This is a genomic window from Pseudoxanthomonas sp. UTMC 1351, assembly GCF_040948865.1.
In the GTDB taxonomy this organism is placed as follows: Bacteria; Pseudomonadota; Gammaproteobacteria; order Xanthomonadales; family Xanthomonadaceae; genus Pseudoxanthomonas_A.
Genome location: NZ_JAVGJT010000008.1, coordinates 1 through 57671 on the forward strand (window position 1 = coordinate 1; position 57671 = coordinate 57671).

Below are 57671 nucleotides of genomic sequence, written 5' to 3' on the forward strand. Positions count from 1 at the left end.
GGAAAGAGCTCGCGGCGGGACGCCGCTCCTACTGTGTCAGAGGCCCCTCTTACGTGGGAGCCCCGCGAGGGGCTGGGGCGGCGGCGAACACGCCCTCATCAGCGACAGCGATCGAACCTGCTTTATGCCGCATCGTTGGTGAACGGCTGGCCGCCTATATATCTTCGCTTCAAGCCCGATCCGTAGAATATCGCCATGAGCACCCCCTTCGAGTCTTCCCTGGGCCGGGAAGTCGCCTACCCCGCGCACTACGATCCCAGCCTGCTGTTCGCCATTCCCCGCCACGCCGCGCGCGCCGAAATCGGCATCGCCGACGACGCCCTGCCGTTTATCGGCCATGACCGTTGGCATGCCTACGAACTGAGCTGGCTGGACGCGCGCGGCAAACCGCGCGTTGCCACCGCTACCCTCACCGTGCCGTTCGATTCGCCCAACCTGATCGAATCCAAGTCGCTCAAGCTCTACTTGAACTCGCTCAACGCGACGCGTTTCAACAGTGATGCCGCGGTACTGGAATGCTTGCGCACCGATCTTTCGGTGCGCGCCGGTGCGGATGTCGGGGTGGTCTTCGGCTTGCCACCGATGGTCGATGCGGAAGATGGCGAGTCGCTGGATGGGCTGGATATCGAAATCAATCACTACGGCCCGCCGCGCGCGGATTTTCTGACCGCCGAGCCCGGCAATCTGGTGGAAGAAACGCTGTACTCGCAGCTATTGAAATCCAATTGCCCGGTCACCGGACAACCGGACTGGGCGAGCGTGGTGATTCGTTACTCAGGACCACGCATTGATCGGCCGGCGCTGCTGCGCTATCTGGTCAGCTTTCGCGATCATGCCGAATTCCATGAGCAATGTGTCGAACGCATCTTTCATGACCTGTCGACGCACTGCCACCCGCAGTGGCTGTCGGTGGAAGCGCGCTATACACGCCGGGGCGGCTTGGACATCAATCCATTGCGGGCGACGCAGGGGACCGCATTGCCAGAAGCGAAACGCGAAGTACGCCAGTAATCCATACGTTAAGTCGCCGTTTCTGAACTGTCTTCGTTTCTTCACGCGCGCGCCATGCTTTTTTAACAGCGTGCGTGCAAGGCTATGCCTCGTTTCCAACATCCATCAGGAAGGTTGTTGACTATGAGCACCGAAAAGAAGGCAGATTTTTCCGGCGTCAGCGCAAAAGTCGACACGACTGAGCAGAAAGTCGAAAAGGCAGACTTCTCCGGCGTCACCGCTCGGGTGGACAGCACGGAAGAAATCGTAGGCGAGCAGACTTATACCGTCGACAAGGGCGACACGCTTTCGAAGATTGCCAAGGAACATTACGGCAGCGCGAACGCCTGGAAGCAGATCTTCGAAGCCAACCGCGACACCATTGAAGATCCCGACCGCATTTTCCCGGGGCAGGTGATCAAGCTGCCCCCGAAGTCCACCGGCGCTTGAAGCTCTCTTTTCCATTCACGACAAGGACCGACACCATGAAGCTCAACCGTATCTCCTATGCCCTGATCATCGGCCTGGCCGGCAGCATCGCGCTGGCCGGCTGCAAGAAGAAGGAAGAAGCCACCCCCACTCCGCCGGCTGCCACAGAGCCCGCGCCTGCTCCGACAACACCCGCTGCACCTGCTCCGGCAACCGTCAGCGTCACCGGCGTCACCGTGGGCAATACCGCCGCCGCCGACAAGTCAGTGGCTGCCATGACCACGCTGGGCACCAAGGACAAGATCATCGTCTCGGTGCAAACGCAGGGCGATGCGGCCAACGCCACGCTCGACGCCAAGCTGACCTACCAGGATGGCCAGGTTGCGGGGCAGAAGTCGGAAACGCTCAACACCACCGGCAGCGGCACGACCAATTTCGAGTTCACCAACGCCAACCCGTGGCCCGCCGGCAAGTACAAGGTGGACGTCACCTTGAATGGCCAGCCCGCCGGCGTGATGCAGGAAATCGAAATCAAGTAATTCCACCTCTCTCCCACCCTCAGTGGGCAAGCTTGGGCGCGGAGCGATCCGCGCCTTTTTTTTGGCAAGGGTGCGCCCGCTTCTCGTAGAGCGGAGCTGCGCCCCGCGATAGCACCGAGCCAGTGGCAATGAGGCCGTCGCAACGGCAGGCGATAGGGAATAGTCGCTTACAGGCCTTTATGTAGAGCGGAGCTTGCTCCGCTGCTCTTCGGAGTTTCCTAGATTCCGAACGAAGGCAGCCGAGCAAGCTCGGCTCTACGAGAACATGTCCTGGGGACTGCTTGAACACAGGTTTTGCTCGAACGGGCATAAACCGCGACAATGGGGGTCCACGTCCAAACCACTCGCGTCAGCCCTCACGTTGCGCGTCTTACCGGGAGCAGTTCCATGGCAGAACCTGTCCTCACACCGCCGGCCGGCGGTGAGAAGATCACGATTTCGGGCGGCAAGCTCAATGTGCCGAACCACCCGATCATTCCCTTCATCGAAGGCGACGGCACCGGCCCGGATATCTGGCGCGCTTCGGTGCGCGTGCTGGATGCCGCGGTCGAGAAGGCCTACGGCGGCAGCAAGAAGATCCACTGGCTGGAAGTCTTTGCCGGCGAGAAATCGAACAACCAGTTCGGCACCTGGCTGCCGGACTCCACCGTGCAGGCCTGCCGCGATTATCTGGTCAGCATCAAGGGCCCGCTGACCACGCCGGTCGGTGGCGGCATCCGGTCGCTCAACGTCGCGCTGCGGCAGATGCTGGACCTGTACGTCTGCCTGCGCCCGGTGCGCTGGTTCGAAGGCGTGCCCTCGCCGGTGAAGAAGCCGGGCGATGTGGACATGGTGATCTTCCGCGAGAACACCGAGGACATCTACGCCGGTATCGAATGGGCCGGCGGCAGCGCCGAATCGCAGAAGGTGTTGGATTTCCTGGCCAAGGAATTCCCACAGCCCTTCAGCAAGATCCGCTTCGGCACGCAGGAAAAGGTCAACGAGTGGCAGCAGGCGCTGGAAGGCATCGGCGCGCCGCATCGCGACATGACCGTGGAAGTCGGCCTGGGCATCAAGCCGGTCAGCCGCCTGGGCACCGAGCGCCTGGTGCATAGCGCCATCAGCTACGCCATCGAGAACAAGCGCAAGTCGGTGACCCTGGTGCACAAGGGCAACATCATGAAGTTCACCGAAGGTGGCTTCCGTGATTGGGGCTACCAGGTAGCACGCGATTACTTCGGCGCGGTCGAGCTGGACGGCGGTCCCTGGCACGTCATTCCGGAAGGCAAGCCGGGCGCGGGCATCATCATCAAGGACGCCATCGCCGATGCCTTCCTGCAGCAGATCCTGCTGCGTCCGAAGGAATACGACGTGTCGGCCACGCTGAACCTCAACGGCGACTATCTGTCCGACGCGCTGGCCGCGCAGGTCGGCGGCATCGGCATTGCGCCGGGCGCCAACATCAACTACGTCACCGGCCACGCCGTGTTCGAAGCGACCCACGGCACCGCGCCCAAGTACGCCGACCAGGACAAGGTCAATCCGGGTTCGGTGATCCTGTCGGGCGAAATGATGCTGCGCTACATGGGCTGGACCGAAGCTGCCGATGCGATTATTGACGGCGTCAACAAGGCCATCGCCAGCAAGCGCGTCACCTACGACTTCGCCCGCCTGATGGAAGGCGCCACCGAAGTGAAGTGCAGCGAATTCGCTGACGAGATCATCAAGCACCTTTGATGTCCGTGCAGTCCTGCTAAAACATCGTCCTGTTGAAGCACGAACGCCCGGCCGCAAGCTGGGCGTTCTTTTTTAAGGTCCCCTACGTGAGCGAACCTTTCGATATCCATCTCTTTTCCTACGGCACGCTGCAGCTGGAAAGCGTGCAGTTGTCTTCCTTCGGCCGTCGACTGCAAGGCACGCCCGATGCGTTGCCGGGCTACGCGCGGACGATGGTGGAAATCACCGACCCGCAGGTAGTGGCGGCCAGCGGAGAACGCTTCCACCCTATCGTCGCGCCCAGCGACGATCCCGCCGATGAAGTGCAGGGCACGGTTTTCCGCATCAGCGCCAGCGAATTGGCCGCAGCCGACCGATATGAAGTTTCCGATTACCAGCGCATGCGGGTACGCCTGAAATCCGGCGTGGGAGCTTGGGTGTATGTGAAGGCGACGCAGGTACCAGGCTGAGAGTATCCCTTGTAGGAGCGGCGTCCCGCCGCGAGCTCTTTTGCTGTTATCGCAATCTCATGGGAAGAGCTCGCGGCGGGACGCCGTTTCTACATCACCGCACCTTGCAACCGAACAACGAAAGATCGATCGAGGCTGCCATGCGGCGATAGCCTTCGTCATTGGGGTGCAGAAAATCGCGGGTAATCTCGGCGGGCATGGCTTCGAAGTTGCCGGGAGCGCGGAGCGCGGCGTCGAAGTCGATCACTGCGGAAAGCTCTCGGCCATCGCGAATGAATCGGTTGATCTGCCGCCGCGTTTCGGCCGACACGGGTTCATACCGCTCCGAACCGCCGAAGGGTGTCAGTGTTGCGCCCATCACAGCGATCCCATGCTGCTGCAGCCGCGTGAGAATCTGCCGATAGCCGGCGATCATCTCTCCCGCATTGCGTCCTGGGAGGAAATTCGGCGCGCCGCTGTGGCGAATATCGTTGATGCCTTCGAACACGATCACTTGGTCGACGCCAGGCAGCGCCAGCACGTCGCGGTCGAGGCGGGCGAGAGCGCTATGGCTGCGGCCGTTGTCCAGCACCTTGTTACCGCTGATGCCGGCATTCAGTACGACGACACGGTCGGGGCAGGTGCGATGCAGGCGTTCGGCCAGCAGCGCGGGCCAATCCCCATGAGTGCCGCGCGTGGCGGTAGCGCCTTCAGTAATGGAATCGCCCAATGCCACAACAACGCGTGGCTTATGCGCGCGCTGCGCCAGCACTGCGGATACCACGTTCTGTCGATATGAGAGTGGCGTGTTGTCGGGCACATCGGAACGTCCCTGCACAACGCGTAGAGTGGTGCGCCGCACGGCGGGCCGTGTCGGCTCAGGGAACCAGATACTCAATGCGATCTCTGAGAAAGCGGGTGCGGCGATCGAAACAGGATCGCTGACCAGTACGCCGCCCGTCGGGATCACCACCTCGCTGCGTCCATCGAACCGCACCGGCAATGCCGGGGCAGGCGCGCCTATCAATCGTGCCGACGCCGCACCGATCTTCAGCGGCTGCGCGCCCAGTTCATTGCTGATGCGAAAGCGGAGTGCGGTGGCGGAGGTGCCCAGCCGCATGTGCTGGCGAACGGTTTCATCGTTGAACTGCAACGGTGCTTCCGGCGTGCCGTCAAGACGGTCCGGCGCCGGGGAAGCGATCCACGCCGGCACCCAGATCGGTGCGGGTGTGGCATGCGCCGCAACGCTGAGTGCCAGCGCTATCGCGCAGACCGCGATACGGCGTAACCGCGTAACGATCATCGACCGGGCTCTCAGGAGAAGAACACGCCGCCGTTGACGTCGACGTTGGCGCCATTGATGAAGCTGGCAGCGTCCGACGCCAGGAACACCGCCGCGGCCGCGGCTTCTTCGGCACGTCCTTCGCGTCGCAAGGGCGTCGCGTTGGCCACCGCCTGGCGCACTTCCGGCTTGGTGAAGTCGTCGTGGAAACGCGTCGCGATCATGCCGCAGCACAACGCATTGACGCGGATTCCGCGTGGGCCCAGTTCCTTGGCCATGGCGCGGGTGAACGTCATCACCGCGGCTTTGGACGTCGCGTAGATCGAAGCGCCCGGCCCGCCGCCATCGCGCCCGGCCAGCGAAGCGAAGTTCACGATGGCCGCGCCTTCGCCCATATGCGGCACTACCGCCTGCGTGGTCAGGAACACCGATTTCAAGTTCAAGTCCATGACATGGTGGAAGAACGTCTCGTCGATCTCGGCCAACGGTTTCCTGGCCACCATGCCGCCTGCCAGGTTGACCAGGATGTCGATGCGCGAACCGAATGCCGCCTGCGTCGCTGCCACCAGTTCCGCCACCGCTGCAGCGTCAGCCGCGTTGCCGCGGTGAACGATCGCCTGGCCACCGGCGGCTTCCACGCGCTTGAGCGTTTCCAGCGCGCTGGCTTCGTCGTTGGCGTAGTTGATGCAGACCTTGGCACCTTCGGCTGCCAGCTTCAACGAAACCGCGCGCCCGATGTCGCGCCCACCGCCGGTGACGATCGCCACTTTGTCTTTGAATAGCATGATCTGAAGTCCTTTTGTTTTGGGGAGGGGGATTCTGGGTAAGGGCGGTGTCAGCGGCGCTGCTATCAGCGGTGCTGCTGTAAGCGATGCTCCGGCGCACCACCGAGTTTCTCGATGCGGCCGGTGATCAGCCAGATCGCCGCCAGCGATAGCGGCACCAAGGCCGCCACCAGGATGAAAATGGGCGCGTAGGAAATCTTGGTCATGGCCGGTACCAGCCACGTGGTGATCAGCGTGCCCACCACCGCGGCCATGCCGCCGATGCCGGCCAGCGAACCTACCGATTTGCCATGGAAAATATCGCCCGGCAGCGTCTGGATGTTGCCGATGGCGACTTGGAAGCCAAACAGCACCGCGGCGATGGTCAGCACGGCGGCGACGGGTTCGGCCGCAAACACCGCGCCCAGTAGCGCGGGCATCATGATGATCCCGCCCAGGGTGATGGTCCATTTGCGAGCGCGGTGGATACTCCAGCCACCGGCGATCAACCGCCCCGACAGCCAACCACCAAACAGGCTGCCCAGCATGGCGCCGACAAACGGCACCCACGCGAAGATGCCGATCTGCTTGATGTCGAAACCGAAAGTCTCGGCCAGGTAGATCGGCAGCCACGATACGAACAACCACCAGATCGGATCGATGAAGAAGCGCGCCAGCACAATGCCCCAACTCTGCCGGTGCGACATCAGCTGCTTCAGCGTTGGCGCATAGGCCGGCAACATCGGTCCATCGCCGACCGGTGCGTCCAGGATCAACGCGCGCTCGGCCGCATCGACCCACGGATGACGATCAGGGCCGGCGCGGTAGACGATCAGCCATGGCAGCAGCCAGATGAAACCCAGCGCGCCGATCAGCAGGAACGTGCCCTTCCATCCCAGCCACAGGAACAGCAACGCGATCAGTGGTGCCGAGACGATGGCGCCGATGGAAGCGCCGGCGTTGAAGATGCCTTGTGCCAGCGCGCGCTCCTTGGCGGGAAACCATTCGGCATTGGCCTTGACCGCGCCCGGCCAAGCGCCAGCTTCGCTGATGCCCAGCATCGCGCGGAAAACGCTGAACGACAGCACCGAATGGCTGACGGCATGCAGGGCGATGGAGATCGACCAGCCCATGATCGACAACGCAAAACCGAGGCGAACACCGATGATGTCGAACAACCGGCCGAAGGCGAACTGGCCCGCCGCATAGAACAGCATGAAAACGGTGACCAGCAACGCGTAATCTTCCTTGGTCGCACCGATCTCGCTGGAGATCTCCGGCCACATCACCGCCAGCGCATTGCGGTCGATGTAGTTGATGACGGTGGCGAGCGCGATCAGCGCGATGATGATCCAGCGCACTGCGGATCTTCTTTTGGTGGACGTGCCGGTCATGGGCGCTGCGACTCCTGCTGCTTGCGGGCCGATGGCTTGGCGTCTACGGGCTGAGCGATGCGAGCGTAGCGGCCCTTCCACTGATAGGTCCGCCCGTTGGCTACGACACGATGATCGCGCGCGGATGTCGGGTCGTCGGCGATTCCCAATGCCAGTGTTCCGCCGGATATCAGCGTCAGCAGAACGACATCCGCGTCTTCGCCACGCAGGCGCTGGATGCTGCGGATACGGCTGTTCGCGCCATGCACGTACTCGGCGGTGCCGTTGTATTCGCCATGCGGTTCCAACACACCGAAGAAGCTCGCTTGCGTTTGGCCATCCATGCGCTGGATCAGCACCGGTTCGCGACGCAGGTTGAAATCCGGATCGTTGGCGCCGCTCTCCGCCAGGATGGCGCGGATTGGCGCGCTGGCACCGAAGCGATAGGTGTAGAAGCGTCCGTCCAACAACCAACTCAAGCTGCGAGTGTCTGGTGATGGCGTGGTGGACGCATCGACCCACAGATGCTGGTAGCCATTGGCCTTGCCCATCACCTGGCGTTCGGCCAGCGCGCGCTGCGCTTCGAAGCCCACATTCATGATATGGCCATTGAAATGCAGCGGCAGGTCGTAGCGCGCCGGTGCATTGCCATCCACGCGCAGCAGATCGATGACCACGGGAAGGGGCAGCTCCGGGTACTCCAGCAACGCTAGCGTGCGAGTGAACACCACCCCATCGTAGGCGCCTTCCATTCGCGCAGAAACGATCTGCATGCCATCGGCTTGCTCGAACAACAAGGGCGTCGGCGCGTGCTTTTCGCCCACGCGCCAGTCGCCGCCGAAATGGCTTTGCTCGTTCACTACCAGTGTGTTGTGAGCAACCGTCTGCTTGGCCCAGCTGGTGTTTTCCGGCAGGTAGGTGCCGCCAGACTTGGCTTCGACATTGAGGAATCGCGCCGCGCCGTAATCGGTCACCACGCGCTGGCCATTGTCATAGAACAGCCAGTGCAACTTGTCGAAATGGCCGTGGCCCATCCCTTGCGCGGTGTTCTTCATCACCAGCGTCTGGCCGTTCTCGCCACCGGTGCGCAGGATGGCCAGCGCGCCGCGTTTTCCGTCGGGGCCGTCACGTAGCAACAGCGTGCGGAAATCGAACGACTTCGCCCGGCCCGCGGCCAGCGCTTCAGCCACCTGCAGCCCTTCTGGCGTCAGCAACGTGCGCCCCTGCCGTTCGGCGATGGAGAGCAGGCGTTCGTCGCCGGTCTGTGCATAGGCGATCGCGATGCCGGCGACCAGTTCTTCGGTATCCAGGCCCTTGTCGAGCAGCGCGTCGTTGATCGGAAAGAAGTAACCGCCGTAGCTGCTCTGCACCAGCGTATCGACGGCTTTCAGCAGCACGCCGTCCTTGTGCTCGAATATCTTCCGCTGCGGCTCATTGCGCTCGATAGTCCGCGCGAACACCACAAAGGGCGCCAACGCATAACGTTGGTAGTACGGTCCTTCTTCGTAGTAACCGTCGGGCGAGAACAACTGGTCGATCTGTTTGAGAAACCCGGCTTCGCCCTGTTTCGATAAGCCGAGCAGTGCCTTTTCCACCATCTCCTGATCGCGCAGTACGTAGCCAGCCATTCCAACCGCCGCGACCGCCCAGGTGGCGTGGTTGTGGATGCGGTCGAAGTTTTCCGGCGTCTCCTCTGACAGGAAACGCGCCATCCGCCGGAACACCTGCTCGTCGATGGTGCGGCGATCCTCGGCATTCAAACTGTCGCGGATGGCGTCGTAGCCCTGGCTGGCATGGACCAGCCACACCGAGTCGTTGAGCATCTGCCAGAACAGACGTCCTGGAATCTGTCCACGCCCAGCCGGATGCTTGCCCAACGTCGGGTACAGGCGCGCGTATTCCAGCAGTATGTCGCGCGCGAAATCGGCATAGGCGCGATCGCTGGTCAGGCGATACAGCGCGCCCGCGGCCTGAATCGCCTGGTAGTTCCGCTTGTGCTGCTCATGGGTGTAACCGCCGCCAGGGTCCTTGGGCGTCGGCACGTCGATACCGGCTTTCATCGCCGCTTGGACCATCCCGATCGCACGCGTTTGCTCGCGCGCGAACAGCGGATAACGCGATCCGGTCTGCGCCATGTGCTGCCACTCGGCCGCCGTCACCAGTACGGGTTCGGTGGCGGCAGACGTCACTGTCGTCGGTGCGGCACCCGCATTTCCAACAAGAACCGTGCCTGCGCACAACAGCGCAATCAGAAGGAAGGAACGACTCATCGTGCGGTCTCGACAGGAACGTCAGATTGGACGGGCGGCGTACCGGTGAACTGGTTGCGGACCGCGATCAGCACAGGCTCTCCCACGCTGTGAGTAAAGCGCACGCCGGCACTATCGATGAAGCGATTGCCGATCAGCTCAGCGCGCTGCACGCCGCGCAAACGTACTGAAGCATGGCTGTTGCGACCGACGCGTTCGAAGCTCGATCCGGCGATGCGAAGCTTCGGCCCGAAGGTGCTTTCGTCGGTGCCGCCGCGGTAAAGATCGACCGCCGGTCCGGCAGCGCCGCGGAATATCGAATCTTCGATCTCGATGAGCTCGGCGTTGTAGGTTCCGCGGTCGTCGGTTTCGGCGGCGGCGGAAATAACCGCGCCGGAGACGTCCTCGACAGTGACTCGGTGCAAGGCGATCAGATCCGCCAGCGTGCCTTTGCCGGCCGACACGACATCGAAGCCACGGTTGATGTTCAAGTTGGTGGCGCGGATGTCTTGCAGGATCAGCAAGTAGTTGGCGGCGCCCGAACCCGGACGCGCGCGGATCACCGCGTTGCCGACTTCGTCGGGTGCCGCCTCGCCCGACAAGGTCAGTCGTGAAAGCTTCAGTGAGCCGCCGGCCGCGATATCGAACAACGTGGATCGCGAGAACATGATGACGGCGTCGCCTTTGGCCGGTCCTTCCACGGTGAGTAGACGATCGAGTAGCAGGACCTGATTGACCAAGTAGTCGCCCGCTTCCAACGTCAGCCGATCGCCCGCGTTTGCTGCGGCAAACGCGCTGGTCAAGGTGTCTTCCCCGGGCGAAACGACCTGCGATTTTCCGCTGTCGAAGGCCGGCACCGATTTGTGCTTGGGATACCAGGCAACGCCCACCTCGTCTCGCGCTATCGGGCGCAGATCGCGGCGGGCGCCGACGCCTTCGACGCCGACTGGCATCAGCAGCCCGGTGTCGCCGCGGATCATCTCGACTTTGCGTGCTTCCACACCATCCGGAAATCCGATCGATTTCTTCGGACTCTGCACATTGCCGACGGAAGCGATGCCGGTCAGATCGCCTAGCTTCCGCAGCGGGTCGTGGCCATCGTCGTTCACTATCAGGTTGCGCGACATCCTGCTGTTGATCGGAGCGGCCGAACGCTCCTGGTCCATGCCCGCGCCCAGGAAGATGCTGCGTGGGTTGACGAAGGTATTGTTTTCGATCACCGCCCGGTCAACTTGGACGTAGCGGTTGGCCGGCGAGTTCGGCACGCCGTACATGACCGTGAGAGCCGAGGCGAATCCGTTGCCCGCCAAGCCTTCCAGATAGTTGTTGCGCACGGTCTGACGACGATTGATGACCCGGATGCCACCGGTATGCGGTTCGTTGCCGCCCAGGAAGACATTGTCTTCGACCAGGTTGCCGTCGCCATGCCGCAGCACCAGCGCGCCGCGTGAACGGTAGAAGACATTGCCGCGATAGATATTGCCACCAGACTTGTTGGAGACGATCTCCACTTCGCCGTTGCAGCCTTCGAACCAATTGTTCTCGACAACGGTATGCGAGTCCGACATTGACTCGTGGCTGGTGCCAACCCGGATGGTTTCGCCGCCGTTGGAGCCCAGATTCGGCCGGGGTCCGAAATAGTTGTGGTCGATGCGGTGCCGGTTATCGAGTCCCTGTTCCGCGTCACGCACCACCACCAAGGTCGCGCCGGCGTTGGTTTTGCCGACGACGTGGTTGTGGTCGAAGCGATTGCCTTGTCCGTACATCGCAACCCAATGATCCGACTGGCTGCGGTCCGGCAGATTGAAATGGTCGATCACTACGCCGGTGACGCGGCTGTTGTTCGCACGTTCGGTGCGCGAGCGGCGGAACGAGACGACCTCGCCGGTAGGCGACCAGCCGTTGCGGAACACCAGATTCGACACGACCAAGTGTTCGCCGGCCATCCGCAGGTTGGATTGGCCGGTCAATGTCACGCCACCCGGGGTCTGAGCTGTCAGGGTGATGGGGCGGCCTGGCGCGCCTTTGCCGGTCAGGACGATCTGGAAGTCCGGCCAGGTTCCGTCGGCCAGTACCAGTGTGTCGCCCGGCCGCAGCGCGCGGACGGCGCCGGCGTATTCCTGCTGGTTCCGGACCAGATGCCTGGACCCCGCTTCGGCAGAGGCTGCGTACGCAGCCATCGGCGCTGTCCAAAACAGCCATGCGGTTAATGCGCCCAAGGCCCGCAATTGCATGTATTTCTCCCAGTCAGGCCTCGCAGCGCCTTGTGGAGCCGGATGGTAGCAGAGCAACGACGCCCGTCAACCAATTTCAAATACCAGATTCGTGATTTCTGGTATAGCGAATCTACGCAAATTGATGCTGCATTAGCACATAAATGGTATGCGAAATAGGCAAACCAATACTCTGGCAAGGTTATTCATACCAATTTCTTGACATCGGCTGGATCTGTGTGAAACCTGCGCCCCAAGCCCGCTGACTCGGGCATCCAGCCTGGCCAGCCGGGCGCAAATATGGGAGGAGAGAACTATGCGGCGCTACCCGGGACCCTTGCCGGTCAAACGTGTCCAGCCATCTATGCTTCGGAACGCGTTGCTGTATGCCATATGGGCCTCCCTTGGCGCTGCCGCGACCACGTCGGCACAAGAGACGCGGCCCGCGAATCCCGCGGCACCGGCCCCATCGGCAGCGCAGGAAACCCCGCCGTCCGGGCAAACGCCGGTGACACTCGACGAAGTCGTCGTCACCGGCATTCGCGGCTCGATCCAATCGTCGATCCAGACCAAGCGCGACGCCACCGTGATCTCGGACGCGCTGTCGGCCACCGACATCGGCGACCTACCGGCGTTGTCGATCGGCGAGGCGATCGAGACCATCACCGGTGCTTCCACCCACCGCGAGAAAGGCGGCGCGACCGAGATCTCGGTGCGCGGCCTTGGGCCGTTCCTCGGCTCAGCCACTTTCAACGGCCGCGAAGCCACCAATGGCAGCGGTGATCGCTCGGTGAACTTCAACCAGTTCCCGGCTGAGCTGATCAACACCGTGCAGATCTACAAGACCCAGCAAGCCGACTTCATCGAGGGCGGCATCGCCGGCACGATCAACATGGAAACGGTCAAGCCGCTGTCGTTCGACGAGCGCCGCATTCAGCTGGAAGGACGCGCGACCTATCCGGAATACGACGGCAAGCTCAAGGACGGCGACGGCACGGGCTGGCGCGGCACCGCAAGCTATCTCGACCAGTTCGAGTTCGCCAACGGCGGCAGGCTAGGCATCTCGCTGGGCGTGCAGAGTCTGGAAGGCAGCAACCCGGAGGAAGTCGCCGCCACCAGTTCCACCTGGACCGCCTGCGATGCGACGCTCAACCGAGCGAACGTGAATTGCGATGCGACGGGTGGCGGCATCCGCCCTGGCGACCCCAGGGCGGGCAATACGCCATTCTATCTGGTCCCCAACGGTCGCACGTATCGCCAGTTGGTCGAGCACGACAAGCGCGATGCGGCCTTCGCTGCCCTGCAATGGCAGCCGAACGACACGATGGAAGTGAACTTCGACTATCAGTGGTCCGACCGCACTTTCAGCGAGGACCGCAACGAACTGGTACTGCCGGACGGCCGCCGCAGCATCAGCAACATGGTGGCCGACGCGGACGGTGTCGTGCGCTCCTTCACCGGACAGAGCGGCATCGAGACCAACTCCAACTACAAGGTGCGCGCGGAAGAATACGAAGGCGCCGGACTCAACTTTCAATGGCGTCCGAGTGCCGCCTGGCTGTTCTCGACCGACTTCGCGTATTCGCACACGCTACGCACCGAGAACGACTGGACCACGCGGCTGCGCGCCGATAACGAAGACATCAACGGCGATGACACCATTGGCATCAACGGCGCGCGCTACGTCGACTATAGCTACGACCACCGCGGCGACGTGCCGGCGCTGGTCATCGATCCGGCCTTCGATATCACCCGCTGGGAGAATTTCGGCGACGTGCCGCGCCTGCGCCGCGACGAGCAACTGCGCGAGCATACATTGCACGCTTTCCGCTTCGACAGCAGCTATTTTCCGGAAAGCGGCTTCTTTACCGCCATCAAGGGCGGTGTTCGCTACGCGCAGTCCGATTACCGCGATTACGACGACCGGGTCGAGATCAACATCAACCGTAACCAGAACTTGGGCCTGATCCGCGATGCCAATCTTGCCTGCCGCACCGCCTTCCCGCAGGACGATTTCCTGGACGCGGCCAGCGGCAACACGATCAATAGCTGGGCCACCTTCGATTCGCGTTGCCTGTTCCGCGCGCTTTCCGGCGTGGACGACACCGGCCGCAACCCCGACCTGCGCGATCCTGCCAACAACGATATCGGCGAGAAGACGCAGGCGGTCTATCTGATGGGCGACTTCGCATCGGAGTGGTTCAGCCTGCCGGTGACTGGCAACTTTGGCGTGCGTTGGGTGAAGACGGATGTACGCTCTGTCGGCCTGCGCAGCGACCTGGACGTGGTGCGCAACGGCGACGGCACGGTCACGGTCGAGTCCACTGGCGAATTCGAAACCCAGGTGGTCAAGGCGTCCAACGACGTGCTGCTGCCCAGCTTCAATGCCGCACTCGAACTGACCGATGACAAGGTCCTGCGCGTGGGCGTGTACCGTGCGATGGCGCGGCCGGATATGAGTGCGCTGGGTGCGGGCCGCACGATCGACGTGGAGGATGGCGAGTTCACAAGCATCGCCGATGCTATCGACAGCATCGCGGCCACCGGCAATCCCAGCACCAAGCCGCTGCTGTCCTGGAACGGGGATATCTCGTTTGAGTGGTATCCGAACCGGGACTCGCTGCTTAGCGCGGCGATTTACTACAAGCAATTCACCGGCGGCGACATTCCGACCGTGATCGATGAGACCTTCGTGATCGACGGCGAAACCGTGGTGGTCCCGGTCGAGCAGTACGCCACAACGGATGAGAAGAGCGATCTCTTCGGCGTCGAGTTCACCGGGTCGCATCGTTTCTCCTATCTGCCGGCGCCATTCGACGGTCTCGGCGTCAAGGTCAGCTACAACTACGCCGATTCCAACTTCGAAAACCACGACTTGCGGCTCGGCGACCAGGTTGATCCGGAGACCGGCGAGATCACGCCGGGTCTGGTCGAACCCGCCAACATTTTTGGCTTGTCCAAGCACGTCGCCTCAGGCTCACTGTACTGGACGCTCGGGCCGGTGGACCTGCAGGCGATCTACAAGTACCGCTCGGAGTACTACCAGCGCTTCGTCGGCGCGCCCTCGCAGAACCGCTATATCCACGGCGGCTCGACGGTGGACTTCCGCACGACCTGGCGCGTGAACAAGCATCTGTCGTTCTCGCTGGAAGCGTCCAACCTGACCGACGAGCCGCGCATCTCCGACATGCCGGTCATGGGCAATTTCCACGAATACCACGCCTACGGGCGCCGTTATTATTTGGGTGTACGATATCGATTCTGAACGCGGCGGCGCGGCCTGAGGCCGCGCCGTTTTTTTCCAGGCGCCCCGGCTTTGATCCGTGTTGCCGATCCAAGCTTTCAATCCGGACTTTTCAATCCAGAATGAGGCGCCGTCACCAACAGGTTCTGATTCCACGATGTCCGAGAGCCGTCTCTATCAATCCATAGCCGCCGAGATCCTGAAGCTGATCGAGTCGGGCGAGTTCCCAGTGGGCTCACGCCTGCCCGGTGAACGGGATTTGGCCGAACGCTTCGGAGTCAGCCGGGTCACCATCCGGGAAGCAGAGATCGCACTGGAGGCGCAGGGCCGGATCAGCATCAAGACCGGCTCGGGCGTGTATGTGAAAGCTCGCGGTACGGACACACTGGGCGCATTGCCCGACGTCACCGCGTTCGACCTGACCGCCGCGCGTGCGGTGATCGAAGCCGAAGCAGCGGCGCTTGCCGCCAGCCATGTCACCGACGATGAACTGGCCGAATTGGAAGCATTGATCGCGGCGATGTCGGACCCGAACGCGACGGACCAAGCCGCCAATGAAGCCGACCAGAAATTCCATTTGGCCATCGCCCGCATCGCCGGCAATCCGGTGGTCGAGTACTGCATCCATCTGATCTGGCGCATGCGCAACGATCTTCCGCGCGTGCGCCAGGTCTATGCGCGCGTATGCCACAACGACAGCAACTCGCGGACCGAAGAACATGCCGCCATCCTGACTGCCTTGCAGCGCAGGGACCCGGCAGCGGCACGCAACGCGATGCGCAGCCACTTCCAGCGCCTGTTCGAATCCATGCTGGAAGCCACCGAAAGCGAAGCGCTGGCGGAAGTACGCCGCCGCACGCAACAGGATCGCGAGCGCTTCCTCGCTACGACACGGATTTAGGATGGGCCCCGGCCCACCGTTGCCATGCTCCAAGCTCGCGACGGCAATTAGCGAGGCCAACTCGCTCCGCGGATACGCCGTCGATAGTTATCCACACAAGCGCACCGACAATGGTGCCAAGCTCTCATAGGGTGGGCCCGGGCCCACCGTTGCCATGCCGAACCTCGCGATGGCAATTGACAACGCCGGGCTCCTATCCGCGAGCATGTCCTCGATGGTTGTCTATGCGGGCGTTGAGATGGCAATGGTGGGCCGGGGCCCACCCTACGTGTTCGCGGATTTAGCGGAACAGCGACAACGCCGTCATCTGGCGCATCTGCCCGGTGTATTCGGCCTGTCTCGCGGCGGCAGTGGAACGCGCTGAGCTTTCGGCTTCTGTCCTGCCGGTACCGGTGTCGATGCTTTTTTGCGCGGCCTTGGCCGCTTCGACCGTGGCAATGTGGCCATCCAGGAACAACATGCCCTGGCTGATCGCGCCCAGCTGGCGCCACCACGATGTATTCGTATTGGTACGCATGGGTCTTCTCCTGTCTCGCCGGCCTATCCGGCTTGAACGGTTACCAAGTTAGGCGCATGCTGCCGGCCGAAAAAGCGAAACATCCACAAGCCAGGCTTGAGGTTTGTTTAAGACTGGCCGGATTACCTCAGAGCGCACGATGAGCCGACTTCCGCTGGACCAGATCGATGCTTTTGTTACCGCCGCGCGGCTGCGCAACCTGACCCGCGCCGCCGAAGCAATGCACCTGACCGTCAGTGCACTGAGCCACCGCATGCGGCTATTGGAAGAAAGACTGGGCCAACGCGTGCTGGCGCGCGGTCCGCGCGGGGTGGAACTGACTCCCGCCGGGCAACGGCTGTTCGATGCCGTGGCCGCGCCTTTGGATGCCATCGAAAACGCGCTACAGCGGCTCAGCCTGCACACCGATCATATGGTCACGCTCAGCCTGATCCCGTCGATGGCCACGGCATGGCTGGTGCCGCGGCTGCCCAACTTTCTAGCCGCGCATCCGGAACTGGGCCTCAACCTGCAATCCAGTACGCACGTGGTCGATTTCGAACGAGAGCCCGTGGACATGGCCTTGCGGCTGGGCGGCGGACGCTGGCCCGGTGTGCACTCGGAATTTCTCTTTCACGAGTGGATCACCCCAGTCGCTAGTCCGCAGCTGTTGGAGAAGTACGGCAGACCTTCGCTGGCGACCTTGCCAAAGCTGCCGTTGCTGGGCGACCCGGCCAATCGCTGGAAAGACTGGTTCGAACACTATGGCGGTGAGCCGCCGGTGCGCTATGTGGCGCAGTTCGACGATACCGAAACACTGCACCAGGCCGCCGCGCAGGGCGTGGGCGTGGCATTGGCGCGTTGGACGCTGGCCGAACCGCTGATCAAGGCCGGTCGGCTGGTGCCGTTGACGAAGAAGCGCCTGAAGGCCAACTTCGCCCACTACCTGGTTTACCCGGAGCGCAGCGTGGCGCACCCCGGCTGCCAGAAGATGCGCCAATGGCTACTGGACCAGGCTGCCGTGCAGCCGTGATGGTCGACCGCGGCGAATGATGGCTTGGCAACATTGCGTTGCGCGCCGCTAAGATGCCGGCATGATTCGCGCCGATACCATCGCCCGACTGATACACGACGCTTTCGCGGATTATCACGCTCGCTTTGCCGACATCACCCGCCGCGCCAAGCAGCGCTTTGAAACCCGCGATTGGGCGGGCGCGCGTACCGATGCGGTGGAGCGTATCGAGCTATACGACCAGTGCATCGCCGAATGCGCGCTGCGTTTGCAATCTTCATTGCTGGGACAGGCGCACGACAGAGTGCTGTGGTCTCAAGTCCGCGATCACTACAACCGGTTGATCAGTGAACTGATCGATCGTGAGTTGTACAAGACGTTCTACAACACGCTCAGCCGGCGCTTCTTCAAGACGCGCGGCGTGGATCCGTCCATCGAGTTCATCGCGCTGGACATCGAACCCACCGATGCGATCACCCATCCGGTCGCGCGGCATAGCTATGCGATTTCCGAGCTGCGGCCCACTGAAACCTTTGCTCGCGTACTGAGCGACTACCGTTTCGATGTCCCCTACGCCCACATTACTCGCTGCGCCGCCGCCATCGCCGTGCGCCTGCAGGACGATTTGGCGCATTGGGGCGAGCACCCGGCGCGTTCCATCGAACTGCTGGACACGGTGTTCTATCGCGAACGGCGTGCCTACCTGGTTGGCCGGGTTTTTGGCGAGCATCGCTTTTCGCCGTGCGTCATTGCATTGGTCAATGACAATGGCCAGCTACGCGCCGAGGCGGTGCTGACCAGCCGCTCGGATGTAACGCAGCTTTTCAGCTACTCGCGCAGCTATTTCCACGCGGACCTGTCGACCGTCGGCGACGCGGTGGTGTTCTTGCGCACGCTGGTGCCCAACAAGCCTATCGATGAAATCTACACGGTGCTGGGCCGCGCCAAGCAGGGCAAGACGGAACGCTTCCGCACGTTCTTCCGTCATTTCGCCAGCCATCCCAACGAGCAGCTGGTGCCGGCGGAAGGCACGCGCGGCATGGTGATGGTGGTGTTCACGCTGCCCAGCTATCCGCTGGTATTCAAGGTGATCCGCGACAAGTTCGCCTACCCCAAGGAGATGAGCCGCAAGGACGTGGAGGACAAGTATTCGCTGGTGTTCCACCTCGACCGTGTGGGCCGTCTGCTGGATGCGCAGCCGTACCGCTTCCTGCGTTTTCCACGCGCGCGATTTTCGCCGGCGATACTGGAGGAACTGACGAACGGCTGCGCCAGCAGCATCACGGAGGATGGCGACGATCTCATCCTGCACCTGTGCTACGTACAACGCCGGCTGCGGCCGCTGAACCTGTACCTGCGCGAACAGAAGCCGGAAGCGGCGCGTGCGGCGGCCATCGACTACGGCCAGGCCATCAAGGACATGGCGCGCAACAACATTTTTCCCGGCGACATGCTGCTGAAGAATTTCGGCATGTCGCGCCACGGCCGCGCGGTGTTCTACGACTACGACGAGCTGTGCCTGATCACCGACTGCAACTTCCGCGACTACCCCACGCCCATGACTTACGAAGAAGAGATGGCGGACGGACCCTGGTTCTACGTGGGGCCCAAGGATGTCTTCCCGGAACGCTTCCCGCAGTTCCTCGGCTTGCCTGAGCCTTTGTCCAAGGCGTTGAAAGCCGTGCATGGCGAACTGTTCCAAGCGGAGTGGTGGCGTCAGCTGCAAGCGCGGTTGAAAGCGGGCGACTACCCAGATACGCCTCCTTACCCGGATGCTTTGAAGTTGGCGTAAGAACATCTTCCATCGAATGTTTACTTAGTCGACTCAGTACCGTCGTCATGACCATACTCCGGACTCTGGCCTCCGATCCCTGCGCTCTCGCCTCTGGTCCCCACTCCACTCACCGCTCCCAACCCACCTCTCACCGCTTCCACGCTCACCGATAACCCGGCCCATGCTAGGCTCCGCGCACCTTCACGGAGACAAGCCCATGACTCGTATTTCCTTGTGCCTGGCCGTTGTAACTGCTCTGGCCGCATCGCAACCGTTGTTGGCCGAATCACCCGCCGCCAAGACCAAAGCCGCTGCCGGCGCTGTATCGACGGTCGACGCCACAGCATTTGAAACCGTGCTGAAAGGCAGCTGGCGCACGCCGGACAACGTGGTGCGGGACAAGTACCGTCATCCAGCGGAAACGCTGTCGTTCTTCGGAGTGAAGCCAACGCACACCGTGGTTGAGATCACCCCGGGCGGTGGCTGGTATTCCGAGATCCTGGCGCCGTATCTGCGCGACCAGGGCGGTTACGTGGCCGCCGTGGTCGATCCGATGGCGGTGGCGGAAGGCCGTGGGCGCGATTATCAGCAGCGCGGCAAGACCCGCTTGGAAGAAAAGTTCGCCGCTTCTCCGGCACAGTACGGAAAGGCGGAAGTCGTGGCTTATTCGCCCGCCGCGCCGGTGTTCGGTGCGCCGGCTTCCGCGGATGTCGTGCTCACCTTCCGCAACGTGCACAACTGGCGCTCGGCCAAACAAGCCGAGGGCATGTTCAAGGGCTTCTACGCAGTACTGAAGCCGGGTGGCGTGCTGGGCGTGGTGGAACATCGCGCGGCCAAGGATGTGCCTGAGGACGACAAGTCCGGCTATGTCGGGCAAGCGCAGGTGATCGCACTGGCCGAAGCAGCAGGATTCAAGCTGGATGCCAAGAGCGAAGTCAACGCCAATCCCAGCGACACCAAGAATCACCCTAACGGTGTCTGGACGCTGCCGCCGTCGAACGATCACGAAGGCATCGATGCAGCCGGCGCCGCCAAGTACAAGGCTATCGGTGAAAGCGACCGCATGACGCTGCGGTTCGTGAAGCCGGCGTAGTACTTGGAATCAGCATGTTTCTTGCTCGTCATCCCAGCTTGCGCTGGGATGACGAACATCGTTTCTTGCGACTGATTTCCTTCCTTGCTCATCGCCTTCAACAAACCGTTCAACGTCCTGTGCCAATTCACCGACCGCAGCCAACCGCCGCGGCGGACGCTGGCGGAGTTCGGGTTGCCGCCGCAGGCGTACGCGGCAGGGCGATTGGATTACGACAGCGAAGGTTTGCTGCTGTTGACCGATGACGGTGGTTTGGCGCATCGGCTGACCGACCCCCGGCACAAGCAGCCAAAAACCTACTGGGCCCAGGTGGAAGGCGAGCCTGACGAGGCGCAGTTGTCGGCGCTGCGAACAGGCGTGGTCTTGAACGATGGTCCCACCCGCCCCGCACAGATTCGCCTGTTGGACGCTGCACCTGAATTGTGGCCGCGCGATCCACCGGTGCGTTACCGCAAGACGGTACCGGACGCTTGGCTGGAACTGGTGATCACCGAAGGCCGCAATCGGCAGGTCCGCCGCATGACGGCGGCCGTTGGCCTGCCGACCCTAAGACTTGTGCGGGTGGCGATAGGCGATATCGAATTGGAAAACCTCGCACCCGGTCAGTGGCGCGAAGTACAGGTGTAGGAGCGGCGTCCCGCCGCGAGCTCTTCCCGTCAGATCGGGAGAATCCAAGAGAAAAGCTCGCGCCGGGACGGCGCTCCTACAACACCAGCATCGGATGTGAGCCGCTACTGCTCGGTCGAAACCGAAGACGAATGCGCGCGCGACTTGCGGGCGGTGGTGCGCTTGTTGGCGGTGGCGCCGTTGACGCGACGCGCTTCAACCCGCCTGGACTTTCCTTCGATCGGTGCGTGGGCTTCGTCGTTTTTGCGCTTGCGGTACGCCGCATAGGCCAACAGCCCCACGCCAGCCGCCGCCGCAATGGCGATAACCGGATTGCGACGCACAAATCCTTGCGCCACCTTGGCACCGGTCTTCACCGCGCCCAAGGCCGCACCCGTCTGCAACAGTTTGTCGCCGCTGGGCACCATTTGTTTGAAGCTGTCGCTGGCTTGGCTGGCCAGTTCCATCGCGCGATCGGTGATGATCGTCAGTCTGCTCATGGGCATTCCCCTGTTGGGTGGGTGACGGCGCCAGTGTCCACCGAGCCATGTTTACAGCGCGTTAGCGGCACGTGCCAAGACCGACCAGGCACTGAATGGGGAATGGGGAATGGGGAATGGGGAATCGGGAATGGGGAATCGGGAATGGGGAATCGGGAATGGGGAATCGGGAATCGGGAATCGTAAGAGCTTTCGCTTTACCTCCCCCTTTTAGCTTTCAACAGCCGAATGGCTGGTCAAGGGGGATTGAGGGGGGTTTGCTTCTGCTCTTTCTAAAAGCAGAAGCAAATCCCCCGTAGCCCCCCCTTTTAATAAAGGGGCGAAAGCCAGATGCCTACATCCCGATGCTACGTACCCCGCGGCTTGGCGCGATGCGTCGCCGTGGCTGACCAGGGATCATCCGGCCACGGATGCCGCGGGTATCGCCCCTTCATTTCCTTTTTTACTTCCGGATAGGTGCGTTCCCAAAAACCACGTAGATCCTGTGTCACTTGCAGCGGCCGACCGCCGGGCGACAACAGGTGCAAGGTAAGTGGGACACGTCCGTCGGCGATCCGCGGGGTATCCGCCAGGCCGAACAACTCCTGCAGCTTCACCGCCAGCACCGGCGATTGCCCGTGCGTGTATTCGATGCGCCGCTCCATGCCGGAAGGCACGGTGATGCGGGTGGGTGCCAGTTGATCGATCCGTTGGCGCAGGGACCAATCCATTGACGACTTCAAGGCGTTGGCCAGTGCTTCTTCATCCAACGCATCCAGACGCGTCTTGCCCGAGAACGCCGGCAGCAGCCATTCGTCCAGGTTCGCCAGCAAGGCTTCGTCGGAAAGATCGGGAAGCCCCAAGTCCGGCATCCACTCACGCAGACAACGCACGCGCTCGCGCCATTGCTGCAGGGATTCGCTCCACGACAGTGCGGACAATCCAAGCTCGCGTACCGCGTCGGTCAATGCCGCCGCGGCGCGTTCCGGGTCTACCCGGCCGGCCGGTTTGGATTCCAGCACGATCTGGTCGAAGCGCGATTCGCGTTGGGCGACCAGTGCGCGGCGCGAGGCGTCCCAGCGCACGGCATCTTCGCTGATGAAACGTTCGGGAAATTCGTTGCGCAATACGTGCTCATCCAGCGGCGCGGCGCGTTGAATCAGCGCGTCCTTGGCTTCGTAACGCAGTTCGTTGGCGACCAGCCAGGGTTCGCCGAAAAGCGCGGTGTCGTCGAACAAGCGCGCCATGCGCCCGTTCGCCAATTGATAACGGCGCGGATCGCTGCTGTGTTGGCGCGCGATGCGGTCGGGAAACGCGTGCAACAACAGGTCGCCCAATCGGTGCGCCTCGATGGTGACCGGCGGCGCGGTGTCCACGCGGATGCGTCGCCGCCATTGCTTGGCGGCGCTGTCGATGACCGCCAGACCGGAACGGTTGGCCTCTGCCGGTGCGCGGCCGCTGCGGAAGGCAGCCAAGGCGCGCCAGCGCGCCGCCAGTGCATCGCCACCGCTACGCAGCGGATCACGCGCTTCGACCAATGCAGCCAGATCGCAAGCCAACGCGCGATCTTCAGCGCTTCGCGCGGACAGCAGCATCGCCGCCAGCCGCGGATGCGTGCCCAGCGCCAGCATGCGTTTGCCCGGCGGGGTGATCGCGTTGGATGCGCTCAGAGCCCCCAGTCGCCGCAGCAGATCGCGGGCGGCCGCCAATGCACCGGACGGCGGCGGGTCGACAAAGCGCAACGCGTCGGTGCCCCAGGCGGCGAGCTCCAAGGCGAGCGATGCGAGTTCTACTTGCGCGATTTCCGGCCGCCGCTGCGGCTCCAAGCGTTGCGATTGCGGCCACAGGCGGTACGTCCATCCTTCCGCCACGCGGCCGGCGCGGCCCGCGCGCTGGTCGGCGGACGCGCGCGAGATGTTGACCACCTCCAGCCGTGCGAAGCCGCTGTTGGGGTCGTAACGCGGTTCGCGCGCCAGCCCGGCGTCGATCACCACACGCACGCCTGGTAGCGTGACCGAAGACTCCGCGACATTCGTCGCCAACACCACGCGGCGGCGGCCCTGTGGGTCTGGCTGCAGAGCTTCGGATTGTTTTTCGACGGGTAGTTCGCCGTGGAGCGGGAGGATGACGATCTCATTCCCTTCCCCCTTCGGGGTGAGGGCGTGCTGCTCGCGAGCCATCGGCTCGCGCACGCCTGAACGCCCTGCGTGCTGCGCAGGGCCGGGGCGCGCCGCGAGGTGCCCCAAAAGGGCGGATGAGGGTACGGCGGAGTCTATGAAATCGGAACCACCACTACTTCGCCGCACCCTCTCCCCAACCCCTCTCCCGGCGGGAGAGGGACTCAGAATTGCCTCCACTTTCAAAATCTCCCGCTGCCCCGGCAGGAACACCAGGACGTCACCAGGATGCGTTTGCAATGCTTCCTCGATGGCACGGCGTGTCTGCAGTTCCAACGATTCATCCCGGCGCGCCGGGAAATGGGTGATCTCCACCGGATAGCTGCGGCCTTCGCTGCTGAGGCGTGGCGCCTCGAGGAAACGCGCGAGCTTTTCGCCATCCAATGTCGCGGACATCACCACGATGCGCAGGTCTTCCCGTAATTGAGCTTGCACGTCCAGCGCAAACGCCAGACCCAGATCCGCGGATAGGTGGCGCTCATGGAATTCGTCGAACAGGATCGCGCCGACGCCTTCCAGCATGGGGTCGTCCTGGATCATCCGGGTCAGGATGCCTTCGGTCACCACTTCGATGCGGGTACGCGCGGAGATCTTGTTTTCGAAGCGGATGCGGTAGCCGACCGTGTCACCAGGGGCTTCGCCCAACTGCTGGGCCATGAAACCCGCCGCCGCGCGCGCGGCCACCCGGCGCGGCTCCAGCATGATGATCTTGCGTCCTTCCAGCCAATCCTCGTCCAGCAACGCCAGCGGTACCTGCGTGGTCTTGCCGGCGCCCGGTGGTGCTTCCAGGACCAGGCGCGGGTGCGCTGCGAGCGAGGAGCGGATCTGCGGCAACAGGGATTGGATGGGAAAAGATGGTGCAATCATCCGCAAAGGCTAACGGTAACGCGCCCGCATTGCAGGCTCGAAGTGCGACGGCCTGCGATGCGGCTGTCATCTGCATGGGCTAGATTCGGCCGGACCCTTCCGGAAAGGATTCGCCGATGTCGCCAGCACATGCGTTTTTCCGCCTGCTTGGCTTGGCCCTGTTGCCGCTGTGCAGCTATGCCCAGGCCGAAGTCTTCATCAACGAATTGCACTACGACGACGCCACCTCCAGCGGCGACGTGGGTGAACGCATCGAGGTGGTCGCCACCGCCGGCGAAAGCCTCGGCAGCTACCGCATCTATCTGTACAACGGTTCCACACCGAGCGCGGCCACCACCTACGACAACGACCTGGTGCCCGCCGGCAGCCTGGTGAGTTGTGGCGGCAGCGTGCGCATCGCCACGCTCAGCTATCCCACCAACGGCATCCAGAACGGCGCTAACGACGGCATGGCCCTGGTCGATGGCAGCGGCAACGTGGTTCAGTTCCTGAGCTACGAAGGCGCCATCACCGCCAGCAACGGCCCCGCCGCGGGCCGCACCAGCAGCAATCTGCCAGTGTCGGAAACCGGCAGCACCACCGCCGGCACGTCGCTGCAACTAGGCGGCAGCGGCAGCCTGGCCAACTTCACCTGGCGCAGCTCCGCCACCCAGACCTTCGGCGGCTGCAACAACAGCCAGAGCTTCTCCACTCCCAATGTGCCGCCTACCGTGACGGCCACGACGCCAATCCAGGGCGCTGGCGATTTTCCCGCCGCTGGCGATCTTTCGGCGAGCTTCAGCGAATCGGTGAGCCTCGCCAGTGGCGCGCTCACCCTGGTGTGCGCCACGTCAGCCAATGTGCCGCTGACGCACGCCAGCTCCGGCAGCGGCTTCCTGGTTTCCACCAACACCGCGTTGCACGCCGGCGAAAGCTGCACGTTCCGCGTGGTGGCCAGCAAGGTCTCCGACACCGGCGGCGCGCATCCGGTACAGGACACGGCGATCGATTTCAGCGTCGCCGATGGCGGCGGCCGCGGTGATTACTACTCGCGCGTCAACACCAGCAGTGCGTCGCAGCTGCGTTGCTCGCTGCACGCCACCATCAAGGGCCACACCGCGTATCCGTATAGCGGCGGCACCACCAACACCTGGACCATTCTGGAAATCGCCGACGAGGATCCCAACAACGCCGGCCGCATTCTCGATGTCTACCGCAACCGCAGCTACGCCAAAGGCAGCCAACGCGCGGGCACCGGCACCGGCATCACCTACAACCGTGAGCACACCTGGCCCAAATCGCTCGGATTCGGCAGCGCCACCGGCGACCTGGGCCTGCCGTACGCGCCGCACACCGACACCCACATGCTGTACCTGAGCGACACCGGCTACAACGCCGACCGCGGCAACAAGCCATACGCGGCCTGCACGCAGTCCTCCGGTTGTAGCGAACGCGCCACCGAAGCGAACAACGGCTTTGGCGGCGGCAGCGGAACCTATCCCGGCAACGGCAACTGGTTCAAGGGCCCGGACGGCAACAGCGGTTCGTTCGAAGTCTGGGGCCATCGTCGCGGCGATATCGCCCGCGCGGTGATGTACATGGCGATCCGCTACGAAGGCGGCGCCCATCCTGGCAACGGCCAGTCCGAACCGGACCTCGAGCTCACCGACAACCGCAGCCAGATCGTCATCACCTCCGCCTCGCCCGCCTACATGGGCCTGCTCTCCACGCTGGTGGCCTGGCATCAGGCCGATCCGCCGGATGCGGCCGAGCGCGAACGCAATGAGGTGATCTACAGCTTCCAGGGCAATCGCAATCCCTTTATCGACCATCCGGAATGGGCGACCTCGGCGCTATTCACTTCGAACAAGCCTGCATCCTGCCAATTGAACTGACCACTCACGCGCGACGCCGGCGGATACCACGCCGGCGCCGCGGCCGTGCTTGCGCACATTGCTAAACTTGCGCCATGCAACTTATCGATATCGGCGCCAACCTCACCCACGACAGTTTCGATCACGACCGCGACGCGGTGCTGCAACGCGCGCGCGATGCGGGCGTGGTGCAGATGGTCATCACCGGCGCCAGCCGCGAACATTCGCCACAAGCACTTGCCTTGGCCCAGGCGCATCCGGGTGAGTTGTTCGCCACCGCCGGCGTGCACCCGCATCACGCGACCGAATACTCCGACGAATGCGATGCCGAGATGCGTGCACTGCACGCGCATCCCCAAGTGGTGGCGGTGGGCGAATGCGGCCTGGACTACTTCCGCGATTTCTCGCCACGTCCGGCGCAACGCAAGGCCTTCGAACGCCAGCTGCAGACCGCGGTGGACCTATCGGTGGGAGGCGTCGGCAAACCGCTGTTCCTGCACCAGCGCGATGCGCATGCGGATTTCATGGCGGTGATGAAGAACTTCGCCGGCAGGCTGGGGCCCGCGGTGGTGCATTGCTTCACCGGCACCCGCGAGGAACTCTTCGATTACCTGGACCAGGACTGGCACATCGGCATCACCGGTTGGCTTTGCGACGAACGCCGCGGCCTGCACCTGCGCGAACTGGTGAAGAACATCCCCGCGAATCGCCTGATGATCGAAACCGACGCGCCCTATCTGTTGCCGCGCACCGTCAAACCGCAACCCTCGCACCGCCGCAATGAGCCGATGTACCTGGCCCATATCGTCGAAGAATTGGCGCGCGACCGCGGCGAAGAGGTGGAAACGACCGCCAGGGCCACCACCAACACCGCGCGCGAGTTTTTTGGCTTGCCCGAAGCCGATTGACGAGATCCTGGTAGAGCGGAGCTTGCTCCGCTGCTTTTGCTTTTTCCCTCGCGCGCGAACGAAGAGCAGCGGAGCAAGCTCCGCTCTACACAAAGCGAACCTTCGCACCGCCGCAACGAGCCGATGTACCTGGCGCATATTGTCGAAGAGCTGGCGCGGGATCGTGGCGAAGAGGTGGAAGCGACCGCAAAGATCACCGCGGATACCGTGCGTGAGTTTTTCGGTTTGTCCACCGTAGGTTGATGGGCCGCCGCTTCTCGTAGAGCGGAGCTTGCTCCGCTGCTTTTGCCGTCCGGCCTCATCATGCAGCGACTTCGGAGACACTCAGCCGAGCAAGCTCGGCTCTACAAGAAGCGCCCGGCGCAGCTCGCTCTACAAACCGCTCACCGATCCGTCTGCAACTCCTGCAGGTTTTGCGGCCTTTCGAAAATATCCGCGGGTACCGGCGCGTAGGTCACCGAGACAACGCGCAGCGAACGCGCTTCGTCGCGACCGGCCAGCTTGCCGCGGTAGCCCAACAGCAAACCGGTGGCGGCGTCGATCCACAGGGTGCCGCTGTCGGTGCCGTCCGGTCCGCGCCCGGCCGCATTGCGATAGCGCCAGCCGCGTGCGGCGCGTCCGGCGATGACTTCGCCGGGCGCCGGTGAACAGGTGGCGTGCAGGGTGTCGCAAGGCGCTTCCGGGTCGAACCAGAACGCGGTGCCGGCGCGCGGCAGCGGCATGGCCACATTGCCGGGCACGCTGACCAGCCAGCCTTCGCGGGCGGGCCCGGACACCAGCAGATAGGCATCGCGACCCTTGGGGTCGCTGAATTCGATGCGGGCGGCGTCGCCACGCAGGCGCAGGGTCAGCGGCATGCTGGTATCGCCCCGCGCGGCGACCGGTCCATAGCCTTCGGCGATGGCATGCACGACGGCTTGCGGGGGTTCGGACGCGGTCGGCGCCTGATCTTCCGCAACCGCACCGCCAGTGGCCAACATCACTAGCAATAGCCAGCTGCGCTGCCGCCGCGCCGACATGCGCCTAGCGAGCCAGTCTGGAGCTTTCATAGATCGGGGACTGCATGCGCACGACGGCAGAGGATTCCAGTGGCAAACGCCGGTGGTCGCCGACCGGGAACATCATCAGTGCTGGACGATAACTCTCGCCGCCGCTAACCAAATCTGACAAACCCACGATGACGAAGTCAGCAAACGGTACGATCAGTGGATAGTTGTAAGTGACCTTGATCTTGAGGATGTTGGCGTCCTGCACATTTACTCCGCTAGCGCCAACTCCTGCCCGACGGAAGGCCAGGCTGTCATTGGGCAGTGCATAACGCCCGTCGTACTGTCGCTCGCGGTACTCGTTGAAGGCTGCCCGCGTGGGCGATATCACGTCAATTCTGGAAAACACCTGCACTTCTGTAGCGCGCACCCACGCCATTTTCTTTCCGACTTCCACTATATCGGGAGAGGTCACGAACAATGGTGTGAGGCCACCAGCGAGTGCATATTGCATCTCCCCTTTGTCCACTCCGCTGACTGCACCAGCGCGCGCCGCCTGGAACGTGGCGTAGTCCAAGGCACTCTTGGCCCGGTAGATCAGTATGAACTGCAAGGTCACCAACAACAGGAACAGGAAGGTGGGCACCACGACGCAGAACTCCACCAACGATTGCCCACGCTGGCGGCGATGAATCGAAACCGGCTGTTTCATGACGTCCTCCGTTGGCCTTGTGGCAGCCGTGAGCCGAGAGGCATGCTGTCGACTGACATGCCGTTGGCCGATGCGATGTCGGCGGGCGCAGGCCGCCAAAGCAATAGTTCACCGCGCACTGGAAGCAGTGCTTCCAATCCGCCTACGGCAAGTTCCAGAGTGGCGTATGCGCCACGGTGTCCCGCTGTCCGCCATGGACGGACGCCGGCACGCCAGCCCAGCACTTCACCTTGCTTGGACAAGAACACCAGATCCAGCGCATAGCCCATGCCCAGCGTATGTACGCTGCCGCACGGGATCAGCAGCAGGCCCTCGCCCGCCGCCAGCGCGGGCCGCGCCAACAAACCGCGCAGGCGGGTAAACGCATTGTCGGCACGCCACACCCGCGCCACCACGCAATCGTCGCCGCGGTAGAGCGCGCCAGCTTTCACAAGATGCCCTCCTGCTTCATCTGCAGATAGATGAAGTAAGCCAGCACCACGAAGATCAGGGGGAAGAAGAACATCACCAGCGGCAGCATCATCTTCACCGGTGCCTCCAGCGCCAGTTTTTCCGCGCGCAGGAAGCGCTCCTCGCGCCGCTGCATGGCTTGCGCGCGCAGGGTGTCGCTGAGACTGGCGCCAACCCGGTCGGCCTGGATCAGTGCGCTGGTGAAGTTGGATATCTGCGAAATGTCCATGCGCTCGGCCATGCGCCGCAGCGACTCGGCGCGCGGCAGGCCCGCGCGCAGATCGCGCAACATGCGTGAGAACTCCTGCGACAGCGGGCCGGGCGGTCCCTTCTGCACCGCTTGCTCGATCGCACCGGTGATGTTCAGGCCGGCTTCCACCGCCATGGTGATGAAGTCCAGGAACACCGGTAGATCGCGGATGACCCGCTTGCTGCGCAGCTTGCGTCGCTCGCCCAGCCACAGCGATGGATACATCCATCCCAATGGAATGCCGAACAGCAGACACCACAGCAGCGCGGAGGCGCTCATCTTCCCCAGCATCATCACCAGCAACAGGAACACCGTACTCACCGCGCCCGCGGCGACGATGCGCAGGCCGTACAGCTCTTCCGCGGTCAGCACGAAATCCTGGCCGGCCGACTGCAGCGCGCGGTGGGATTTTTCCAGTTGCGCGGACTTCAGCCGCGGCGCGGCCACGTAGGTCACCGCGGTGACCAGCGGCCACAGCAGGCGCAGCGCGGTGGGCAGCGGATCCTGATAGTTGCGGTCGCCCTGCGGCACCGCCTGCAGCAACCCCCGCATGCCGTACATCGCCAGGCCGACGGCGGCCATTGCCGAGAGTGCGACCAGGATCAGTAGCCAGTTCATATGTCGATCGTCATGATTTTTCGGCACATGCGATAACCCAGGTACTCCAGTACCGCGATCACCGCGATCACCAACCATCCCAGCCACGTGTGAAACATCGGCCGCATGGTTTCCGGATACGCCAGCACCAGGAACATCACCAGTCCAGCCGGAAGCATCGCCATGACGATGCCCTGCAGCCGGCCCTGCGCAGTCAACGCCTTGACCTTGCCCTCCATGATCAATCGCCGCCGCAGGGTATCGGCCAGCGTGGCCAGGCTTTCGGCCAGGTTGCCGCCGACTTCGCGCGAGATGCTCACCGCCGAAACGAACAGTTTGGCGTCGACGATAGGAACGCGCGCGGCAAAATTTTCCAGAGCCTGCTCGGTACGCACGCCCATGTGCTGCTCACGCAGGACCAGCGCCAGCTCCTGCGCCAACGGCGGCTGTCCGTCCTGCGCCAGCGCTTCCAACGCGGGGTTGAAGCCCACGCCGGCGCGCAGGCTGCCCGCCAGCATCAGCATGCCATCGGGCAGCTGCTGCTGGATCTGGTCCAGCCGGCGCTGTTTCAACCATAGATAGATCTTGCGCGGCATCACCGCCAGTAGCACCACGGCCACCGCCGGCAGCAGCAGGTTGCCGCTGATCAGCCACAGCAGCAACGGGATAGCGATCAATACCGCGGCATTGAGCACAAACAGGATCTGCGGATCGATAAACAGGAACATGTCGGCGAGGTTCATCCGCGCCTGATGCAGGAAGTTCTCCCGGTAGCGTTCCATGAAGGCCGCGCTGCTGCGCGCGATCAGCAGCCCGCACACGGTGAAGCAGCAGAACACCAGCACGCCGATGATCCACACGTTCATTCGCTGGCTCCGTTGCGGAAGATCGCCAGGTCCACTGGCACGCCGCGTTCGGCCAGCTCCTCGTAGAACTCCGGCACCGCACCGGTGGCGACGAAATCGCCGCTCACCCGGCCACCATCGCGACCTTGCGAACGGGCGCGGAACAGGAACACATCCTGCAGCTGGATGGTGCCGCTTTCCACACCGGTAACCTCGGTGATGTGGCTGACCTTGCGCGAGCCGCAGGGGTAGCGCTTCTGGTGCACGATCAGATCCACCGCCGAGGCGATTTGTTCGCGCACCACCGTCATCGGCAAATCCATGCTCGACATCAGCACCATCACTTCCAGGCGCGACAGCGTCTCGCGCGGGTTGTTGGCATGGGCGGTGGTCAGCGATCCCTCGTGACCGGTGTTCATCGCCTGCAGCATGTCCAGCGCTTCGCCGCCACGGCATTCGCCGACCACGATCCGGTCCGGGCGCATGCGCAAGGCGTTGCGGACCAGGTCGCGGATGGTGATCTGGCCCTTGCCCTCCAGGTTGGGTGGGCGCGCTTCAAGCGAGACCAGATTGGGCTGCACCAACTTGAGTTCGGCCGCATCCTCGATAGTGACGATGCGATCAGTTTCGGGAATGAAGTTGGACAGGATGTTGAGCAGCGTGGTCTTGCCAGAACCAGTACCGCCGCTGACGACGATATTGCGACGCTCGCGCACCGCCACGGTGAGGAATTCCAGCATCTGCTCATTGAGCGAACCGTACTTCAGCAGGTCCTCACCCATCAGTTTGCGCTTGGCGAACTTGCGGATGCTCAGGCTGGGGCCGCGCAGCGCGATGGGTGGGATGATGGCGTTGACGCGCGAACCATCCTTCAGGCGCGCGTCCACCATCGGTGAACTCTCATCGATGCGCCTTCCCAGCGGCGTGACGATACGCTCGATAGCCGAAAGCACCGCACGATCGCTGGTGAAGGAGATCGGAGACTTCTCAATGCGGCCGTCGCGTTCGATGAAAATCTGGTCGTGGGCGTTGACCATGATCTCGGTCACCGTGTTGTCGTCGATCAGATCCTCCAATGGACCCAGGCCGATCGCCTCGTCCAGCACCTCCTTGGCCAGGCGATGGCGGCTGATGGTCTTGGGCAGGTCGCCGAACTCACGGTCCAGCACTTCCTCGATCAGCTTGATGGTGGTTTCGCGCAGTACATCGTCGGTCATGCCGCGCACGTCCACGCGGCGCAGGTCCATCTGTTTGACCAATGCACCGTGCACGCGTGCGCGCCACACGTTCATGTCCGGCGGCAGGTCGGCGGTGGTCGCCAGTTCACGAGACTTCGATGCGGCTACCGCAGGTTCCGCCTTCGCGGCGGCGCCGGAGTTGAAGCCGATGGCATCGTTCGCCGCCTTGCCCACTCCTGTTTCATGCGCGTCGTCGCCGATCACCTGCAACTTGTATTCGCCGATCTCCAGCCGGTCCTTGCTGCTCAACGGACCATGCGTGCCGGTCACCCGCTCGCCATTGACCAGCACCGCGGCGCGTCCGCCATAAGACTCGATGAAGATGCCGCCGCTCTCGCGCTTGAGCATGGCGTGGCGCTGGGCGATGCTCCAGCCCTGCAGCACCACCAGGTTGCCGTCGCCTCTGCCGATACCGCATTCGCGGTGCAGGCAGCGCACACGGCGCTGATCACGGTTGGGGGTGTCGATCAGAATATTGAACATGGCATGGCACTCAATGGACCAGATCCTGATCGCGTTTGCGCAACGTATCGCTCGCCTGCTCGCGGATCTGTTCGCCCTTGCGAATCGCTTCCTGGTTTTCCGGCGAAGTCGGGGTGATCACGCGCGGAGTCAGGAAGACCACCAGGTCGGTACGGTTGCCGCGGAAACCGTCGGAACGGAACAGCCGGCCCAGGATGGGGATTTCGCCCAGCACCGGGAACTTGTCGGCGGTCTTCGCCGCGCTTGAGTCGACCAGGCCGGAAACCACGATGGTCTGCCCGCTACGGACATTGATTTCCGATTCGGAACGGCGGGTTATGAACCCCGGTATGCCATCCACGCTGACCGAAGGATCGACCCGGCTGACCTCGGCCATGAAGCGAGTGGATATCTCGTTGTTGGCGTTGACCAGCGGTTCGATGTTCAACCTGATGCCGTACTCCTTGAATTCCACCTGGGTCTGGCCGAACAGCGAGGACACCGGGATTGGAACCTCGCCACCGACCAGGAACTTCGCTTCGCCGCCGCTGCGCGCGCTGAGCTGCGGCGACGCCAGCAGGAACGCCTTGCCCTGGTTCTTGAGCAGGTTGATCCGCGAGGCGATCGAGGTCGCGATCCCGAAGTAGGCCTGGGTGCCGGAAATCCGGGTCGGCAGATCGAGGTCGTCGAACGGGCTGCCTTCAGGCAGGGTGCGGAAGTAGTCGTTGGTGGTGAAGTCCTTGATCAATCCGCCGGTCGGGCCATCGATCACGCTATCCCAGCGGATGCCCAGTTCTTCCAGCGAATTGCGGTTGAACTCCATGATCTGCACATCGATCAGCACCATCTGCCGCATTCCGACCGGATCGGTGCTGGTGAAGTTGAGCACCTGCGGATAGACCTTCTGCAGCGCGCCGATCCGCCCGGCGACGTCGCCGCTCAGTTCCTTGCCGGTCATCACCACATGGTCGCCCACCGCGTGCACCTGCAGTCCGGGCACATCGGCCATCAACGTCCTCACGGTGTCGGCCAGATTGCCGGCGTTGCCGGCCCGCACATGCACCGGCACATCCAGCTGGCTGCCGTCCTGCATCCAGAAGTGGATGGAGGTATCGCCGGGCTTGCTGCCGATGATCACCAATTCGCGGCGGCCGAGGTTCTTCACCTCCACCACTTCGCCACTGCCTACGGCAATCCGTTTCAAGCCCGCGTTGACCCGATGGACCACCGCCTGGCCCATATACAGGTTGATCTGCGATGGCAGCGGCGTGATCTGCGCGGCGGTCGCGGGGTGTAGCGCAAGGCTGGCCATCGCGGCGACGGTTGGCGGCGACTGGACCTCTTCGATTATCGGCGGTGGCTCCTGCGTCTGTTTCTGTGCGTGCAGGCTGGCCGAAAATAAAACCATGCCCATACAGAGCAGGCTGCGGCCCGCGATCGAGCCGAACCAGTTAGTGCTTAGCATGCATTCAACCCTTGCCGCCGATGATGAACTCGACACCGCTGTCGCCGGTGCGTCCTTGGCTGCCGCGCGAGGTTCGCAGCAGTTCCTTTTGGGTCAGCCCGTCGAGATTGAACGGATCCCGGTCTTCTAACTGGCGCAGCATCACCCGCAGGCTGCCGGCCTTGTTGGCGACGGTCAGGCGCTCGGCCTGCTGCGGCGACAGTTCCAAGGTGATATTCGAAAAGCCCTGCGTGTCCTCGGCCATCGGGGCGTCGCCGACACGGTTGCCGGTGGCCAGCACGTTGACGTCCTCCAGCAGCGGCAGAACGCGCGTGCCGGCCTGGTCCTGCTCCACCGCCAACAGGATGTCGACATGGTCGCCGGGGGCGATCATGCCGGAGATCGAGTTGGTCTCGTCCACTTCCAGGGTGTAGCCGACGTTGCCGGCCTTGATCACCCGCGAGAACTGGTCGTATAGCGGCACCAGCGCACTGGCGGCCAGCGGTGCGCCTTCGCGCACCGGCGCGCGCAGGATGCGGCCGACATATTCATTGTGATTGTCCGGGGTCACCGCATCGGCGGGGACCAGGTCCACCGGTACCTCGCGTGCGGCCAGGTCGCCTTCGCTGACGACCACGCCGGGCTCCATGTCCTGTTTAGGCACCGCGACGGTGACGGTCTCGCCGGTGTCCTTGGTCCGCGCTGCCACTTCATTCTGCACGTAGCGCACCGCGACCACGGCTGCCAGCCCACCCAGCGCGAGTGCGACCACGATGAATATCAGGTTCCGATTGGGTTTCAAGATGGCTTCCTTTTCATAACCAGCCGAGCGACATGGCGTAGGTGAAACTCGAATAGGCTTTGCGCAGCGCCCCGATCAATTCCATGATGATGTTGGGCTGCGCGATCAGCACGATCACTCCGAGCATGGTGACGATGCTGTACTCGATGAGCGCCGCGCCTTGCTGTCGCCGTGGCGAGAGAAGCTGAGTGCGGGATGCGTTCATAGCGTTCCTACTGTTGGATCTGGTTGGCGACGATCGAGGTGCCGCCGCCGCCGCGGTTGAACACCAGCTGCATCTGCTGATCGGCCTTGGTATAGCTGGCCATGCAACTGGTGGCGGTGCTGCCGCAGGGTTGGCTGCGTTCCAGCTTCCAGCCCTGCGCGGGCAGGCGGCCGCGATAAAACGCCTCGCTCTGCTGCGGCGACAGCGCGGTCTGCAGCGACAAGGTGCGCCCCGGGTTGTCCAGGTACTGGATATCGTTGAGCACCTGGGCGCCGGCCGGCTTCAGGAAACCGGCCCCCATCGCTTGGCGCGGCTTTTCCTTGGGCATTTTCATGATGCCGATCTGCGCTTCGCTGCCGGCGCCGTCGCGGGTAATTTCGATGGTGATGAAATGATCGCCTTCCGCGTGACCGACCACGGTCTTCGCACCCACTTCATTGACTACGACCTTTCCAGGCCATTGACGCTCGTAGAAGCCGACCAAGGCCTGCGGATCGACCTGCATGCGATGTTGGCTGACCCGCATGTGCAGGCCGTTGTTGATCATGTGCTTGGTCACCCATTGGCCGCTGCTGCCCTTCGGCACCGGCACGTCCGGCCAGTCCGCGGCATGGACCGGACCGGCGAGCAGCATGGCGGCCAGCGCGACCTCAACGACGCGGCGCATACGTCTCCAGCTTGTCGTACGGCACCACGTCCGGTTCGATGTAACCCGGGTCCAGCTTGGACAGCACGCCAAACATGGGGATCACATCCAGTCCATCCAGCACGCTACCGGCCTTGCTCAGGTTAGAGGCCGGCACCAATCCGCGTACCTGCGCCAGCACGGTCCGCCGATGCGGCCGGTTGCCCTCGCCGGCGCCGGAGGCATTCCACGGATCGGCTAGCAGCGTGTTGCTGGCCTGCATGCGCAGGCCAAGAGTATCGAAAGGTTCCAGGAACGCGGCAGCGGAACCATTGGCCAGGCGGATGTCCTGGATGTTGACGTTGAGGTTGGACGTCACCAGGCCTTTTTCGTTGGGTGGGAAATCGCCGGGTATCTTGCCGATCAGTCCAGCCACATTGCCGAGCATGCCGGGGGCGCTCGCGTTCTTGTACGCATTGACCCTGACGTCGCCGCGTTCCATCAGCGGCTGGTTGGAGAAGGTGTTAAGCAGCGGATTGTCCAGGCGCTGATTGGCGTTGCCGGTCGAGGCACGGCTGCGGATCGGCGCATCGCTCGTGGCGAAATGCCGGTCGATGGTGAGGTTGCGCATCTCGGTGGTGTTGGGTATCGCGTAGTCCGGCGATACCGTCGCCTGCCAGGCCGCCGCCCGCGCTGCTTGATGAGTCGCTTGGCGAATGTGGATGTACTTGCCCAGGATCGGCACCAGCAGGAACAGCGGCACCAGTACCGCGCACAGCACTGCTACTTCCATCAGGCTCTGGCCGCGCTGCCGGGCCATACCCGCGAACGGCCGGGTTCGACCGTGCGCGCTTCGATCCTGCATGCTTCGATCGCGCACTCTCCGAGCACTGATGATTCTCGCGTTCATGGCTTCGCTCCTGCGGCGGCGATGCGGGCCCGTTCGGGCCGCAACGATTCCTGGTCGAACGCCGCGCCGACTGTCATGGTCTCGGTGGTCACGCGGTAGCCATTGCCCGAGATAGGCGCCTGCTCGAGCACGATCAACTCGCGGCTGGGCCGATACTCATCGTTCTGCGCGCCCGGCGTGAAGCCCCATGGCGCGCCCGCCGACCACACGCATTGGCGATTGCCCACGCTTTGCGAAGTCCACTCGTTGCAGGGCTGGCCCGCAACCTGGCGGCGCACCGGGCCGCTGACGCCCGGCGGCGCGATGTCTTCGGAGGGATCAGCAGCGAAATGAGATATCGCTTCCGCGCTCGAAGGTTCTTCGACCTTCTCGCCGGTTGCAAGATCCACCTGCACGTAGCGCTTTGCATCCATCGTTTCCTGCGAGCCGTCGTAGCCCAGCTGGAAATGGCAGGTGCCGTCGGGGCCTTTGAGCGTCGCATCCCAGCTTTCCTGTCGGATCACCTCACGTTGGGCATCCATCCAAAGCTGATATCGCGTTTGTCCGACTTTCGCCACATCCTCTTCGGCGAGCGGTGTGGTCGCCAGGCCGGCGGCCTGGCAGGCGTCCAAGGCCTGCAGATAGGCGGTGCGCCTACCGTTCTCGCCTTCGCTCAGCAGTTCGACGATCTGGCTGACGTGTATCGGCGGCATCTTCGCCGACGCGTCGTCGGTGGCGTCCGCATCCTTCGCCCCCTCTGCCGAGGAAGCGCCGCAGGCGGTCAGCAGCAACAGGACCGGTGCCGGTAACGCGCGCAGCAAGAGCGGTCGTGATGTGCGCATCAGTTGAACCCTGCGGCGCCCGCCGCCAGCAATGCAGTCTTGGTCGCTGTCGGCGTATCCACCAGCCGCGCCTGCCAGTAAGGACTGAACAGATTGCCCATTTCCAACTTGTCGTCCTTCTTGCGGCGGAACAGGTCGTAGTTCGGCGGCCGGTTGAAATAGACCTGCGCCGACGACAGCGCGGCGAGTTTGTTGTTCTGCGCCTTGTCCTGCAGCGCCATGCGCGAACCGGCCGGCGCGCCGATGCCGGTGCTGCTGCTGGTGCGTGCATTGGCGATAGCGGTGTCGGCGTACACGGTGAAGATCGGGCCGGCGTTCTCGCCGCCGTCCGGATCGGTGGCCTTGCCTTTTTTCACGTCGTGGTAGTTGCGCAATCCGTTGTAGCCGGTGAAGTACGCCTTCTTGTGCTGGCCGCCATCGAGGGCGACGTTAGCGTCGCCATCCACCATCCGCGACGGCCAGCGGTTCTTGCGCGCGGAATCACCGTAAGGCCCATTGCGCACTCTGTCGTATTCGGAGTACCAGCCCCGCCCGTTGGCGAATCCAGGCATGAAACGCTGGTTTCGATAACTCGGCACCGCTTGTGCACCACCCCAGCCCAGAGGCATATCGATGTCGTCCAGCGGCCAGGGCAGGTTGACCTCCAGGCCCATCGTATCTACCGCCGCCCAGCGCGAATACTCGACCTGGTCGGTACCGCCGGCGGCGGTGAACTTGATCAGCCATAGGTCCACGGTTTCGTGACGGTCGCTGCTGAACCCATCGCGCGACTGCATCACTACATTGCGGTAACGATCCGCGCCGGCGCGCTGCTGGGTAGATCCGGTCGCCGGGCCGCCGTTGCCGCTGCGCGGGATCCGAAAGGTATCGAGATATTTCGATTCTGCGGCGAACAGCTGCGCCACCAGCACGCCTTTGCCGACCACGCCGATTTCGGCGTCGGCGACATTCGCCTTGACCACGTCGTTGGCGGTCTTGTAGCCATCAATTCTCGCGACGCCCTCGATAACCGAAGTCGCTGCCATGGCAAAAGCACCATTGAGTTCGTCCAGCACGCGCACGCTGGCTTGCGCTACCGGGTTGTAGGCCTTGCGGCTGGCCTTGAATACTTTTTCGGCAACCTTGAACACGGCGCTAAGCGCCTTGAAGATGACGCCCACGTAAGGAATGGCCGACAGCACATCCATCGCCGTACGCATGGTGATGCTGGTGGTGTGCATCTGGTTCATCCAGGAATACACACTGATGGTCTGCGCAATGGTCACCTCGTTGGCCACCCTTCCACGATTCATGTATGCCGCGAAATTAAACGCGCGCGCCTGCTGAGCGGCGACGCTGTACGCGGCCGCGTCCGATGCGTTGGTCAATTGCACTTTCTTGTTGACGACCTGGCCGGTATCGAACAACACCACCACGCCCACGCACAGCACCAATATCAACACCAGGCCAAGCACCATCGCCTGACCTGCCGCTGCGCCGCGAGCGACCGGGCGCAGCTGACGCCTGAATCTTGTTTCGGCAAACTGTGTACGCATTCCGCACCCCATGCCCACACCCGCCCGCCAATGCCTGGATCAGGCATCGACAGCGCTGTATAGAGATATTCAAGGGCCGCTGCGCGCGACACGCGCAGCGGCCGGCCCATATAAGGACTCGACTGGACGCTTACTTGTTCTTGTACGCGTCCATCCCCTTTTCTTTATCCGCCTCGCTCTGCGCTTGGTTGGAGGTGTTCTTGGCGCGATTGATCGACTGTGTGGCGCTTTGGCCCGACAGTTCCTTCGCCATGCCAGCCACCTGGCTGCGAACAGTGCCCCCAAAGAACGTCACGGCCGCGATGGCGGCGATGGCGATGAGTGCGGTGATGATGATGTATTCGGTCATGCCCTGACCGAGTTGCTTCTTGAAACCAAAATGCCTGGACTGCTTGTGCATCTGTTGCCTCTCCATGGTTTTAGATGACCCACGGTTTATATGGACCCAATCCAACAAGCAAATTGCAATAGAAATAAATAATTCGGAACAGAACACCAGAGGAAATGTTGGAGCGGGGGCTCGTATGTCCGCACGTAAACGTGTTTTCGATTGATGCACGATTTAGTGAGGACGCTTGGAGCCTAGCTGCGCAAAATTACAAATACAAGTCTTATGAACTCTGGCAAAACTTTTTCTTCCATATTTGCGCACGTTCATTTTTGTGCTTGTTTTTAGGCATTTTCTTCACTTTCCATAACAAGGATCGCCGTTGTCATGCGTTCTTCACACCATAGCGTGCTGTGATTCATAGCTGTTTCGAGACATGCTTCACGAAAGTGTCTGCGTGGGTTCACGCGCGGCACCAACGTGGTGAAAAGCGCTTTGGGCCTGCACTGTGATCGAGCTCCACGATGGCCTCGATGCGATGTAGGCCGCGCCGATGAAGATATCTAGCGCACATGAAGCCTCGCAATCGTGTTTACCTTTTCACTTGATCCCTGCGTGGTCCGTCCGCTTTAACGACGGTGGCCATATGGGTTGGCCGCTACAACTATCCCTCGTGCGGTGACGAAATGCCTCATCTGAAGCGGCATTGGAAAATGCGCGCGTCAATGCGCCAGGTAACAGGCGCGGCATTCACATGAATCGAAGTCCGTCGGGCGCTGTAGCTGGCGCCGACACGATCGAGCCGGGAGGCCGCTCCAGCCCGCAATTTTTTCTCCAGAACAAATGGAGGAAGATGGGGCCGGACGCATTTCCGATTCTGCGGACCCAAGCTGGGGCTGCGCGATTTTTTCAGCGCCGCTGGGGTGGAGAGTAACGGAGAGTGACCGAAACGCGGCGTTATGCGAATCCTCGACAACGACATCAATATGCGGTCTGCAAACCCACACCGCGATGCTTCATCCGGTGCGATTTTTTTTGCCACGACGATCTTTTCTGCCCAACTACGGATTCGTTCATGCGTGGACGGCGAAGGCCCGCGAAAGAAGAGACGCTCAAGCAAGAGTGGGTTCGTCTATCTGCAACGGAATACCGATTCCTGCCCGATCAAAGGCGGATCAACTCCACCCGGCGATTGCGCGCCTTTCCTTCTTCCGTGGTGTTGTCGGCGATCGGCTGTTCCTGGCCGAAGCCGGCGGCCCGCAGGCGTTCACCGGCTATCCCGCCTGCGGTCAGCGCGGTCACCACCGCCTGCGCGCGAGCTTGCGAAAGCGACTTGTTGCCAGCCGGGTCGCCGGTGCTGTCGGTGTGCCCGTTGACCGCGAGTCGGAGCGCGGGGTTGCCTTGCAGCAGCGAGAGCACCTGCGCGATCTGCGGCTGGGATTCGGGCAGGATCTCCGCGCGTGCCGAGGCGAAGTTCACGTGGATCGTCGCTTTGCCGGTGGCGTCCAGTTGTTGCTGCAGTTCTGCGGCAGGCAGGACCACCGCCGTGGCCTGGAACGGTTTGGTTTCGGCGATAACCCAGCCGCCGCCGGCGGTGTGGCTGCACAGATGGATCCAGATATCGCGATCGGCGCGGTGGATCACGTAGGTCTCGCTCGGATAGTTGTACACATCGCCCAGGCCTTCGGAATAGCGCACGCCGATACCTTTCGCGTCGAGTTGCTTCAGCGCTTGGGGCGGAATCTGCCCGCTCGCTACCTTGACGCCTCCCAGCGACGACACCAGCGCTTCCACATTGCGCGATACCTCCAGCTGCGAGAACGACTTGTTCTGTGCGGCGCCGAATCCGGCGGCGTAAATCTTCCCTTCGACCCATTGATACTGCTTTCCGGTCCAGAAAGGAAAGCTGTCGAAGTCGTTGGTTACCGGGTTGCCGTTCGCTGCATAGCCGGCCGGCAGACCGAGATAGGGAAACGCCCCCAGCGGCTTGTCGGAGACCGGCAGCTTGCCGATGTCGAAACCGTTGTTCGCTTGTTCGGCTGGCTTGGTTGGTTCGGCCTGTCCGCCAGGTTCGGCGGCTGGAACGCTGGCGGTGGCCGTCTCCGCGGCATGCTCTTGCTTACGCTCGCTGCAGGCGGTGGAAATGACGAGTACGGCAAACACGGCCAACGCCACGCGCAGCGCGGAGGAGGGAATCGCGATCATGTAAGACTTTCCCAGGGTTGAGGAGAGCGAAAGCTCACGAGAGCCGGGGTGGCTCAGGGTTGTGCGACTTGCTGCAGCAGGTCCTTGCAGACGTCGGCGGCGGGACGACCGCCATTGGCTTGCAGCGCCTTGTCGTTGCGGGCGTGCGCATCTTTGAAGCCAGCCTCAAAATCGGTGGGATAGTCGCCCATGCGCCCGTACAGAACCTTGCCCTGCTCCATATTTTTCCGCTTGTACGCGGCAAGCTGAGCAGCGGTGGCGCCGCAAGCCTTGGCATTGGAGTGGTTGACTCCGACCAGCTTGCCCCAGTTCTGTCCGGGGCTGCCGGACTGCGCATGCGCAGAGATGGCGACAGTCATCAACAAGGCGGCGAATACGATCTTTGGATTCATGCTGGGCTCCTTGAACCAGTGAGTGCGGACGTGCCGGCCGAGGATAGCAGCGGGTTGTGTGTGCAAGACACGTGCGCCGCAATCCATGTTTTCGCTTCAGGCAAGTGAAGACGCGATGCGCGAATCACGTCACGCTTCGATAGGCAGCAGATCGATGTACCTGGCGCATGCCGACCAAAAGTTGGTGAGGGGCCATGGTGAGGATGGGGAAGCGGCTGTCAAGATCGCCGCCGATAGCGCGTGCGCGTTTTTCCGCTTGCCAGACGTCGGTTGACGATGCTTCCGCGCTTTCGTAGAGCGAAGCTTGGTCCGCTGCTTTTTTGGGTCACGAAGAGCAGCGGAGCAAGCTCCGCTCTACGAGAAGCGGTGGCTATTTGTTGTCGCCTGCCGTTGCGACGGCCTTCGCCGGTGTTGTGCCTACAGCAACGCTTCTTCCAGTTTCTTTCGCGCGCCGCCGGGGAGGTCTTGCCGTTGCAGCGCCGCGGTGACGCGGTCACGCAACAAGGGGCATTCCACATCGGCCGGTACGGCGCATACCACGCTGGTCTGCAGTGACAATCCTTCCCAGTAGTAGCGGTGATCGCTGCCGAATTCGGTTTCTATCTCGCGCAATGCGGCGGTTGCTTCGGCGCGCGCCTCGGCCGCTCGTTCCAGCGCGAGCAGGGCGCCGCTTCGGTAAGCCATTACCACCGCGGCGTTGCGTGCGTTGGTGCCGCTGGCGCGGTAGATATCGATGGCACGGTCGTAGTGGGTCAGCGCACTGGCGGCATTCCCCAGCGCCATCTCTGTACGCGCCAGATTGCTCAGTCGCGCGGCAGCGCGCGCCGAGTCTTTGCCGAATATCCGCTCCATGGCGGCCAATGCCTTGCGTTGCAGTGGCAACGCCTCGGTGGACCGACCCATCTCGCGCAACGCATCGGCGTAGTTGCCGTCGCAGATCATGACGCCGGCATGATCCGGCCCATACAGTGCGACATACAAGCGGCGGCCATGACGGTAGGCGGCGGCCGCCTGTGCATACTCGCCCATCGCGAAGTGCAAACTGCCGAGATTGCCGTAGCTGGTGGCCAGTTCGTCATGTGTTTCGCCGAATAGCTCGCGGGTTTGCTCGATATGCCGCAGCCGAAGTTCCAGCGCGCGCGAATAGTCGCCTGCGATGGCGGCGGCCTCGGCCAGGCTCTGCAACGTCCGCAGCATTTCCAGCGTTGGGGTGGCGTAAATGCGCTGCTGCTGCGTGTAGACCTGCTCCAGGATGCTGACGGCGCGCTGCGGATTGCCGTCCCGGCCGTAGCTTTGGCCCAACATGCTGGCGACGAGCAGGGTCTTCGCATCCGCATCGCCATAGCGCTGGCGCCGGAGATCCCATAGTGCCTGCCAAGGTACGTGCGCTTCACGATAACGGCCCAGTCGATGCAGTATCTCGCCTTCGTGCAACAGGACTTGCTCGCAGCTGGCGGGACTCTGCGGCAAGGTGTGGCAAACACCTTGCGCTTCCTTCAACGCGGCCAGCGCTTCGTCGTGACGATCGACGCTGCCCAACTGCGCCGCCCACCCCGTCAGCGCTTCCACCAACGAAGCGGAGCCCGGCGCTTGCCGCTGCAGTATCGCCACTGCGTCCTGCAACCACGCCATTGCTTGTGCGTTGTCTGGCGGATCGACCATCACCGCCACCCGCGCGCTAGCGACCATGGCGTCCGCCGCCTCGATGCTGTCGGGACCGAACAACGTCTTTCTGCGTGCGAGCGCCGATGAGAACAGTTGCGCGGCTTGCGGATAATCGCCGGTGCGCTCGGCCACTTGGCCCAGTGTCAGCTCCACCGAGCTGAGCAAGGCTTCGCGACCAGCCAGATCCTGACGCGCACGCTGGACGGCGTCGGCAATGATCTGGTGCCTATCGCGCTCACGGGCTTCCGCGGTGCTGGGCGCCAATACCTCCAACACACTGTTCAAGTAGGTCAGCTGCGCCTGCGACTCCTCTGCCGCGGCCCGCGCCCGCTGCGCTTCACGCTGAGCGCGCTGGGCCTGCCACACAGTGCTGGCAATACCGGTGACCATCACCGCGGACAACACCATTGCCGCCGCGACACTCCAACGATTGCGCACCACGAAGCGACGAAAGCGATAGCCGATGCTGGGCGCGCGCGCGCGGATAGGTCGCCGCGCCTGCCAGCGGCGCAGGTCGTCGGCCAGGGCTTCGATGCTGGCGTAGCGCTGCTCCGGCTGCCGCGCCAGCGCTTTCATCACGATGGTGTCCAGATCGCCGCGCAAACGGGCTGAGAAGCGATGCTCCTCCGTCCGGTCCGCACTACCCCGCGACGCGCGCGAAGGCGGAGGAATTTCAGCGGTGGCGTCGAGGGAACCGGCAGCGCGCGGAGAACGGCCGCAGAGCACGCGATACAGCAGCGCGCCGAAGCCATAGACATCCATGGCGGTGCTGGGCGGTGCGCCAACGAACTGTTCCGGCGCGGCGTATTCCGGTGTCAGCGCGCGCAGCGCGGTAGCGGTTTGATCGGGCTCCAGTTCATCGGTCAACCGGGCGATGCCGAAGTCCAGAAGCCGCACATGGCCATCCTCGTCGACCAGCACGTTGGATGGCTTGATGTCGCGGTGGATCACCAGATTGCGATGCGCGTAAGCCAACGCTTCGGCGACCTGCAGCAACAGCGCAACGCGCGCTTCCAGCGGCACAGCGTGGTGAATGCACCATGTGTCGATGCGCTCTCCTTCCACCAGCGCCAGTGCCAGCCAGGGAGTGCCATCTTCGGCGACACCGGCGTCGTACAACGGCGCGATATAGGGATGGCGCAGCCGCGACAACAATTGCTGTTCGCGCAGGAAACGTTCGCGCCCGCCCTGCGCCAGTGCACCCAACGTCAGTACCTTGACCGCCGCCACCTGGTCCAAGGGTAGTTCAGCCGATGTGGCGCGATAGACCGCCGCCATACCGCCGCGACCGATTTCCTGCTGCAAGCGCCAGCGGCCCAGCCGACGGCCGCTCAGACTCGGATCCGGTGCATGCATCTGGAATTCGCTGGTCAGGGCTTCATCCAACGGCCCGCGGCTGAGGGTATGCGCGGCCAACAGGCGCTCTGCGCGCTGTCGTACCTGCGCAGACAGATCGAGTGCTTGCAGGTGCGCGACACGACGCTCGGCGGGCAGGTCGAGCAGCTGATCGAGTACGCGATCGGCTTCGCGCCAAACGGCCTTCTCAACCGCGTCCATGGCTAGGCCCGTCAAAACGATGGAGATGAGTCGCACGGACCGGAGCCCGGTGCGCGCGGGCCCGCATCATCACCCAGGCATGTAGCGACGACAACGACGGCATACCTTTCTCCTTCGGTCTTGCACCGCGCGCACCGGCTGCGGCAGGCCCTGCCCAATAGCGTTCTAGTCCTTCAACTGCGCATGCAGGAAAGCGCGGGCGCGCTCCCACTCTCGATATACCGTCCGCTGCGAACAACCCAACAGTTCGGCGATCTCGGCGAATTCGAGCCCGGCGAAGTAATGCAGTTCCACCACTTCGCGTTGCTGCGGGTTGATCTCGCCCAGCGCCTCCAAACCTTCGTGTAGCGCCAGTATCTGCGGTTCGTCCGCGTTGCTCACCGCCAGTGCGTCGGTCAGAGTCACCGCGATCTGTCCTCCGCCGCGCTTCTCGCTGCCTTTGTGCCGGGCGTGGTCGACAACGATCCAGCGCATCGCCTTGGCCGCGGTGGCGAAGAAATGCCGGCGGTCGGTGGCGGACAAAGGTTCACCGGTGGTGGCGCGCAGATACAACTCGTGCACCAGCATGGTTGGGCTGAGAGTTTGCTCGCCGCGGTTCAGGCGGGAGGCCGCTAGCCGGCGCAATTCCGGATAGAGCGATTCGAACACCGCCGACAGCCGTTCCGGTTCCCCGCTGCGCGCTTGCGCCAACAACCGGGTGATCTCGTTCCCCACGCATCCCCCCATCGCCCCCATCCGGAAGCATGAGCTTACTGCGCCCGGGGAGCGGGCGTTAGTGGACGAGCAAACGGCGTGCGCCGGCGGCCCCTGAGGAGGCGACGGATGGATACTCTGCAGATCGACCATCCCGCCCGGCTACGCCCACCACATCATGCGCGGCGCTCATCGGTCGCTTCAACGCCTGATCTCAACGCGGCGATTCAGCGCGCGGCCTTCTTCGCTGTCATTGCTGGCCACCGGCATGCTCTCGCCAAGGCCCCGCGCGCGCAGGCGTGCGTGGTCGACGCCGAGGTCGTTCAACCGGTCGACCACGCGCTGGGCACGGCGCTCGGACAGTGCAACATTGCTGCTTTCCGAACCCTGGCCGTCGGTGTGGCCAATCACCTGGATCGACAATCGGCGGTCCTGGTTCAGCAGTTCGGCGATCTGCACGATCTGCTCGTCCGCTTCCGGCCGCAACCGGTCCGTGCCGGAGTCGAACTGGATGCCGTACAACGTGGCACTGCCATCGGCCAGGTCGCGGCGCAGCGCATCGGCATCGATGGCGGCCATGCGGTCGTCCATCGCTTTGGTTTCCACCACATCCAATTGAGCCATCGCGCGGCCACGCGCGGGTCCGCCGCTGGCGTTCTTTGTCACCCACAACGACACGAACACCTCGCTACCGCCTCGCGCCAGCCGTGCGGCCAGGTAGCGGTGATCGCCGCTGCCCCACAACACCATGTAGCGCTTGTCGCTTTCGATGTCCTTGCGGATGTCGCCACAGGCCGCTCCAGCGCAGGTGAACAGCATCTGCGCGCCGGCTTCGCGCAGGGTTGCTTCGTAGTTGCGGAATACTTCCAGCACCGAACGGTCCTGCGGGCCCTGGTAGGTGATCCGGGTCAGTTTGCCCTCGACCATGCGCGTGCCGCTGCTCTTTGCCTTGCCGGTGCGCAGGCCGTAGTCGGTGAACGCCTCGGATTCGTAATGGACGATCTGCGAGCCCTCATAGCGTGGGATCAGCGGATGATCGCTGGCGCCGCGGGCCGAACCTGCGGCGCCGGGCTGCGCACCGTTGGCGGCGACCTGTTCGCTTGCGCAACGCTTGTCGCCGAGCGCGCAGCGGGTGGCGCGACGGGTCTCCTGGTCGGTCTTGCGCTGCACTTCGCTAGTGACTGCACGTTTGAACGTGTCCTTGAGCATGCCGCCCAGGTTCTGCGCCATCGCCGGCATGACGGTGGCGACCAGAACCAGCAGGCCCGCAAGGCGGACCGGCAGTTTCGTCTTCATGATATTTCTCCAGAAAAAATTCACTTGGGCGGCGTCGACGAACGGCCGTGGTCGCGCCCGTTCGTCCATCCCCGCAGCCCCCACTCCCCCGCTAACCGTGGGTCAGGGCCGGCTCTGCACGGCACCCTGCGCCTGCTGCGCAGCATCGGCGGCGCGGACCTGCGTGGCTGGCAGAGCCACACCCGCGTTGGTGCGGGTCGCAGCAGCCTCCAAGGTCTGGACCTTCAATGCCGTGTTGCCCAGCTTGTCCGGGCCTTTCGGATCCTTGGGCTCTTTCGGCGGCTTGTCGTCGCTCTTCCCCGCCAGACCGGCATTGCCCAGCCGGTCGACACTGCCCAAGGCGTTGGGCATCTTGTCGGGGCCTTTGGGCTCTTTGTGCGGCAGCTTCTCGTCGCTCTGGCTGGCCCAGCCGGCATCGCCAGTCAGCCTGCCCATGTTCTGTTTCGGCGGCTCGTTCGGCGGGCCTTTGCCCCCGCCGTTCTGGTTGCTGCCGCGCTGGCCCATAGGGCCGGGGCCAACCGCCGGCCGCGGGGCCAAACCGCGATTCGGCGCGGTCACGGTCTCCTGGCGCAATCGTGCCGCGCTGGCGGCATCAATCCGCTGTGCCGGTACCGGCTGCGCCACCGTACCTCGGGTGCCGGTGGTGCTCGCCGCCGCACGATCCCTCTTCGTCAATTGCGAAGACGACGCCGGAGTGTTCGCTCCGTCGGCGGACTGCTCCTCGTCGGCGACCCCTTTTTCGCCGATGATCCCTTTCTCGCCCACAATGCCGGAATTTTCCTGTGCCGCAACACCGGCGGCTGCGCCCATGCCAAGGCCCAATGCCGTCGTGTAAAGAATTGCGCGGAGCTTCATGTCGTATCTCCCATCTCGTGAAGAGCGATCCCGCCGAACGTGATCGTTGCGGCGGACACTCCCATCCCTACATACGCACTCCGGGGCATGGAACTGACAGGGGCGGCGCTGCGACATGAGCAGGCGGTGTGAGAAGGACGGGGCCGGGTGCCTCCTGGCATCGGGCGGGAGCCGATCCGGCGTCACAAGCGAATCTTGGTTTGCCCGCTTTCAATCGGCGAGCGCGCACGTAGAGCGGAGCTTGCTCCGCTGCCCTTCGTTACGGGAAAAGAAAAAAGCAGCGGAGCAAGCTCCGCTCTACGAGAAGCAGCTATCAATTGCCGCCTGCCGTTGCGACGGCTCATTACTGCTGGTTCGGCGTTACCGCGGGGGCGCAGCTCCGCTCTACATGGATACACCGAGTTCCACGGGGTTGGCTAACTGCGCAACCCAACGCCTCGCTTCAACAACCACAAACCCAGCGCGCCCAGCGCAATCACAAAGCCAATCATCAGCACATAAGCAATCCACAGCGGCACATCGCTGGTGCCCAGCAAGCCGTAGCGGAAAGCATTGACCATGTAGAAGATCGGGTTGGCGTGCGTCATCGCTTCAGCCCAAGGCGGCAGCAGCTTGACCGAGTAGAACACGCCACCCAGGTAGGTCAGCGGGGTCAGGATGAAGGTGGGCACGATGGCGATATCGTCGAATTTCTTGGCGTAGGCCGCGTTGACGAAACCCGCGAGCGAGAAGATCGTGGCGCCCAGCAACACCGTGCTGAGGGTGATCAACGGATGCGGGATGCGCACCTTGGTGAAGAACATCGCGATCACCAGCACGATGGAGCCGACCATCAGACCGCGCAGCACCGCGCCGGCGACGTAGCCCAGCAGGATCACCCAGTTGGGCATGGGGCTGACCAGCAGTTCCTCCACGTGGCGCCCGAATTTGGCGCCGAAGAAACTGGACGAAATATTGCCGTAGCTGTTCTGGATAATGCTCATCATCACCAGCCCAGGCACGATGAATTCCATGTAGCTGTAGCCGCCCATGTCGCCGATGCGCGAACCGATCAGGCCACCGAAGATCAGGAAATAAAGCGTCATGGTGATGGCCGGCGGTACCAGGGTCTGGCCCCAGATGCGCAGGATGCGCATCACTTCGCGGCGGACGATCGTGCCCAGTGCAACCAGGTTGGGATTGCTCATGCGGCCTGCTCCCGGCGCGCGGCGGCTTCGTCGCCGGTGAGCCGCACGAACAGTTCCTCTAGCCGATTGCTCTTGGTGCGCATGGAGCGCACGCGGATGCCGGCATCGTTCAACGCGGCGAACACGCGATTCAGATCCATGGCGCGTGGCATGTCCAGGTCCAGCGTGTGATTGTCGGTGGCGATCAGCGTGGTGCCTTCGATGGCGGGCAGCTGCTGGGGCAGTTCGCCGTCGATGTCGAACAAGAAACCTTCCACGTCGAGCTTGGCCAGCAACGTGCGCATCGGCCCCTGCTCGACGATCTTGCCGTGGTCGATGATGGCCAGGTTGCGGCAGAGGCTTTCGGCTTCTTCCAGGTAATGCGTGGTCAAGATAATGGTGGTGCCGGCCGCGTTGATCTCTTTCAGTGTCTTCCACATGCCGCGGCGGATTTCGATGTCCACGCCGGCGGTGGGCTCGTCGAGGATCAACAGGCGCGGCCGGGTCATCATGGCGCGGGCGATCATCAACCGGCGTTTCATGCCGCCAGAGAGCGTGCGGCTCATCATCTGGGCTTTTTCCCACAGCTGCGCGCGCTTGAGTTCTTCTTCCGCACGCACCAGCGCTTCGGCCCGTGGAATGCCATAGAAACCGCCGTAGTTCACGCAGATGTCCAGCGGCTTCTCGAACATGTTGAAGTTGATTTCCTGCGGTACCAGCCCGAGCAGCCGCATGGCGCCATCGCGGTCACGGTCCAGATCCACGCCGAACACGCTGACCTCGCCGGCGCTCTTGTTTACCAGCGAGCTGACAACACCGATCAAAGTGGATTTGCCGGCGCCGTTGGGGCCCAGCAGGGCGAAAAAATCACCGGGATTCACCTGCAGCGACACGCCTTTCAGCGCTTCCACGCCGTTGTCGTAGATCTTGCGCAAGCCAGTGATGGAAAGAGCCGGAACGTGGCTGGGAACGGAATTTTGCGGAGCCATAGAGCCTTTGCGGCGCCGGCGGGCGCCTGAAAGAGTGCAAGCGCTTATTATAGGCGTCCCGTCGGGCTGGACCCGGCACCAGTCTGTTCCATCCGACCGCATTGGCCATCGTCCATTTTCCATTGAAGCTCGTTACGCGCCGCATGTTGGCGCCCAGCGTCGGCCACTACGTCTTCGTCCGCGATGACGGGCAGCCGCTGGACTTCATCCCCGGCCAGTTCATCCAGGTGCATTTCCAGTACGCCGATGGCAGCGCCACCAAACGGAGCTATTCGCTGGCGACCATCCACGACCACACACTCGGACCTGGCGAAGCGGTGGAGATCGCGGTCAGTTACGTGCCGGGCGGTGCGGCAACGGCGCTGTTCGAAGGCCTGCCCGAAGGCGGCCAGGTCGATGCCAGCGGCCCCTACGGCCGTTTCTGCCTGATGCCTGCAGACCAGAACCAGCGCTATCTGCTGATCGGCACCGGCACCGGCGTGACGCCCTACCGCGCCATGTTGCCGGAGCTGGAAAGACTGATTGGCGAGCGGGGCATCGAGGTGGTGCTGTTGTTTGGCGCGCGCACGCCGGAAGAACTGCTGTACGGCGAAGACTTTTATGCCTTCGCGGCCAAGCATCCGCAGTTCCGCTTCGTGCCCTGCTTCTCGCGCGAAATGCCGGATCAACCACATCGTGATGTCCGCCACGGCTACGTGCAGCAGCACTTGGCGGAATTCGCACCCAACCCGGCCACCGACATTGCCTACCTCTGCGGCAATCCCAACATGGTGGATGCCTGCTTCGAGACACTGAAGGAAGTTGGGTTGGCGGTGCCGCAAATCCGGCGCGAAAAGTACGTCAGCAGCAAGTAGGCCACTCCCGGGCACGTACTTTGGTCACATCCGTCGCGGGCGGCCGTCATGGCATGCTGTACAGGTACTGCTCAAGGACAAACAGCCCCATGCGTAACTCTCGATCTCGACTGGCCGCTGGCCTGAGCGTGCTGATGCTGACCGCGTGCGGTGGTTCGGCGCCTTCCGAGAACGGCCCGGTCGGACGCCGGTACGGCCAGATTGCATTCGAACCCTGCACCTTGGCGGCGCCGTATTCGACGGTCAGCGTCGAAGCGCAATGCGCGCGCTTTGACGTTGCGGAAAATCCCGCGCTGCCGCAGGGCCGTAAAGTCGCCTTGAACATTGCCTGGCTTCCGGCAACCAATGAAGGCGCCGGAACCGAGGACCCGGTGTTCTTCCTGGCGGGCGGCCCCGGACAATCCGCCGTCGAGGTCTGGCCGAGCATCGATGCCGCGTTCCGTGATGTGCGCAAGCAGCGCCATGTGGTGCTGGTGGATCAGCGCGGTACCGGCAAATCCAATCCGCTGGCCTGCCGCGATGAGGAAGGCAAGAATGCTTTTGGCAAAACACAGGACACCAGTGCCGATGCCGCCGTGGCGTTCGCGCGCCAGTGCGTCAAGCAGCTGCAGGCTGATCCGCGGTTCTATACCACCACCGATGCGGTCCGCGATCTGGAGGCGGTACGCGCAGCGCTGGGTGCCGAGAAGATCAACCTGGTCGGCGGTTCCTACGGCACCCGGGTCGCCCAGCAGTACGCCATGCGTCACCCGCAACACACGCGCTCGCTGGTGCTCGATGGCGTGGTGCCCAATGAACTGGTGCTGGGCAGCGAACACGCCCGCAATCTGGACGAAGCGCTGGCGCAGCAATTCAAGCAGTGTCAGCAAGCGCCGGTTTGCGCGGATAAGTACGGCAAAGACCAACGCGAGCAGCTACGCGTCTTGATGGCGCGCCTGTCCGCTCAACCCGTGCAAGTGGAATACCGCGATCCTTCTACAAACCAGACCGCTACCGGACAGGTCGATGCCGGTACCGTCACCATCCTGACTCGCATGTTCTCTTATGCGCCCCACGCCGCGGCGCTGCTGCCATTGATATTGAGCGAAGCCGAGCAAGGCCGCTATGAGCCGTTGATGTCGCTGTCGAAGCTGTTGGAAAACCAGCTGGGCGATCAGTTCATGCATGGCATGCAGTTGTCGGTGGTTTGTGCCGAGGACGTCGATCTGCTGCAGGACAATGCGGCCGATCGCGACACCGTGTTGGGCGACACGATGAACGCGTATCTGAAAGCGCAATGCGCGGCGTGGCCGACCGGCACGCGTCCGGCTGATTTCCACACGCCATTGAAATCTGATGTCCCCGCTCTGCTGTTGTCCGGTGAGTTCGATCCGGTCACGCCGCCGCGGTATGGCATACAAGTGGAGCGGCACCTGCGCAACGGCCTTCACTTGGTACTTAAAGGTCAGGGCCACGGCAGCTTCGGCACCGGCTGCGTACCCAAATTGCTGGGCCGCTTCATCGAAAGCGCGGATGTGAAAGCGTTGGATAGCAAGTGCCTGGCTTCTCTGGACTATGTGCCGCCGTTCACCAGCTTCAATGGATGGGAACCCTGATGCCCAACGCGCTCCCACTCACGCGACGCAAGGACACAAGCCAATGATCGTCGCCGATGATCTGCACAAATCGTTCAAGACAAAAACAGGCAAAGTCACCGCGGTGGACGCGGTCAGCTTCGAAGCGCATGACGGCCAGATCACCGGTTTGCTGGGTCCCAATGGCGCAGGCAAGACCACTACGATGCGCATGCTGTACACGTTGATGTCGCCGGATAGCGGACAGGTGCGTGTGGATGGCATCGATGCAGCGAAGGACCCAATCGCGGTACGGCGCGCACTCGGCGTATTGCCGGATGCGCGCGGCGTCTACAAGCGGTTGACGGCGCGCGAGAACATCGCCTATTTCGGCGAGCTGCACGGGTTGTCGCGCGCGCAGATCGAACAGCGCACGCGCGCGCTTTCGGTCGCGTTGGATATGGACGACATATTGGACCGGCAGACGGAAGGCTTTTCGCAAGGTCAGCGCACCAAGACCGCGATCGCGCGCGCTTTGGTGCACGACCCCAAGAACGTAATCCTGGACGAACCCACTAACGGCCTGGACGTGATGACCACACGTGCGATGCGCGGCTTTCTGCGGCAACTGCGCGATGAAGGCCGCTGCGTGATCTTCTCCAGCCACATCATGCAAGAAGTCGCCGCGTTGTGCGATCGCATCGTGGTGATCGCCAAGGGCCGTGTGGTCGCTTCCGGCACAGCCGACGAACTGCGGCAGCAGACGGGAGAAGACAACCTGGAGGAAGCTTTCGTGAAGGTCATCGGCTCCGAGGAAGGACTGCAGGCATGAGCATCTTCGCCACCGTACTGACCGTCATGCGCAAGGAGTTGCGTGACCTGTCGCGCGATCGCCGCACACTGGCGCTCGCCTTGTTCATGGGACCGTTGCTGTATCCGGCGCTGATGCTGGGCATGGGCTATCTCACCGAGAACCGCATCAAGACGCAGATCGACAAAACCTTGGAAGTGCCGACCATGGGCCGGGAACATGCGCCCAACCTGGTGGCCTTCCTGGCGACTCAAGGCATCGTGGCCGTGGCACCGCCGGATGATCTTGACGCGGCCATCCGGGATCAATCGGTGGATGTGGCTTTACGCATCCACGAAAGTTACGCACAAGATTGGCGCGAAGGACATCCTGCGCTGGTGGAGATCGTCAAGGACAGCACCCGTCGCGACGCTGATATTCCTGGGAAGCGGCTGCAATCGGCTTTAGAAGGTTATAGCCAGCAGGTCGGTGCACTGCGTCTACTGGCGCGCGGCATCGGCGCGTCGGTCGCCAAGCCGATCAACATCGGCACTCAGGACCTGGCGACACCGGAAGCCAAGCGCGGCGTGTTGCTGTCCGCATTGCTGCCGTATCTGTTGATCCTGACGTCATTCATCGGTGGCGCGTATCTGATTCTGGACGCCACCGCCGGCGAAAGGGAACGCCAATCGTTGGAGCCATTGCTGGCCACCCCGGCAGCGCGCGGCGCGGTCGTCAGCGGAAAAATCGCAGCGGCTTGCGTTATCGGCATGGGCACGTTGCTGCTGACGCTGTTGGCGTTCAAGTTCAGCGCGCAACTGTCCACCAGCATCGGTCGCCAACTCAACGTGTCGTTCGCCGCGATGGCGCAGATGCTGTTGATCCTGTTGCCGATGCTGTTTATCGGCACATCGCTGCTGACGTACCTGGCGGCGTCGGCCAAGAGCATGAAGGAGGCGCAGAGCCACATGACCTGGCTGATCCTGCTGCCGATGATTCCCACCTTCGCGCTGCTGGTTAATCCACTGAAGAGTCAGCCCTGGCAGTACGCGGTGCCGTTCCTGGCGCAGAACCAATTGCTGCTGAAGGTGATCCGCCACGAGTACATCGGGCCGCAAACCTGGGCGATCTATCTTGCAGCCGGCTTCGGATTGGCGGCGCTGCTCTGGTTCGCCGCGGTACGGCGTTACCACCATGAGAAGCTGGCTATCTCGGGCTAGCGCCGGAACCCGTGTAGGAGCGCCGTCTCGGCGCGAGCTCTTCGCTTCTATCGTGATCTGACCGAAAGAGCTCGCGCCGAGACGGCGCTCCTACCGGCCGAGGGTCGCTCCTGCAACGTGGAACGGTGACGCAACAAAAAAGGCGAGCCTTCCGGCTCGCCTTTTTCTACATGCGTCTCTGCAACCACCTGCCAGATTTAGCCCGGGTTGAAGCCGATCGTGCGCCGCGTAGTGATAGGCGCATCAACCGGTTCGAACTTCCAGCGCCGCACGGCGTTCAAGGCTTCGCGATCGAATACACGTGCCGGGGTGGCGCGCACCACACGAGCAGCGGTAACCGAGCCATCGGTGCCAACGGTGAGTTCAACCAGCACTTCGCCGCTGGTGCCCGAGCGCAGCGCGTCCGGCGGATAGCGCGGCGCAGGCGTGCTGACCGCGCGCAGCGGTTGCGCCGCCGCGGTCGGGCGGGCCGCGGCAGGTGCGGATGCCGTGTTGCCGGCAGGAGTAGCCGGGCGGTTGGCGGCTTCTCGCTCGCGCTGGGCGGCCGCCTGGCGCTCGGCTTCCACGCGCGCGGCTTCCTGTTGCGCCAATTGCTGAGCGGCGACGGCTTCGGCCGCTTTCTGCTGCTCGGCCTGCTGGGCCAGCCGCTGCTGCTCCTTCACACGGGTCTCCTGCTCAGCCTGGGTTTTGGCCTCATCGGTGACCGCGCGTTGAGCAACGGCTTGCTGAGCGGTGGCGATGCTTTGCTTCAGTCGAGGAAGGGCCGGCGCATTGGGGTCGGCTTTCTCGATCAGTGTCGACAATCGCTGGGCTTCCGCGAACTCTTCACGCGCGATGCTCTGTTCGGCGGCAATCAGCGTGTAAGGCATCAGATCGGTCAGCGCGCTGGCGACGCCAGCGTCGTTAGGTAGTTTGTCGCGCAGCGCCAGGTAGTACTCCATGGCGTTGTTGCCGCCCGGCGCATAGATGCGATTCTCGCGCAAAGCATTGGTGGCCGATTCGCGCAGCTGGTCGACGTTCATGGCCTGCACCTCGGCGGATACCGCGGGTGCTGGCGGCGTGGCCGCAGGCGCAGTGGCCGCCGGTTGCGCAGGAGTGGCGGACGGTGCAGCGGGTTCATCCTTGGAGCAGGCTGCCACCGCCAGGAGCAACAGCAATGGCAAGACGCGGCGGGACGGCCGGTGAATACGGGCTAATGACATCGGTTCAACTCCCCAAAACATAAATTTTCTACATCCCCAATGCGTAGGACGCGTGATCCCGGTAATTTTGTCAACCCGAACCATGTTCCGCGTCTCTTCCCGGCCCCGGACACATTCCTCCTGACCTGAGTTCCACCTTCCTGGATGGTCCGCTTTATCCGTCGTGCGCACCGGCTGGGTACCCCTACCCGGTTCGCAGGGTACCTCGGCCCTTTGCTGGTGCCGATTGACGGCCGTCACACTTTTGCTTGGGTGGCGGTTTTTTCCGTCCAGGAAGCCGGGCCCACCGCGGGAAGAGCGCACACCCCAAGGCTCCGCTCTACAACAGCAAGAAGCTGAGAAGCTCTGCGTAGGAGCGCCGTCCCGGCGCGAGCTCGTCCTGTCAGATCGCGATAAAGGCGGAAGAGTTCGCGGCGGGACGCCGCTCCTACCTGGAAGCCACCAAGCTGACGCTGCCACACGCTATTTACCGATGCAGAAGGTCGAAAAGATGTGGCCGAGCATATCGTCGGCGGTGACGCGGCCGGTGATCTCGCCCAATGCGTCGTGCGCCAGGCGCAATTCCTCCGCGGCGAGTTCGAGGCGCTCGTGCTCGAGCTCATCGTCCGCCGCGTCCGCGTGGGCACTCGCACGTTGCAGCGCTTCGACGTGGCGAGCGCGTGCCGAAAATTCTCCCTCGCTGGATTCGCCGGCATCGCCAATAGCCAGAGCACGCAAACGCTGATGCAACGTCGCTATGCCGGCGCCAGTAACGGCCGAGACATGGACGACCGCAGACGAGTCGGGCGGTACGTCTGTCAGCAGGTCGGCTTTGTTGTGTATCCATAGCACTCGCGGCACCGAGGCGATCACGTCGGCTATCGCACTATGGCCGGCCTCGACGTCGCTGGCGACCAACACCGCCAGGGCGAGATCCGCTCGTTCCAGTTCCAGTCGCGCGCGACGCATGCCCTCGCGTTCGATCGCGTCGCCGCCTTCGCGCAAGCCCGCCGTGTCGACCAGATGCAGTTCCAAGCCATCCAGCCGGATAGTCTCGTGCAACGTGTCGCGCGTGGTGCCCGCGACGTCGGTCACGATGGCGCGGTCGCTGCCGGCCAGTACATTCAACAATGAACTTTTTCCGGCGTTCGGCGGACCGACGATCACGGTGTGCAGACCATCGCGCAGCTTTCGCCCGCGTTCGGCTTCGGCGAGCAGCTGGGTGAGTTGGGTTTGCGCCTGCGCAAGTTTTGCGCGCACTTCGCTGCCGCCGAGAGTGTCCAGTGATTCATCAGCGAAATCGATCGCCGCTTCCACATGCACGCGCAACGCGAGCAGCCGTGCGGACAACGCATTGACGCGTTGCGAGAACACCCCTTCCAACGCGCGGCGTGCGGCTCGCGCAGCGCGCGTATCGGCGGCGGCGATCAGGTCGGCGATGGCTTCAGCCTGCGCCAGGTCCAACCGGTCATTGAAAAAAGCGCGTTCGGAAAATTCTCCTGGCCGCGCGTGGCGTGCACCCAACGCGCATGCGCGTGCCACCAGTTGCTGCAGCACGATCGGACTGCCGTGCGCTTGCAGCTCGACGATGTCTTCGCCGGTGAAACTGTGTGGGCCTGGAAAGGACAACGCGATGCCGTCGTCGATGGTTT

49 protein-coding genes (1 of these 49 running past the window's edge) are annotated in these 57671 nt (G+C 63.1%); 17 read left to right on the forward strand and 32 right to left on the reverse strand.

The genetic code is table 11. The features are described 5' to 3' along the window. Positions 1–195 precede the first annotated feature (195 nt). The 5 genes from queF (at position 196) to AB6O04_RS06005 (ending at position 4123) form a co-directional block, all read left to right on the forward strand. On the forward strand, positions 196–1011 hold the full coding sequence (queF, locus tag AB6O04_RS05985) for an NADPH-dependent 7-cyano-7-deazaguanine reductase QueF (RefSeq protein ID WP_368562923.1): 816 nt from the start codon (positions 196–198) through the stop codon (positions 1009–1011). Positions 1012–1134: 123 nt separating this feature from the next. Next, on the forward strand, positions 1135–1440 hold the full coding sequence (locus AB6O04_RS05990; RefSeq protein WP_368562924.1) for a LysM peptidoglycan-binding domain-containing protein: 306 nt from the start codon (positions 1135–1137) through the stop codon (positions 1438–1440). Positions 1441–1475: 35 nt separating this feature from the next. Further along, the gene (locus tag AB6O04_RS05995) at positions 1476–1958 is read left to right on the forward strand and encodes a hypothetical protein (protein ID WP_368562925.1); all 483 of its coding nucleotides are present in this window, start codon (positions 1476–1478) and stop codon (positions 1956–1958) included. Positions 1959–2345: 387 nt separating this feature from the next. Further along, the gene (gene icd / locus AB6O04_RS06000; RefSeq protein WP_368562926.1) at positions 2346–3674 is read left to right on the forward strand and encodes an isocitrate dehydrogenase (NADP(+)); all 1329 of its coding nucleotides are present in this window, start codon (positions 2346–2348) and stop codon (positions 3672–3674) included. 86 nt (positions 3675–3760) lie between these two features. Beyond that, positions 3761–4123 carry a gamma-glutamylcyclotransferase family protein gene (locus AB6O04_RS06005; RefSeq protein ID WP_368562927.1) on the forward strand — a complete coding sequence of 121 codons (363 nt, stop codon included), beginning with the start codon at positions 3761–3763 and terminating at the stop codon, positions 4121–4123. A gap of 94 nt (positions 4124–4217) precedes the next feature. Here AB6O04_RS06005 and AB6O04_RS06010 read toward each other — a convergent pair whose 3' ends face one another. The 5 genes from AB6O04_RS06010 to AB6O04_RS06030 form a co-directional block, all read right to left on the reverse strand. Further along, the gene (locus AB6O04_RS06010) at positions 4218–5405 is read right to left on the reverse strand and encodes a GDSL-type esterase/lipase family protein (protein WP_368562928.1); all 1188 of its coding nucleotides are present in this window, start codon (positions 5403–5405) and stop codon (positions 4218–4220) included. A gap of 11 nt (positions 5406–5416) precedes the next feature. After that, positions 5417–6169, reverse strand: a complete 753-nt coding sequence (locus AB6O04_RS06015; protein WP_368562929.1) for an SDR family NAD(P)-dependent oxidoreductase — start codon at positions 6167–6169, stop codon at positions 5417–5419. 65 nt (positions 6170–6234) lie between these two features. Then, positions 6235–7542, reverse strand: a complete 1308-nt coding sequence (locus AB6O04_RS06020; RefSeq protein WP_368562930.1) for an MFS transporter — start codon at positions 7540–7542, stop codon at positions 6235–6237. Further along, on the reverse strand, positions 7539–9791 hold the full coding sequence (locus tag AB6O04_RS06025; RefSeq protein WP_368562931.1) for an oligoalginate lyase: 2253 nt from the start codon (positions 9789–9791) through the stop codon (positions 7539–7541). Before AB6O04_RS06025 ends, AB6O04_RS06020 begins: the two co-directional genes overlap by 4 nt. Next, positions 9788–11950 carry a polysaccharide lyase 6 family protein gene (locus AB6O04_RS06030; RefSeq protein ID WP_368562932.1) on the reverse strand — a complete coding sequence of 721 codons (2163 nt, stop codon included), beginning with the start codon at positions 11948–11950 and terminating at the stop codon, positions 9788–9790. The genes AB6O04_RS06025 and AB6O04_RS06030 overlap by 4 nt, the downstream gene beginning before the upstream one ends. A 397-nt stretch (positions 11951–12347) precedes the next feature. Between AB6O04_RS06030 and AB6O04_RS06035 the strand changes: the two genes are divergently transcribed. Together AB6O04_RS06035 and AB6O04_RS06040 are read left to right on the forward strand one after the other, a co-directional pair. Further along, entirely contained in the window at positions 12348–15248 is a 2901-nt protein-coding gene (locus AB6O04_RS06035; RefSeq protein WP_368562933.1) for a TonB-dependent receptor, read from the forward strand. A gap of 136 nt (positions 15249–15384) precedes the next feature. Then, the gene (locus tag AB6O04_RS06040) at positions 15385–16128 is read left to right on the forward strand and encodes a FadR/GntR family transcriptional regulator (RefSeq protein WP_368562934.1); all 744 of its coding nucleotides are present in this window, start codon (positions 15385–15387) and stop codon (positions 16126–16128) included. A gap of 280 nt (positions 16129–16408) precedes the next feature. On the opposite strand, the gene AB6O04_RS06045 is transcribed toward AB6O04_RS06040, so the two are convergent. Continuing rightward, complete coding sequence (locus tag AB6O04_RS06045) at positions 16409–16645, reverse strand: hypothetical protein (RefSeq protein WP_368562935.1); 237 nt, start codon at positions 16643–16645, stop codon at positions 16409–16411. A 139-nt stretch (positions 16646–16784) separates the two neighbouring features. Here AB6O04_RS06045 and AB6O04_RS06050 point away from each other — a divergent pair, with 139 nt between their 5' ends. From AB6O04_RS06050 to AB6O04_RS06065, 4 genes are all read left to right on the forward strand, one after another. Then, positions 16785–17657: a LysR substrate-binding domain-containing protein gene (locus AB6O04_RS06050; RefSeq protein ID WP_368562936.1), complete on the forward strand. Its 873-nt coding sequence runs from the start codon at positions 16785–16787 to the stop codon at positions 17655–17657. Positions 17658–17718: 61 nt separating this feature from the next. Continuing rightward, entirely contained in the window at positions 17719–19428 is a 1710-nt protein-coding gene (aceK, locus tag AB6O04_RS06055) for a bifunctional isocitrate dehydrogenase kinase/phosphatase (protein ID WP_368562937.1), read from the forward strand. A 199-nt stretch (positions 19429–19627) separates the two neighbouring features. Then, positions 19628–20503, forward strand: a complete 876-nt coding sequence (locus AB6O04_RS06060; protein ID WP_368562938.1) for a class I SAM-dependent methyltransferase — start codon at positions 19628–19630, stop codon at positions 20501–20503. 84 nt (positions 20504–20587) lie between these two features. Then, positions 20588–21130 (forward strand): pseudouridine synthase, encoded by a 543-nt coding sequence (locus AB6O04_RS06065; protein WP_368562939.1) that lies wholly within the window; start codon positions 20588–20590, stop codon positions 21128–21130. 104 nt (positions 21131–21234) lie between these two features. Here the strand turns inward: AB6O04_RS06065 and AB6O04_RS06070 are convergent, their stop codons facing one another. Together AB6O04_RS06070 and hrpB are read right to left on the reverse strand one after the other, a co-directional pair. Then, positions 21235–21609: a hypothetical protein gene (locus tag AB6O04_RS06070; RefSeq protein WP_368562940.1), complete on the reverse strand. Its 375-nt coding sequence runs from the start codon at positions 21607–21609 to the stop codon at positions 21235–21237. 347 nt (positions 21610–21956) lie between these two features. After that, positions 21957–24632 (reverse strand): ATP-dependent helicase HrpB, encoded by a 2676-nt coding sequence (hrpB, locus tag AB6O04_RS06075; protein ID WP_368562941.1) that lies wholly within the window; start codon positions 24630–24632, stop codon positions 21957–21959. A gap of 116 nt (positions 24633–24748) precedes the next feature. Between hrpB and AB6O04_RS06080 the strand changes: the two genes are divergently transcribed. Both AB6O04_RS06080 and AB6O04_RS06085 read left to right on the forward strand, forming a co-directional pair. Next, positions 24749–26506 (forward strand): endonuclease, encoded by a 1758-nt coding sequence (locus tag AB6O04_RS06080; protein ID WP_368562942.1) that lies wholly within the window; start codon positions 24749–24751, stop codon positions 26504–26506. Positions 26507–26580: 74 nt separating this feature from the next. Beyond that, the gene (locus AB6O04_RS06085; RefSeq protein WP_368562943.1) at positions 26581–27393 is read left to right on the forward strand and encodes a TatD family hydrolase; all 813 of its coding nucleotides are present in this window, start codon (positions 26581–26583) and stop codon (positions 27391–27393) included. A gap of 383 nt (positions 27394–27776) precedes the next feature. Here the strand turns inward: AB6O04_RS06085 and AB6O04_RS06090 are convergent, their stop codons facing one another. From AB6O04_RS06090 to AB6O04_RS06195, 22 genes are all read right to left on the reverse strand, one after another. Then, positions 27777–28442, reverse strand: a complete 666-nt coding sequence (locus tag AB6O04_RS06090; protein WP_368563177.1) for a hypothetical protein — start codon at positions 28440–28442, stop codon at positions 27777–27779. Next, positions 28417–29091 carry a TadE/TadG family type IV pilus assembly protein gene (locus AB6O04_RS06095; protein WP_368562944.1) on the reverse strand — a complete coding sequence of 225 codons (675 nt, stop codon included), beginning with the start codon at positions 29089–29091 and terminating at the stop codon, positions 28417–28419. The genes AB6O04_RS06090 and AB6O04_RS06095 overlap by 26 nt, the downstream gene beginning before the upstream one ends. Next, positions 29088–29522, reverse strand: coding sequence for a DUF192 domain-containing protein (locus tag AB6O04_RS06100; RefSeq protein WP_368562945.1), 435 nt, complete (start codon positions 29520–29522; stop codon positions 29088–29090). Before AB6O04_RS06100 ends, AB6O04_RS06095 begins: the two co-directional genes overlap by 4 nt. Beyond that, positions 29519–30409 (reverse strand): type II secretion system F family protein, encoded by an 891-nt coding sequence (locus AB6O04_RS06105; protein WP_368562946.1) that lies wholly within the window; start codon positions 30407–30409, stop codon positions 29519–29521. The genes AB6O04_RS06100 and AB6O04_RS06105 overlap by 4 nt, the downstream gene beginning before the upstream one ends. After that, on the reverse strand, positions 30406–31254 hold the full coding sequence (locus AB6O04_RS06110) for a type II secretion system F family protein (protein ID WP_368562947.1): 849 nt from the start codon (positions 31252–31254) through the stop codon (positions 30406–30408). Before AB6O04_RS06110 ends, AB6O04_RS06105 begins: the two co-directional genes overlap by 4 nt. Beyond that, positions 31251–32954 carry an ATPase, T2SS/T4P/T4SS family gene (locus AB6O04_RS06115; protein WP_368562948.1) on the reverse strand — a complete coding sequence of 568 codons (1704 nt, stop codon included), beginning with the start codon at positions 32952–32954 and terminating at the stop codon, positions 31251–31253. Before AB6O04_RS06115 ends, AB6O04_RS06110 begins: the two co-directional genes overlap by 4 nt. A gap of 10 nt (positions 32955–32964) precedes the next feature. Continuing rightward, on the reverse strand, positions 32965–34398 hold the full coding sequence (locus tag AB6O04_RS06120; RefSeq protein ID WP_368562949.1) for a type II and III secretion system protein family protein: 1434 nt from the start codon (positions 34396–34398) through the stop codon (positions 32965–32967). Positions 34399–34402: 4 nt separating this feature from the next. Next, positions 34403–35179: a Flp pilus assembly protein CpaB gene (cpaB, locus tag AB6O04_RS06125; protein ID WP_368562950.1), complete on the reverse strand. Its 777-nt coding sequence runs from the start codon at positions 35177–35179 to the stop codon at positions 34403–34405. Positions 35180–35192: 13 nt separating this feature from the next. Then, positions 35193–35384 (reverse strand): hypothetical protein, encoded by a 192-nt coding sequence (locus AB6O04_RS06130; protein WP_368562951.1) that lies wholly within the window; start codon positions 35382–35384, stop codon positions 35193–35195. Positions 35385–35391: 7 nt separating this feature from the next. Then, complete coding sequence (locus tag AB6O04_RS06135) at positions 35392–36051, reverse strand: hypothetical protein (RefSeq protein ID WP_368562952.1); 660 nt, start codon at positions 36049–36051, stop codon at positions 35392–35394. Beyond that, positions 36035–36919: a hypothetical protein gene (locus AB6O04_RS06140; RefSeq protein WP_368562953.1), complete on the reverse strand. Its 885-nt coding sequence runs from the start codon at positions 36917–36919 to the stop codon at positions 36035–36037. The genes AB6O04_RS06135 and AB6O04_RS06140 overlap by 17 nt, the downstream gene beginning before the upstream one ends. After that, entirely contained in the window at positions 36916–37740 is an 825-nt protein-coding gene (locus tag AB6O04_RS06145; RefSeq protein ID WP_368562954.1) for a hypothetical protein, read from the reverse strand. Before AB6O04_RS06145 ends, AB6O04_RS06140 begins: the two co-directional genes overlap by 4 nt. Continuing rightward, positions 37740–39275: a pilus assembly protein TadG-related protein gene (locus AB6O04_RS06150; RefSeq protein ID WP_368562955.1), complete on the reverse strand. Its 1536-nt coding sequence runs from the start codon at positions 39273–39275 to the stop codon at positions 37740–37742. The genes AB6O04_RS06145 and AB6O04_RS06150 overlap by 1 nt, the downstream gene beginning before the upstream one ends. A 130-nt stretch (positions 39276–39405) precedes the next feature. Further along, a complete protein-coding gene (locus AB6O04_RS06155; protein ID WP_368562956.1) occupies positions 39406–39675 on the reverse strand; it encodes a pilus assembly protein in 270 nt (89 codons plus the stop codon). Between the two features lie 1092 nt (positions 39676–40767). Further along, a complete protein-coding gene (locus AB6O04_RS06160; protein ID WP_368562957.1) occupies positions 40768–41808 on the reverse strand; it encodes an OmpA family protein in 1041 nt (346 codons plus the stop codon). Positions 41809–41861: 53 nt separating this feature from the next. Then, positions 41862–42200 carry a hypothetical protein gene (locus AB6O04_RS06165; RefSeq protein ID WP_368562958.1) on the reverse strand — a complete coding sequence of 113 codons (339 nt, stop codon included), beginning with the start codon at positions 42198–42200 and terminating at the stop codon, positions 41862–41864. Positions 42201–42617: 417 nt separating this feature from the next. Continuing rightward, positions 42618–45422, reverse strand: coding sequence for a tetratricopeptide repeat protein (locus AB6O04_RS06170; protein WP_368562959.1), 2805 nt, complete (start codon positions 45420–45422; stop codon positions 42618–42620). Positions 45423–45587: 165 nt separating this feature from the next. Beyond that, the gene (locus AB6O04_RS06175) at positions 45588–46136 is read right to left on the reverse strand and encodes an ECF-type sigma factor (RefSeq protein ID WP_368562960.1); all 549 of its coding nucleotides are present in this window, start codon (positions 46134–46136) and stop codon (positions 45588–45590) included. A 180-nt stretch (positions 46137–46316) separates the two neighbouring features. Next, positions 46317–47411 (reverse strand): OmpA family protein, encoded by a 1095-nt coding sequence (locus AB6O04_RS06180; protein WP_368562961.1) that lies wholly within the window; start codon positions 47409–47411, stop codon positions 46317–46319. Between the two features lie 102 nt (positions 47412–47513). Then, positions 47514–48266 carry a hypothetical protein gene (locus AB6O04_RS06185; protein ID WP_368562962.1) on the reverse strand — a complete coding sequence of 251 codons (753 nt, stop codon included), beginning with the start codon at positions 48264–48266 and terminating at the stop codon, positions 47514–47516. 416 nt (positions 48267–48682) lie between these two features. Beyond that, on the reverse strand, positions 48683–49453 hold the full coding sequence (locus AB6O04_RS06190; RefSeq protein WP_368562963.1) for an ABC transporter permease: 771 nt from the start codon (positions 49451–49453) through the stop codon (positions 48683–48685). After that, a complete protein-coding gene (locus tag AB6O04_RS06195; RefSeq protein WP_368562964.1) occupies positions 49450–50421 on the reverse strand; it encodes an ABC transporter ATP-binding protein in 972 nt (323 codons plus the stop codon). Before AB6O04_RS06195 ends, AB6O04_RS06190 begins: the two co-directional genes overlap by 4 nt. A gap of 83 nt (positions 50422–50504) precedes the next feature. On the opposite strand from AB6O04_RS06195, the gene AB6O04_RS06200 reads away from it, so the two are divergent. The 4 genes from AB6O04_RS06200 to AB6O04_RS06215 all read left to right on the forward strand — a co-directional run bounded on the left by AB6O04_RS06200 (position 50505) and on the right by AB6O04_RS06215 (position 54838). Further along, positions 50505–51275 carry a ferredoxin--NADP reductase gene (locus AB6O04_RS06200; protein WP_368563164.1) on the forward strand — a complete coding sequence of 257 codons (771 nt, stop codon included), beginning with the start codon at positions 50505–50507 and terminating at the stop codon, positions 51273–51275. An 89-nt stretch (positions 51276–51364) separates the two neighbouring features. After that, entirely contained in the window at positions 51365–52870 is a 1506-nt protein-coding gene (locus tag AB6O04_RS06205) for an alpha/beta hydrolase (RefSeq protein WP_368562965.1), read from the forward strand. Positions 52871–52913: 43 nt separating this feature from the next. Beyond that, complete coding sequence (locus tag AB6O04_RS06210; RefSeq protein WP_368562966.1) at positions 52914–53660, forward strand: ATP-binding cassette domain-containing protein; 747 nt, start codon at positions 52914–52916, stop codon at positions 53658–53660. Continuing rightward, a complete protein-coding gene (locus AB6O04_RS06215) occupies positions 53657–54838 on the forward strand; it encodes an ABC transporter permease (RefSeq protein WP_368562967.1) in 1182 nt (393 codons plus the stop codon). Before AB6O04_RS06210 ends, AB6O04_RS06215 begins: the two co-directional genes overlap by 4 nt. A gap of 197 nt (positions 54839–55035) precedes the next feature. Here the strand turns inward: AB6O04_RS06215 and AB6O04_RS06220 are convergent, their stop codons facing one another. Then, the gene (locus AB6O04_RS06220; RefSeq protein ID WP_368562968.1) at positions 55036–56040 is read right to left on the reverse strand and encodes an energy transducer TonB; all 1005 of its coding nucleotides are present in this window, start codon (positions 56038–56040) and stop codon (positions 55036–55038) included. Positions 56041–56502: 462 nt separating this feature from the next. After that, positions 56503–57671, reverse strand: partial view of a tRNA uridine-5-carboxymethylaminomethyl(34) synthesis GTPase MnmE gene (gene mnmE / locus AB6O04_RS06225; protein WP_368562969.1) — the 3' portion only. Its footprint extends 175 nt past the window's final position; 1169 of the gene's 1344 nt are visible here — the last part of the coding sequence; the start codon falls outside the window, past its right edge — the gene reads right to left on this strand; the stop codon is at positions 56503–56505.

Coding starts and splice junctions, on each gene's coding strand:
- queF (WP_368562923.1), top strand. CDS start 196: ATGAGCACCCCCTTCGAGTCTTCCCTGGGCCGGGAAGTCGCCTACCCC.
- AB6O04_RS05990 (WP_368562924.1), top strand. CDS start 1,135: ATGAGCACCGAAAAGAAGGCAGATTTTTCCGGCGTCAGCGCAAAAGTC.
- AB6O04_RS05995 (WP_368562925.1), top strand. CDS start 1,476: ATGAAGCTCAACCGTATCTCCTATGCCCTGATCATCGGCCTGGCCGGC.
- icd (WP_368562926.1), top strand. CDS start 2,346: ATGGCAGAACCTGTCCTCACACCGCCGGCCGGCGGTGAGAAGATCACG.
- AB6O04_RS06010 (WP_368562928.1), bottom strand. CDS start 5,405: ATGATCGTTACGCGGTTACGCCGTATCGCGGTCTGCGCGATAGCGCTG.
- AB6O04_RS06015 (WP_368562929.1), bottom strand. CDS start 6,169: ATGCTATTCAAAGACAAAGTGGCGATCGTCACCGGCGGTGGGCGCGAC.
- AB6O04_RS06020 (WP_368562930.1), bottom strand. CDS start 7,542: ATGACCGGCACGTCCACCAAAAGAAGATCCGCAGTGCGCTGGATCATC.
- AB6O04_RS06025 (WP_368562931.1), bottom strand. CDS start 9,791: ATGAGTCGTTCCTTCCTTCTGATTGCGCTGTTGTGCGCAGGCACGGTT.
- AB6O04_RS06030 (WP_368562932.1), bottom strand. CDS start 11,950: ATGGCTGCGTACGCAGCCTCTGCCGAAGCGGGGTCCAGGCATCTGGTC.
- AB6O04_RS06035 (WP_368562933.1), top strand. CDS start 12,348: ATGCTTCGGAACGCGTTGCTGTATGCCATATGGGCCTCCCTTGGCGCT.
- AB6O04_RS06040 (WP_368562934.1), top strand. CDS start 15,385: ATGTCCGAGAGCCGTCTCTATCAATCCATAGCCGCCGAGATCCTGAAG.
- AB6O04_RS06045 (WP_368562935.1), bottom strand. CDS start 16,645: ATGCGTACCAATACGAATACATCGTGGTGGCGCCAGCTGGGCGCGATC.
- AB6O04_RS06050 (WP_368562936.1), top strand. CDS start 16,785: ATGAGCCGACTTCCGCTGGACCAGATCGATGCTTTTGTTACCGCCGCG.
- aceK (WP_368562937.1), top strand. CDS start 17,719: ATGATTCGCGCCGATACCATCGCCCGACTGATACACGACGCTTTCGCG.
- AB6O04_RS06060 (WP_368562938.1), top strand. CDS start 19,628: ATGACTCGTATTTCCTTGTGCCTGGCCGTTGTAACTGCTCTGGCCGCA.
- AB6O04_RS06070 (WP_368562940.1), bottom strand. CDS start 21,609: ATGAGCAGACTGACGATCATCACCGATCGCGCGATGGAACTGGCCAGC.
- hrpB (WP_368562941.1), bottom strand. CDS start 24,632: ATGATTGCACCATCTTTTCCCATCCAATCCCTGTTGCCGCAGATCCGC.
- AB6O04_RS06080 (WP_368562942.1), top strand. CDS start 24,749: ATGTCGCCAGCACATGCGTTTTTCCGCCTGCTTGGCTTGGCCCTGTTG.
- AB6O04_RS06085 (WP_368562943.1), top strand. CDS start 26,581: ATGCAACTTATCGATATCGGCGCCAACCTCACCCACGACAGTTTCGAT.
- AB6O04_RS06090 (WP_368563177.1), bottom strand. CDS start 28,442: ATGAAAGCTCCAGACTGGCTCGCTAGGCGCATGTCGGCGCGGCGGCAG.
- AB6O04_RS06095 (WP_368562944.1), bottom strand. CDS start 29,091: ATGAAACAGCCGGTTTCGATTCATCGCCGCCAGCGTGGGCAATCGTTG.
- AB6O04_RS06105 (WP_368562946.1), bottom strand. CDS start 30,409: ATGAACTGGCTACTGATCCTGGTCGCACTCTCGGCAATGGCCGCCGTC.
- AB6O04_RS06110 (WP_368562947.1), bottom strand. CDS start 31,254: ATGAACGTGTGGATCATCGGCGTGCTGGTGTTCTGCTGCTTCACCGTG.
- AB6O04_RS06115 (WP_368562948.1), bottom strand. CDS start 32,954: ATGTTCAATATTCTGATCGACACCCCCAACCGTGATCAGCGCCGTGTG.
- AB6O04_RS06120 (WP_368562949.1), bottom strand. CDS start 34,398: ATGCTAAGCACTAACTGGTTCGGCTCGATCGCGGGCCGCAGCCTGCTC.
- AB6O04_RS06130 (WP_368562951.1), bottom strand. CDS start 35,384: ATGAACGCATCCCGCACTCAGCTTCTCTCGCCACGGCGACAGCAAGGC.
- AB6O04_RS06135 (WP_368562952.1), bottom strand. CDS start 36,051: ATGCGCCGCGTCGTTGAGGTCGCGCTGGCCGCCATGCTGCTCGCCGGT.
- AB6O04_RS06140 (WP_368562953.1), bottom strand. CDS start 36,919: ATGAACGCGAGAATCATCAGTGCTCGGAGAGTGCGCGATCGAAGCATG.
- AB6O04_RS06145 (WP_368562954.1), bottom strand. CDS start 37,740: ATGCGCACATCACGACCGCTCTTGCTGCGCGCGTTACCGGCACCGGTC.
- AB6O04_RS06150 (WP_368562955.1), bottom strand. CDS start 39,275: ATGCGTACACAGTTTGCCGAAACAAGATTCAGGCGTCAGCTGCGCCCG.
- AB6O04_RS06155 (WP_368562956.1), bottom strand. CDS start 39,675: ATGCACAAGCAGTCCAGGCATTTTGGTTTCAAGAAGCAACTCGGTCAG.
- AB6O04_RS06160 (WP_368562957.1), bottom strand. CDS start 41,808: ATGATCGCGATTCCCTCCTCCGCGCTGCGCGTGGCGTTGGCCGTGTTT.
- AB6O04_RS06165 (WP_368562958.1), bottom strand. CDS start 42,200: ATGAATCCAAAGATCGTATTCGCCGCCTTGTTGATGACTGTCGCCATC.
- AB6O04_RS06170 (WP_368562959.1), bottom strand. CDS start 45,422: ATGGACGCGGTTGAGAAGGCCGTTTGGCGCGAAGCCGATCGCGTACTC.
- AB6O04_RS06180 (WP_368562961.1), bottom strand. CDS start 47,411: ATGAAGACGAAACTGCCGGTCCGCCTTGCGGGCCTGCTGGTTCTGGTC.
- AB6O04_RS06185 (WP_368562962.1), bottom strand. CDS start 48,266: ATGAAGCTCCGCGCAATTCTTTACACGACGGCATTGGGCCTTGGCATG.
- AB6O04_RS06190 (WP_368562963.1), bottom strand. CDS start 49,453: ATGAGCAATCCCAACCTGGTTGCACTGGGCACGATCGTCCGCCGCGAA.
- AB6O04_RS06195 (WP_368562964.1), bottom strand. CDS start 50,421: ATGGCTCCGCAAAATTCCGTTCCCAGCCACGTTCCGGCTCTTTCCATC.
- AB6O04_RS06205 (WP_368562965.1), top strand. CDS start 51,365: ATGCGTAACTCTCGATCTCGACTGGCCGCTGGCCTGAGCGTGCTGATG.
- AB6O04_RS06210 (WP_368562966.1), top strand. CDS start 52,914: ATGATCGTCGCCGATGATCTGCACAAATCGTTCAAGACAAAAACAGGC.
- AB6O04_RS06215 (WP_368562967.1), top strand. CDS start 53,657: ATGAGCATCTTCGCCACCGTACTGACCGTCATGCGCAAGGAGTTGCGT.
- AB6O04_RS06220 (WP_368562968.1), bottom strand. CDS start 56,040: ATGTCATTAGCCCGTATTCACCGGCCGTCCCGCCGCGTCTTGCCATTG.